This window comes from Pseudomonas sp. AG1028 (assembly GCF_007993955.1).
GTDB lineage: Bacteria > Pseudomonadota > Gammaproteobacteria > Pseudomonadales > Pseudomonadaceae > Aquipseudomonas > Aquipseudomonas straminea.
In genome coordinates this window covers 1-56,519 of record NZ_VIVP01000005.1, presented here as the reverse complement: position 1 = coordinate 56,519, position 56,519 = coordinate 1, and the positions used below count along the sequence as shown (strand labels likewise).

General features: G+C 64.3%; 51 protein-coding genes (1 of these 51 running past the window's edge). 29 read left to right on the top strand and 22 right to left on the bottom strand.

Features of this window, described 5'->3' with window-relative positions; genetic code table 11:
• Together zigA and FB481_RS09255 are read left to right on the top strand one after the other, a co-directional pair.
• Positions 1-999, top strand: partial view of a zinc metallochaperone GTPase ZigA gene (gene zigA, locus FB481_RS09260; protein WP_147176158.1) — the 3' portion only. The gene continues 204 nt to the left of window position 1, outside the view; the window shows 999 of its 1,203 coding nt (coding positions 205-1,203); the start codon falls outside the window, past its left edge; it ends in the stop codon at positions 997-999.
• Entirely contained in the window at positions 999-1,643 is a 645-nt protein-coding gene (locus tag FB481_RS09255) for a DUF1826 domain-containing protein (RefSeq protein WP_147176157.1), read from the top strand. Before zigA ends, FB481_RS09255 begins: the two co-directional genes overlap by 1 nt.
• Before the next feature lie 110 nt (positions 1,644-1,753).
• On the opposite strand, the gene FB481_RS09250 is transcribed toward FB481_RS09255, so the two are convergent.
• The gene (locus FB481_RS09250; protein ID WP_093506539.1) at positions 1,754-2,107 is read right to left on the bottom strand and encodes an NADH:ubiquinone oxidoreductase; all 354 of its coding nucleotides are present in this window, start codon (positions 2,105-2,107) and stop codon (positions 1,754-1,756) included.
• A 98-nt stretch (positions 2,108-2,205) separates the two neighbouring features.
• Here FB481_RS09250 and FB481_RS09245 point away from each other — a divergent pair, with 98 nt between their 5' ends.
• Entirely contained in the window at positions 2,206-3,159 is a 954-nt protein-coding gene (locus FB481_RS09245; RefSeq protein WP_147176156.1) for a GTP-binding protein, read from the top strand.
• A gap of 10 nt (positions 3,160-3,169) precedes the next feature.
• Here FB481_RS09245 and FB481_RS09240 read toward each other — a convergent pair whose 3' ends face one another.
• From FB481_RS09240 to FB481_RS09210, 7 genes are all read right to left on the bottom strand, one after another.
• Positions 3,170-4,387, bottom strand: a complete 1,218-nt coding sequence (locus FB481_RS09240; protein WP_147176155.1) for a hypothetical protein — start codon at positions 4,385-4,387, stop codon at positions 3,170-3,172.
• 104 nt (positions 4,388-4,491) lie between these two features.
• Complete coding sequence (locus tag FB481_RS09235; protein ID WP_147176154.1) at positions 4,492-5,796, bottom strand: MFS transporter; 1,305 nt, start codon at positions 5,794-5,796, stop codon at positions 4,492-4,494.
• Between the two features lie 197 nt (positions 5,797-5,993).
• Complete coding sequence (locus FB481_RS09230) at positions 5,994-7,331, bottom strand: sigma-54 dependent transcriptional regulator (protein ID WP_147176153.1); 1,338 nt, start codon at positions 7,329-7,331, stop codon at positions 5,994-5,996.
• The gene (locus tag FB481_RS09225; protein WP_147176152.1) at positions 7,328-9,091 is read right to left on the bottom strand and encodes an ATP-binding protein; all 1,764 of its coding nucleotides are present in this window, start codon (positions 9,089-9,091) and stop codon (positions 7,328-7,330) included. Before FB481_RS09225 ends, FB481_RS09230 begins: the two co-directional genes overlap by 4 nt.
• Positions 9,092-9,147: 56 nt before the next feature.
• Positions 9,148-9,582, bottom strand: coding sequence for a DUF3301 domain-containing protein (locus FB481_RS09220; RefSeq protein WP_147176151.1), 435 nt, complete (start codon positions 9,580-9,582; stop codon positions 9,148-9,150).
• An 89-nt stretch (positions 9,583-9,671) separates the two neighbouring features.
• Entirely contained in the window at positions 9,672-11,396 is a 1,725-nt protein-coding gene (ybaL, locus tag FB481_RS09215; RefSeq protein WP_147176150.1) for a YbaL family putative K(+) efflux transporter, read from the bottom strand.
• A gap of 185 nt (positions 11,397-11,581) precedes the next feature.
• Positions 11,582-12,064 carry an acyl-CoA thioesterase gene (locus FB481_RS09210; protein WP_075929089.1) on the bottom strand — a complete coding sequence of 161 codons (483 nt, stop codon included), beginning with the start codon at positions 12,062-12,064 and terminating at the stop codon, positions 11,582-11,584.
• Positions 12,065-12,214: 150 nt separating this feature from the next.
• On the opposite strand from FB481_RS09210, the gene FB481_RS09205 reads away from it, so the two are divergent.
• Together FB481_RS09205 and FB481_RS09200 are read left to right on the top strand one after the other, a co-directional pair.
• Positions 12,215-12,964, top strand: a complete 750-nt coding sequence (locus tag FB481_RS09205) for a tetratricopeptide repeat protein (RefSeq protein WP_147176149.1) — start codon at positions 12,215-12,217, stop codon at positions 12,962-12,964.
• Between the two features lie 273 nt (positions 12,965-13,237).
• Positions 13,238-15,001: a cation:proton antiporter gene (locus FB481_RS09200; RefSeq protein WP_093506559.1), complete on the top strand. Its 1,764-nt coding sequence runs from the start codon at positions 13,238-13,240 to the stop codon at positions 14,999-15,001.
• 160 nt (positions 15,002-15,161) lie between these two features.
• Here FB481_RS09200 and FB481_RS09195 read toward each other — a convergent pair whose 3' ends face one another.
• The 4 genes from FB481_RS09195 to uvrD form a co-directional block, all read right to left on the bottom strand.
• Positions 15,162-15,569 carry an SMI1/KNR4 family protein gene (locus FB481_RS09195; RefSeq protein WP_013789246.1) on the bottom strand — a complete coding sequence of 136 codons (408 nt, stop codon included), beginning with the start codon at positions 15,567-15,569 and terminating at the stop codon, positions 15,162-15,164.
• A 278-nt stretch (positions 15,570-15,847) separates the two neighbouring features.
• Positions 15,848-16,705, bottom strand: coding sequence for a Tim44 domain-containing protein (locus FB481_RS09190; protein WP_147176148.1), 858 nt, complete (start codon positions 16,703-16,705; stop codon positions 15,848-15,850).
• 181 nt (positions 16,706-16,886) lie between these two features.
• A complete protein-coding gene (locus FB481_RS09185; protein WP_093506563.1) occupies positions 16,887-17,984 on the bottom strand; it encodes a TRAP transporter substrate-binding protein in 1,098 nt (365 codons plus the stop codon).
• 302 nt (positions 17,985-18,286) lie between these two features.
• The gene (gene uvrD / locus FB481_RS09180; RefSeq protein WP_093506565.1) at positions 18,287-20,488 is read right to left on the bottom strand and encodes a DNA helicase II; all 2,202 of its coding nucleotides are present in this window, start codon (positions 20,486-20,488) and stop codon (positions 18,287-18,289) included.
• Positions 20,489-20,903: 415 nt separating this feature from the next.
• Here uvrD and FB481_RS09175 point away from each other — a divergent pair, with 415 nt between their 5' ends.
• From FB481_RS09175 to FB481_RS09125, 11 genes are all read left to right on the top strand, one after another.
• Positions 20,904-21,419 (top strand): MaoC family dehydratase, encoded by a 516-nt coding sequence (locus tag FB481_RS09175; RefSeq protein ID WP_147176147.1) that lies wholly within the window; start codon positions 20,904-20,906, stop codon positions 21,417-21,419.
• A gap of 71 nt (positions 21,420-21,490) precedes the next feature.
• A complete protein-coding gene (dctP, locus tag FB481_RS09170) occupies positions 21,491-22,489 on the top strand; it encodes a TRAP transporter substrate-binding protein DctP (protein ID WP_147176146.1) in 999 nt (332 codons plus the stop codon).
• A complete protein-coding gene (locus tag FB481_RS09165; protein WP_147176145.1) occupies positions 22,486-23,076 on the top strand; it encodes a TRAP transporter small permease in 591 nt (196 codons plus the stop codon). The genes dctP and FB481_RS09165 overlap by 4 nt, the downstream gene beginning before the upstream one ends.
• Before the next feature lie 11 nt (positions 23,077-23,087).
• On the top strand, positions 23,088-24,359 hold the full coding sequence (locus FB481_RS09160; protein ID WP_093506573.1) for a TRAP transporter large permease: 1,272 nt from the start codon (positions 23,088-23,090) through the stop codon (positions 24,357-24,359).
• Positions 24,360-24,370: 11 nt separating this feature from the next.
• Positions 24,371-25,762: an MmgE/PrpD family protein gene (locus tag FB481_RS09155; protein ID WP_147176144.1), complete on the top strand. Its 1,392-nt coding sequence runs from the start codon at positions 24,371-24,373 to the stop codon at positions 25,760-25,762.
• 31 nt (positions 25,763-25,793) lie between these two features.
• Positions 25,794-26,945, top strand: coding sequence for an acyl-CoA dehydrogenase family protein (locus tag FB481_RS09150; protein WP_147176143.1), 1,152 nt, complete (start codon positions 25,794-25,796; stop codon positions 26,943-26,945).
• Positions 26,942-28,126 (top strand): CaiB/BaiF CoA-transferase family protein, encoded by a 1,185-nt coding sequence (locus tag FB481_RS09145; RefSeq protein WP_093506579.1) that lies wholly within the window; start codon positions 26,942-26,944, stop codon positions 28,124-28,126. Before FB481_RS09150 ends, FB481_RS09145 begins: the two co-directional genes overlap by 4 nt.
• 1 nt (position 28,127) lies before the next feature.
• Positions 28,128-28,898 carry a GntR family transcriptional regulator gene (locus tag FB481_RS09140; RefSeq protein ID WP_147176142.1) on the top strand — a complete coding sequence of 257 codons (771 nt, stop codon included), beginning with the start codon at positions 28,128-28,130 and terminating at the stop codon, positions 28,896-28,898.
• Positions 28,891-30,090 carry an MFS transporter gene (locus FB481_RS09135; protein ID WP_256662723.1) on the top strand — a complete coding sequence of 400 codons (1,200 nt, stop codon included), beginning with the start codon at positions 28,891-28,893 and terminating at the stop codon, positions 30,088-30,090. The genes FB481_RS09140 and FB481_RS09135 overlap by 8 nt, the downstream gene beginning before the upstream one ends.
• Before the next feature lie 54 nt (positions 30,091-30,144).
• Positions 30,145-30,945, top strand: a complete 801-nt coding sequence (locus FB481_RS09130) for a CoA ester lyase (protein ID WP_093506586.1) — start codon at positions 30,145-30,147, stop codon at positions 30,943-30,945.
• 17 nt (positions 30,946-30,962) lie between these two features.
• Positions 30,963-31,532 (top strand): TetR/AcrR family transcriptional regulator, encoded by a 570-nt coding sequence (locus FB481_RS09125; protein ID WP_147176141.1) that lies wholly within the window; start codon positions 30,963-30,965, stop codon positions 31,530-31,532.
• Between the two features lie 26 nt (positions 31,533-31,558).
• On the opposite strand, the gene FB481_RS09120 is transcribed toward FB481_RS09125, so the two are convergent.
• From FB481_RS09120 to FB481_RS09075, 10 genes are all read right to left on the bottom strand, one after another.
• Complete coding sequence (locus FB481_RS09120) at positions 31,559-32,035, bottom strand: MarR family winged helix-turn-helix transcriptional regulator (RefSeq protein WP_093506590.1); 477 nt, start codon at positions 32,033-32,035, stop codon at positions 31,559-31,561.
• Positions 32,036-32,253: 218 nt separating this feature from the next.
• The gene (gene feaR / locus FB481_RS09115; RefSeq protein ID WP_256662731.1) at positions 32,254-33,153 is read right to left on the bottom strand and encodes a transcriptional regulator FeaR; all 900 of its coding nucleotides are present in this window, start codon (positions 33,151-33,153) and stop codon (positions 32,254-32,256) included.
• 382 nt (positions 33,154-33,535) lie between these two features.
• Positions 33,536-34,429 carry a transporter gene (locus FB481_RS09110; protein ID WP_147176139.1) on the bottom strand — a complete coding sequence of 298 codons (894 nt, stop codon included), beginning with the start codon at positions 34,427-34,429 and terminating at the stop codon, positions 33,536-33,538.
• Between the two features lie 80 nt (positions 34,430-34,509).
• Complete coding sequence (locus FB481_RS09105) at positions 34,510-36,204, bottom strand: GMC family oxidoreductase (protein ID WP_147176138.1); 1,695 nt, start codon at positions 36,202-36,204, stop codon at positions 34,510-34,512.
• 136 nt (positions 36,205-36,340) lie between these two features.
• Positions 36,341-37,108: a class II aldolase/adducin family protein gene (locus FB481_RS09100; protein WP_147176137.1), complete on the bottom strand. Its 768-nt coding sequence runs from the start codon at positions 37,106-37,108 to the stop codon at positions 36,341-36,343.
• Positions 37,109-37,124: 16 nt separating this feature from the next.
• Positions 37,125-38,117 carry a ketopantoate reductase family protein gene (locus tag FB481_RS09095; protein WP_147176136.1) on the bottom strand — a complete coding sequence of 331 codons (993 nt, stop codon included), beginning with the start codon at positions 38,115-38,117 and terminating at the stop codon, positions 37,125-37,127.
• Between the two features lie 182 nt (positions 38,118-38,299).
• Positions 38,300-39,061: an ABC transporter ATP-binding protein gene (locus FB481_RS09090; RefSeq protein WP_147176135.1), complete on the bottom strand. Its 762-nt coding sequence runs from the start codon at positions 39,059-39,061 to the stop codon at positions 38,300-38,302.
• Between the two features lie 5 nt (positions 39,062-39,066).
• A complete protein-coding gene (locus FB481_RS09085; RefSeq protein ID WP_147176134.1) occupies positions 39,067-40,869 on the bottom strand; it encodes an ATP-binding cassette domain-containing protein in 1,803 nt (600 codons plus the stop codon).
• Positions 40,866-41,903, bottom strand: a complete 1,038-nt coding sequence (locus FB481_RS09080) for a branched-chain amino acid ABC transporter permease (protein WP_147176133.1) — start codon at positions 41,901-41,903, stop codon at positions 40,866-40,868. The genes FB481_RS09085 and FB481_RS09080 overlap by 4 nt, the downstream gene beginning before the upstream one ends.
• Positions 41,904-42,015: 112 nt before the next feature.
• Positions 42,016-43,164, bottom strand: a complete 1,149-nt coding sequence (locus FB481_RS09075; RefSeq protein WP_147176132.1) for an ABC transporter substrate-binding protein — start codon at positions 43,162-43,164, stop codon at positions 42,016-42,018.
• A gap of 668 nt (positions 43,165-43,832) precedes the next feature.
• On the opposite strand from FB481_RS09075, the gene FB481_RS09070 reads away from it, so the two are divergent.
• From FB481_RS09070 to FB481_RS09010, 13 genes are all read left to right on the top strand, one after another.
• On the top strand, positions 43,833-44,954 hold the full coding sequence (locus FB481_RS09070) for an amidase (protein ID WP_147176131.1): 1,122 nt from the start codon (positions 43,833-43,835) through the stop codon (positions 44,952-44,954).
• Positions 44,955-44,968: 14 nt separating this feature from the next.
• Positions 44,969-46,141 carry an indole-3-acetate monooxygenase gene (gene iacA, locus FB481_RS09065; RefSeq protein ID WP_147176130.1) on the top strand — a complete coding sequence of 391 codons (1,173 nt, stop codon included), beginning with the start codon at positions 44,969-44,971 and terminating at the stop codon, positions 46,139-46,141.
• A gap of 19 nt (positions 46,142-46,160) precedes the next feature.
• Positions 46,161-46,523, top strand: a complete 363-nt coding sequence (locus tag FB481_RS09060; RefSeq protein WP_093506612.1) for an IacB protein — start codon at positions 46,161-46,163, stop codon at positions 46,521-46,523.
• Positions 46,524-46,528: 5 nt separating this feature from the next.
• Positions 46,529-47,050 carry a nuclear transport factor 2 family protein gene (locus FB481_RS09055; RefSeq protein WP_178109857.1) on the top strand — a complete coding sequence of 174 codons (522 nt, stop codon included), beginning with the start codon at positions 46,529-46,531 and terminating at the stop codon, positions 47,048-47,050.
• A 57-nt stretch (positions 47,051-47,107) separates the two neighbouring features.
• Positions 47,108-48,373 carry a Rieske 2Fe-2S domain-containing protein gene (locus tag FB481_RS09050; RefSeq protein WP_372239563.1) on the top strand — a complete coding sequence of 422 codons (1,266 nt, stop codon included), beginning with the start codon at positions 47,108-47,110 and terminating at the stop codon, positions 48,371-48,373.
• Positions 48,374-48,390: 17 nt separating this feature from the next.
• On the top strand, positions 48,391-48,867 hold the full coding sequence (locus tag FB481_RS09045) for an aromatic-ring-hydroxylating dioxygenase subunit beta (RefSeq protein ID WP_093506618.1): 477 nt from the start codon (positions 48,391-48,393) through the stop codon (positions 48,865-48,867).
• A 10-nt stretch (positions 48,868-48,877) separates the two neighbouring features.
• A complete protein-coding gene (locus tag FB481_RS09040) occupies positions 48,878-49,618 on the top strand; it encodes an SDR family NAD(P)-dependent oxidoreductase (protein WP_093506620.1) in 741 nt (246 codons plus the stop codon).
• A gap of 74 nt (positions 49,619-49,692) precedes the next feature.
• Positions 49,693-50,652 carry a PDR/VanB family oxidoreductase gene (locus FB481_RS09035; RefSeq protein ID WP_147176127.1) on the top strand — a complete coding sequence of 320 codons (960 nt, stop codon included), beginning with the start codon at positions 49,693-49,695 and terminating at the stop codon, positions 50,650-50,652.
• 10 nt (positions 50,653-50,662) lie between these two features.
• Positions 50,663-51,163: a flavin reductase gene (locus tag FB481_RS09030; RefSeq protein ID WP_093506624.1), complete on the top strand. Its 501-nt coding sequence runs from the start codon at positions 50,663-50,665 to the stop codon at positions 51,161-51,163.
• Between the two features lie 166 nt (positions 51,164-51,329).
• Positions 51,330-52,586, top strand: a complete 1,257-nt coding sequence (locus tag FB481_RS09025; RefSeq protein ID WP_147176125.1) for an OprD family porin — start codon at positions 51,330-51,332, stop codon at positions 52,584-52,586.
• A 79-nt stretch (positions 52,587-52,665) separates the two neighbouring features.
• The gene (locus FB481_RS09020; protein WP_147176123.1) at positions 52,666-53,955 is read left to right on the top strand and encodes an MFS transporter; all 1,290 of its coding nucleotides are present in this window, start codon (positions 52,666-52,668) and stop codon (positions 53,953-53,955) included.
• A gap of 86 nt (positions 53,956-54,041) precedes the next feature.
• Positions 54,042-54,665 carry an NIPSNAP family protein gene (locus FB481_RS09015; protein ID WP_147176121.1) on the top strand — a complete coding sequence of 208 codons (624 nt, stop codon included), beginning with the start codon at positions 54,042-54,044 and terminating at the stop codon, positions 54,663-54,665.
• A 151-nt stretch (positions 54,666-54,816) separates the two neighbouring features.
• Positions 54,817-56,304, top strand: a complete 1,488-nt coding sequence (locus tag FB481_RS09010; protein ID WP_147176119.1) for an aldehyde dehydrogenase family protein — start codon at positions 54,817-54,819, stop codon at positions 56,302-56,304.
• The last annotated feature ends 215 nt before the right edge of the window (positions 56,305-56,519 follow it).

Genomic DNA, 56,519 nt, shown 5'->3' with positions numbered 1-56,519 from the left:
AACGGCTGCATCTGCTGCACCCTGCGCGAAGACCTGCTCGACGAGGTCAGCAAGCTGGCCCGTGATGGCCGCTTCGACTACCTGCTGATCGAGTCGACCGGCATTTCCGAGCCGCTGCCGGTGGCCGAGACCTTTACCTTTCGCGACGAGCAGGGCCAGAGCCTGGCCGACCTGGCACGGCTGGATACCTTGGTCACTGTGGTCGATGGGGTGAATTTCCTGCCCGACTTCCAGGCCGCGCAGAGCCTGGCCAGCCGCGGTGAAACCCTGGGCGAGGAAGACGAGCGCTCGATCACCGACCTGCTGATCGAGCAGATCGAGTTCGCCGACGTACTGCTGATCAGCAAGATCGACCTGATCAGCCAGGCCGAGCGCGAAGAGCTGACCGCCATCCTGCGCCGCCTCAACACCCGCGCCCGGATCGTGCCGATGAGCATGGGCGCGGTACCGCTGGAGGCCATTCTCAACACCGGCCTGTTCGACTTCGAGCGCGCTGCCGAGTCGCCCGGCTGGCTCAAGGAGTTGCGTGGCGAGCACGTACCGGAGACCGAGGAATACGGCATCGCATCCAGCGCCTACCGGGCGCGGCGGCCGTTCCACCCGCAGCGTTTCTTCGATTTCCTCAGCCGCGAATGGACCAATGGCCGGCTGCTGCGCTCCAAGGGCTTCTTCTGGCTGGCCAGCAAATATCAGGAGGCGGGCAGCTGGTCCCAGGCCGGCGGCCTGATGCGACATGGCCTAGCCGGGCGCTGGTGGCGCTTCGTGCCGAAGAGCCAGTGGCCCCAGGACGAGGAAGAACTCAAGGGCATCATCCGCCAGTGGGACAAGGCCAGCGGCGATTGCCGCCAGGAGCTGGTGTTCATCGGCCAGCACATCGACTTCGATCAGCTGCACGCCGAGCTGGACGCCTGCTTGCTGACCGACGCGGAAATGGCCGCCGGCACCGAGGCCTGGCGGCAGTTGCCCGACCCGTTCGGCCCCTGGCAGGAGGCCGCGTGATGCTGGCGCTGAAGATCAAACCGGCGCCACTGCAGGTCAGCAGCGAGCGCATCGACGTGTTGGGTGAGGCCCTGCGTGATGACGTCAACCTGGCGGTCTGGCAGCGCCAACTGCCCGAGCACCTCGCCGCATTCGCCTTCAGGCTGCTGGCTCAGGGTGAGCCGCTGGCTGAATCGCTGAGCATCGAGTTGGCCGACCCGGAAGCCGAGCCGGCGCTGCACGGGATGCTCAGCGGCTACAGCGATCTACCCGGCCAGGCGGCATTTCTGGCGGATGTGGCCTGGCTGGTACGTGCCTATGCCTGCCTGCTCGATGCGCGGCGTATCGGCCTGCGCCTGCGCGCGCTGGATGGCGCCATGTGCCCGCGCTTTCACGTCGACCATGTGCCGCTACGGCTGATCACCAGCTACGCCGGCCCCGGTAGCCAGTGGCTGGCCGAAGGCGAGCTGCCGCGTCAGCTGCTGGGCGGCACACAGGCGTTGCCGAGGGAGGGCGCGGTGGTCGAGCAGATCGGCTGTGGCCACGTGGCGCTGGTCAAGGGCGAGCGCTGGGTGGGCAACGAAGGGCGCGGGCTGATCCATCGCTCGCCGGCCTTGCCGGCCGGTGAGCGTCGCCTGCTGCTCACCCTGGACTGGCTGGCTTAATCGCGGGCAAAAAAATGCTGCGCCTGAGCGCAGCAACATCGCCACCGGGCCTGTCCGGCAGCCAAGAGAGACTGTATTAACGCCGATAGAGATGACGATTGAATGACGGCTCAGTAAGCCATCCACACACCCTTGCTCTGGCTTTCGCAGAAGGGCTTGAGGTAGGTGGCGTCTTCGGCGACGCCGTAGTAGTGGATGTCCTGCTGGTAAGGCGTGCCGCCCACCCGGGCGTTGCGGCACACACCGAAGGCGCCGACCGGGCATTGCTCGACGAAGCTGACATCGACCTTCTGGCCCTTGAGCTGCGGCTGACAGAAACCGGTGCGGAACAGGTTCGGCGGAATACTGCGATTCTGCTGGCAAACTTTCACGTCCAGCCGCTCGGCCTGGCTGTGCACCACGCAGGCTTCGCCCCAGGCCAGACCGGACAGACAACACAACAGCAGGGGCAGCAAACGGCGCATCGTGACGACTCCATTAGAGATGCGGCGACTTTAGGTGGGCCGCTCGATCAGCGCAAGCCGGGCTTTCCCCAGGGGCGCGGAGCCTTCACCATAGCGCCATGATGAAGCAGATCCCTACCCACCTGATCGCCGGCTCATTGGGCGCCGGCAAGACCAGCCTGATCCATCAGTTGCTGGCGCAGCGGCCTGCCCATGAGCGCTGGGCGGTGCTGATCAACGAGTTCGGGCAGATAGGTCTGGACGCCGCCCTGCTGGCTCGTGACGAAGATGGCCTGAGTTTCAGCGAGGTGGCCGGTGGCTGCCTGTGCTGCGTCAACGGTGTGCCGTTCCAGGTCGGCCTGGGCCGGCTGCTGCGCAAGGCCAAACCGGATCGGCTGTTCATCGAACCGTCTGGGCTCGGTCATCCGCTGAGCCTGCTCGAACAGCTTGGCCAGGTGCCCTGGGAAGGCGTGCTGGCCGTGCAACCCTTGGTGATGGTGCTCGACGCCGCTGCACTGGCTGCCGGTGAGCCGCTGGCGGGCAGCCAGCGTGAGGCATTGGCCCATGCCCGACTGCTGGTACTGAACAAGAGTGAGGGGCTGGATGACGCCAGCCGTGTGCGGCTGGAGGCCGAACTGCCGCTGGTACCGTACTGGACCAGCCAGGGCCGCCTACCGTTCGAGCGGCTGCCCCAGGCCGAAACGCGCGCGGCGGGTCCGGGCGGCGCGTTGCCCGATGGAGCACTCCCACCGTCTATGGTTTGGCGTAGCGCGGATGAGCCGATCTGCCTGATCCAGAATCAGCCCGAAGGCTGGAGCATCGGCTGGCGCTGGCACTCTAGCCAGCGCTTCGACCTGTTGGCCATCCAGCAATGGCTGGCGACGTTGCCCTGGCGGCGCGCCAAGCTGGTGCTGCACACCAATGCCGGCTGGCTGTCGGCCAATGCCTTGCAAGGCCAGGCGCTGCATTGGCAGAACAGCGAGTGGCGCAAGGATTCGCGGCTGGAGCTGATCTTCACCAATGCTCAGGACGAAGCGACATTGCGGGCCGGCATGGCGGCCTGCCGGCTCTAGATTCGCCAGCTCAGGGCGTCACCCGCGCCGGCGGTGCTCGCCAGGGTTCCGACAGCGGCGTGACATTATTCAGGTCGTAACGCTCCATGGCCGAGCCACAGGGTGCGGGCTGAGATAAGCCCTCTGGAATGCCGGTATTGGCGACGCCGAGGCGGTCATCGGCCAGTTCGATCTCCTGAAAGCGCTCGGCCAGCACCTGTCGGTCCTTGGTGATGTACAGCAGCACCCGCGGCAGACGCGCCTGTTTCTGCTGCTCGTCGGTCAGCGCCAGCGGCGGCAGGCTGACCGTGGCCTGGTGCCAGACGCCGGGTGCCTCGGCTTCCTGCCAGCGCACCTGCCAGGGCGCGTCGAGCGGCAGCAGGGCCGGCCCCAGGTTCGGGTAGCCGTGATAGCAGTCGCGGGTCGGTGGCAGCGCCCGGCCCCAGATATCCATGGCCAGCGCCTGGCCGTCGATCTCCACACGCACCAGGGTTTGCTCGCTGAGGTTGGCCGCCGATATCAGCACCGGCGCATGGCGCAGGCTGCGCGCGCGGCTGGTTTCCAGATTCGAGCTGCGGGCCAGGGCGGCGGCGACTTCGATGCGATCAGGGTAGTGGTAGAACTGGTAAACCAGCGGTAGCTCGTCGGCCGCGGGGTAGGGTGTGGTCATGCGCAGCGGCGCGGGTGCCAGGGTGTTTTCCTCGCTGCCGCCCAGTTGCCGGACGATGCTATCGACGTTGGCCTTCAGCCGGGTGCCTTCATAGGGAAAGCGGCCCTGGGCGATGGCTTGTTCGTCCGGCCAGCGGGTCCAGACCAGCAGGCGTTCGGGCTCACTGCCCGCCATCGGCAGGTTGGCGCTGCCGCCCGAGCTTGTGCTGGTGCCCGAGGCGTCTAGCCACAGGTCCTGGCCCGTCAGGTTGATGTGCACTTCGCTGATGGGCGGGTGCTGTGCGGAAAACGCCTGGCTGCCCAATTGCCCGGCCGTAAAGACCAGCGGCACGATCAGCACGGCGGCCAGGCTGGGCAGCAGTATCAGCGCGTGGGCCTGGCCGGGCATCGCGGCGCGGTCACGCCACAGATAGTAAGTCCAGGTGATTAGCAGCAGGCCGAGCAGCGGCAAGGCGAGATAGACGGCAGCCAGTACGGCGAGCATGGCGGCGCTGCTGTCGGTCAGCACCAGCAGGCCGAGGGTGGTGATCAGCAGCGCCGACAGGGCGCTCAACAGCAGGCCGAAGCCGTATCTCATCATGGTGAAGCGCCTGGGCAGTATCGACAGCGCGTCACGTTAAGCGATTTTCACCCTCACCCGGAATAGGTCGCGCCGCCGCCGTTGCGGCGGCGCGAGCAGGCGTATCAGTCGGTGGTGATCCGCGAGTGGGTGCGGGTGTCCTTCATGGTGATGTACACCAGCAGCGAGCAGGCGATGCAGCCGGTCACGTACCAGTAGAAGCCGCTCTCCATGCCCACGCTCTTGAACCACAGCGCCACGTACTCGGCGGTGCCGCCGAAGATCGACACGGTCAGCGCGTACGGCAGGCCGACGCCCAGGGCGCGGATCTCGGTGGGGAACAGCTCGGCTTTAACCACCGCGTTGATCGAGGTGTAGCCGCTGACGATGATCAGCGCTGCCATGATCAGGAAGAACGCGCCCCACCAGCTCTGCACCGTGTGCAGGGTAGTCAGGATCGGGTAGGTGAACAGCGTGCCCAGTACGCCGAAGGCGATCAGGATCGGGCGGCGGCCAATCTTGTCGGACAGCGCACCGACCAGCGGCTGCAGCAGCATGAACAGGAACAGCGTGGCCGCCGAGATCATGGTCGAGTCGTTCTTGCTCATGCCCACGGTGTTGACCAGGTACTTCTGCATGTAGGTGGTGTAGGTGTAGAAGGCCAGGGTACCGCCCATGGTCAGGCCGACCACGGTGAGCAGCTCCTTGGGATGGCGCAGCAGGGTGCGCATGATGTTTTCCTTCGGCGCCTCGGTCTTCTTGAACGAGTCGGTTTCTTCCATGCCGCGACGCAGATACATGGCCACTACCGCGCACAGCGCGCCGATCACGAAGGGTACGCGCCAGCCCCAGGTTTCCAGCTGTTCGACGGTCAGGGTCTGCTGCAGGACGATCAGCACCGCCAGGGCGATGAGCTGGCCGGAGATCAGCGTCACGTACTGGAAGCTGGAGAAGAAGCCGCGGCGCTCCTTGGTGGCCATCTCCGAGAGGTAGGTGGCCGAGGTGCCGTATTCGCCGCCGACCGACAGGCCCTGCAGCAAGCGGGCGACTACCAGCAATACTGGCGCGGCAACGCCGATGGTTTCATAGCTGGGCGTCAGGGCGATGATCAGCGAGCCGAAGCACATCATCAGTACCGAGGCCAGCAGCGCCGCCTTGCGGCCCTTGCGGTCGGCGTAGATGCCCATCAGCCAGCCGCCGATCGGGCGCATCAGGAAGCCCACGGCGAAGATCGCGGCGGTGTTGAGCAACTGGGCGGTCAGGTCGCCTTGCGGGAAGAAGGCCTTGGCAAAGTACAGGGAAAAGGCGGCGTAGACGTACCAGTCGTACCACTCGACCAGGTTGCCGACCGAACCGCTGAAAATCGATTTGACGCGTTGGGATGTGGTGCGCGTGGGCGCAGAGGCAGACAGCGTGCTGGTGCTTTCCATCGGGGAACCTCGATCTCGTCATTATTCTTGTACGCCGGAGACGGCGCTGGCAGGGCCTATTGCAGGGGCTGTGCCAGGGCGCGAAAGGCCCGTAGTACGGGGCTTTCGGCGAAATCGAAGGAGGACTTTCTAGCGAGAATCCGCCAGTACGGCTCGGCTGCTAGCGGAAAGTTGCCAGGTGCAGCTCAGCCGGCAGGTTACTGCTCGCTGTCGAGAAAGTCGGTGCGTAGCAGGCCGTGGCGCTGCATCTTCTCGTTCAAGGTACGGCGCGGCAGTTGCAGCAGTTCGGTGACCAGCTTCATGTCACCGTGGCAACTGGCCAGGGCCTCGCGCAGGCATTGCGCCTCGAAGGCCTCCATGCGCGCGCTGAGGGAGTTATCCACAGTGGCCGATTGGCTGGCCGAGGCGGGCAGCGCCAGCACGTGCCGCTCGGCAGCGTTGACCAGTTCGCGAACGTTGCCCGGCCAGTCATGGGCCAGCAGCTGGGCCAACAGCGCCGGAGTGACTGGCGGCAGCGGCCGCGCGAAGCGCTCGGCGATCTGTCGGGCGTGGTACTCGAACAGCAGCGGCACGTCCTCGCGATGCTCGCGCAATGCCGGCAGTTGCAGCTCGGCGACGTTGAGGCGGTAGAGCAGATCCTGGCGAAAGGTGCCCTCGCGCACGCGCTCATGCAGGTCCGGCTTGGTGGCGGTGACCACCCGCAAATCGAGGCTGATCACCTGGTTGGAGCCGAGCCGCTCCAGCTGGCGCTCCTGCAGTACGCGCAGCAACTTGACCTGCTGGCCCAGGGGCATGCTTTCGATTTCGTCGAGAAACAGGGTGCCGCCGTTGGCGTGTTCGATCTTGCCGATGCGTTTGCCCTGAGCGCCGGTAAAGGCGCCGCTTTCGTGGCCGAACAGCTCGCTCTCGAACAGGTTCTCCGGGATGGCCGCGCAGTTGAGCGCCACGAAGGGGCCTTTGGCGCGCGGTCCGAAGTCGTGCAGGCAGCGGGCGACCAGTTCCTTGCCGCTACCGGTTTCGCCGCGCATCAGCACGTTGGCGGGAGTTCGTGCCAGCTCCAGCACCTGGCGACGCAATTGCACCATGGTGGCGGACGAGCCGAGCAGGCGCCCGGCGAGCTCGTCCTTGTGCTCGACCTGCTGGCGCAACTGGTGGTTCTCGCGGGTCAGCTGGCGTTTCTCCAGGGCGCGGCGCAGGCTGCCGAGCAGGCGTTCCGGCGTGAACGGCTTCTCGATGAAGTCATAGGCGCCCAGGCGCATGGCTTCCACGGCCTGGGGCACGTCGCCGTGGGCCGAGACCAGCAGGAACGGCAGTTCGGGGTCGCGGGCCTGCACCTGCTCGAGCAGCGCAATGCCGTCCATGCCCGGCATGCGCAGGTCGCTGACCACCACGCCGGGGTAATCCTCGGGCAGCCGCTCCAGGCATTCGCGGCCGCTGGCGCACAGGTGTACCTCGAAGCCGGAGCGCTCCAGCCACTGGCGCACGGCGTCGCGGATCGGTGCTTCGTCGTCGACGAATATCACGCTGGGTTTCATGGCAGCTCCTGTGGGGCAGTGGCGGCGGGCAGGCGCAGGGTGAACCGCGCGCCGCCCTCTGGGCGGTTGGCGGCCTGCAGGTCGCCGTCCAGTTCGCGGACGATGGCGTAGGACACCGCCAGGCCAAGGCCCAGGCCGTCACCTACCGGTTTGGTGGTGAAGAAAGGATCGAACAGCTGGGGCAGGGCCTCGGCGGCGATACCGCTGCCGGTGTCGTCGACATGCAGCAACCAGTGATCACCGTCGAGCAAGAGTTCCAGGCTCAGGCGCGGCACCGGGCAGTCCTGCATGGCATCCAGCGCATTGCGAATCAGGTTGACCAGCACCTGTTCCAGGCGGATGGCATCACCGGCGACCCAGGCCGGCTGCTCGGGCGTGCGCTGGATCTGCACCGCAACGTCCCGCAGGCGCGGCTCCAGCAACTGCAGGGCCTTGTCGAGCACGGCGCCCAGTTCCAGGGTTTCGCGCAGGCCACCGGGGCTTTTGCGGGCATAGGTTTTCAGGTGGCCGGCCAGGGCGGCCATGCGCTGCAGCAGTTCCTCATGGCGCCCCAGCGACTGGCGCGCTTCTTCCAGTTCACCGTCGGCAAGGATCATGCGCAGCGTGCCGAGATGCACCTGCAGGGCGGTGAGCGGCTGGTTGATCTCATGGGCCAGCGCCGCCGACATCTGCCCCAGCGCCGCCAGCTTGGCCGCCTGAACGAGGCCGTCCTGGGCGGTACGCAGTGCTGCGGTACGCTGTTCGACCAGGGCCTGCAGCTCATCGGCGGTACGCTGGCGCAGGCGGGCGATGCGCCAGCGCTGGTGCAGCACCAGGCCCAGCAGGAACAGCGCCAGCCAGGTACCGCCTGCGGCCAGGGCCGCGGTGTAGCTGCTGCCGGCGAGGCTGCGGGTATCGCGTAGCAGGTGCAGGGTCCAGCCTTCGCTGGCCAGGTCCCGGGTTTCCCACAGGTAATCGCCGGCCAGTTCGCGGTTGACGACGTGCACCAGGCGACCGTCATCGCCCAGGGTCTGGCGCTGTTGATAACTCAGTGGTGCCAGCGGCTTCTTGTCGTACTGACGGGTGGCGGCGAGGGTCTCGTGCACCGGCGCGGCAATCGGCTGCAGCTCACGGTAGCGCCACGCCGGGCGGTTGGCGATGAAGGTGATGCCCTGTCGATCACTGACCAGCAACACGTGGGGGCTCTGGCTCCAGGCCTGCTCGATGCCGGGAAACTCCAGCTTGACCACCACGGTGCCGAGGAAGCGCCCGCGGCTGTCGCGCACCGCATGGGAGAGGAAGTAGCCGGGAATGCCGCTGGTCACGCCCACTGCGTAGAAGCGCCCGGTGTCGTGCTCACGAGCTTCGCTGAAGTAGGGGCGAAAGCTGTAGTCGTGGCCGACGTAGCTGGTCGGCAGGCGCCAGTTGCTGGCCGCGACGCCCAGGCCGTCGGCGTTCATCACCTGTAGCGTGGAGGAATGCGCGGCGGCATTGATGGCTTCGAGCTTGATGTTCAGGCGATGTTGCAGCACCGGGGTCAGTGGGCTTTGCAGCGCCTCCACCAGTTCCGGGTCGAGCGCGAGTACGGCAGGCAGGGCACGATAGCGGTCGATCAGCGTCTGCAGCGTGCCGGCGTAGGCAGCCAGTTGTTCCTGGGCCTGTAGCCCGGTCTCCTGCAGGCGCTGGCGCTCGGCCTGGCGTTCGGCCAGGTAGGCACTCAGGCACAGGCCGGCCAGCAACAGGGCGGTCAGCAGGACGATGCGCAGAGGGCGGGATGACATTGCAGCAGGTTCGCCAGGCAGGTGGACTGCCGACGATAGCACAGGGGCCAGGCCAGTCAGTCGCGCGAAGCGGGGTGATCGCGGCGCCATTGTTGCAGTTCGATCACCTGGCCGGTCTTGCGCGGCGCTGGTGCTGGCGCCGTTTCGACTACCGGTGGCAAGGCCTCTGGCGGCTCACGAAATGGATAGGGATCGAGCTCGATGGTGCCCACGTGGGCGCCGAACATGACGATGCGCCCGGCATGGCGCTGTTCGCCCGTTACCGTGAATTCGAAGCCGTAGACCCGCGCGAAGCGGCGATTGCCGCTGCCATCACGGACGATGCCGAAGCGCTGGAAGGCCACGTTGCCATCGAGCAACTCGATATCCAGCTTGGCGCAATGCTGCTTGACCCGGATCAGCGCGCGCTCGCGAATGCCGTGGCCGTGCCACAGCCAGGCGCCGCCGGCAGCGAGCAGCATCAGGATGAACAGGTTGCCGAGGGTCAGCATGGCAGGCGAACTCGTGACGAAGAGCGCCCAGCTTACCCGATCCACGGTGACAGTTGCCGCCGTGAATCGGGTGTTGGTCTGCCTGGGCGTCAGCTCGCCAGGCCGGGCGGGATGATCGGCAGCGGGGCAACCGGCGCGGGCGCCTGCAGGCCGAGACGCTCGAACATCACCCGGGCGATTTCCCGCTCGCCCATCACCACCAGATCGGCTTCGTGGGTCTGCAGATAGTCGACCTCATCATCGAAGTGAGCACGGGCGATGATGTCCAGATCGGCATTGGCCTGACGGCCGTGAATGGCGATCTGCCCGGCTTCCAGGCTGTTGGGGATGGCGATCATCAGCCAGCGTGCCGACGTGACGTTGGCCAACTCCAGCACGTGAGTGCTGGCGGCGTTGCCGAGCACCACGCTGAAGCCTTCCTCGCGCAACTCCTGGGCGCGGGTGCGGTTGTCGTCGATGATCACCAGCGGCACGCCTTCTTCGCGCAGGCGCCGGCTGATGCGGCTGCCCACACGGCCATGGCCGATGAGGATGGCGTGGCCGGTCTCGGTAATCGGGTGCAGGTCGTGGTCTTCGTCCGGCTCCACGGTGACCTGGTCCGCCGGCGTGGTGTTCTCGCGGCGGTCCAGCCACGGCTGCAGGCGGTCGATGACCAGGAACAGCAGCGGGTTGCAGAGGATCGACAGGATCGCGCCGGCCAGCACCAGGTCACGCGCCGCTTCCGGCACCAGATTCAGGCCGATGCCCAGGCCGATGAGGATGAACGAGAATTCGCCGATCTGCGCCAGGCTCACCGAAATGGTCAGCGCGGTGCTCAGCGGTTTGCGGAAGGCCAGCACGATCAGCATCGCCGCCAGCGACTTGCCGAGCACGATGACCAGGAAGGTGCCGATTACCAGCAGCGGCTGCTCGAGCAGGATCGCCGGGTTGAACAGCATGCCCACCGAAACGAAGAACAGCACCGCGAAGGCGTCGCGCAGCGGCAGCGAATCTTCGGCAGCCTTGTGGCTGTACTCCGACTCGTTGAGGATCATCCCGGCGAAGAACGCGCCGAGGGCGAAGGACACGCCGAACAGCTGCGCCGAGCCGTAGGCGATGCCCATGGCGATGGCCAGCACGGCGAGGGTGAACAGCTCGCGCGAACCGGTGCCGGCGCTGCGCTCCAGCAGCCAGGGAATGACCCGGCGGCCGACCACGATCATCAGCACCACGAAGGCGCTGACCTTGCCGAGGGTGATCAGCAACTGCATGCCGATGCTGCTGGAACCGTCGCCCTGGGGAATGCCGCCGAGCACCCCGGAAAGCGCCGGCAGGAGCACCAGGGCCAGAACCATCACCAGGTCCTCGACGATCAGCCAGCCGACGGCGATCTTGCCGCGGCGGGTGTCGATCAGCTGGCGCTCTTCGAGGGCGCGCAGCAGCACCACGGTACTGGCCACCGACAGCGCCAGGCCGAACACCAGGCCAGCACCCCAGCCCCAGCCCATCGCCCAGGACAGACCCATGCCCATCAGCGTGGCGACGGCGATCTGCACCACGGCACCGGGGATAGCGATGTGTTTGACCGACATCAGGTCTTTGAGCGAGAAGTGCAGGCCCACGCCGAACATCAGCAGGATCACGCCGATCTCGGAGATTTCGTGGGACAGCTCCTTGTCGGCAACGAAGCCGGGAGTGAAGGGGCCGACGATCACGCCAGCCAGCAGGTAGCCTACCAGTGGCGACAGGCGCAGGCGGTTGGCCAGGCTGCCGAACAGGTAGGCCAGCACGAAGCCGGCAGCGATCGTCGCAATCAAGGGTGTGTGATGCGGCATGCGGTCTCCTTGGTGAAGAGGGCCTGGCATGCCTGCGCGGCAGCGGATACCGCGCAGAACAGCGTAACGGCCAGGGTCGGATTGCCCGACCATAAAGACCGATATTTTATATTAAAATATTACTTATAACTAAAAGGTCTTTATACAAGATGTGTCGGCTTGCCTCGTCGGTGCTGTAGGCCGCGTCACGCGTCGCCTTTGAGCGCTCGGTAACGGTTTTCCAGTTCCTGGCGGATCTCTCGGCGTTGACGGCCCTGTTCGAAACGTCGGCGCTCCTCCGCGCTCTCCGGTTGACGAGGCGGCACTTCGGTGGATTTGCCGTTTTCGTCGACTGCCACCATGGTGAAGAAGCAACTGTTGGTGTGGCGCACCGAACGTTCACGGATGTTTTCGGTGATCACCTTGATGCCCACCTCCATGGAGGTGCGGCCGGTGTAGTTGACCGAGGCTAGGAAGGTCACCAGCTCACCGACGTGCACCGGCTCGCGGAAGGTCACCTGGTCCACCGACAGGGTGACCACGTAGCGCCCGGCATAACGGCTGGCGCAGGCGTAGGCCACCTCGTCGAGGTACTTGAGCAGGGTGCCGCCGTGTACATTGCCGGAAAAGTTGGCCATGTCCGGGGTCATCAGGACGGTCATCGTCAGTTGCGCGTTGCCGGGTTCCATAAGGTCTCGCTCATCAGGTGGACGGGGCGTGATTGTCGGCCGTCTGCGCGGCGTTGGCTGGTCGATTGTGTCTATGCGCTCGATTGCTGCAACGTATGTACCGGCATTTCACTCCTAGAGCCATAGTCTCTCACTCATTAGGACGATCCCATGACGCGCTCCGTTATCTGCCTGGCCCTGCTGCCCTTGTTCGCCGGCGTTGCCCAGGCCGCTCCCCAGCCTTGCGACAGCGTCAGCCTGTGCAATGCAGCCGGCACCGCGGCCTATCAGGCAGGCCGTTACGACGATGCCGCCGAAGCCTTCGAGCGGCAGCTGCGGCGTGCCGAGCAGCAGGATTCGGACAGCCTCGCAGCCCGTGAGCTGGCATTGAACAACCTGGTGGTGACCAGCCTGCGTCTCGAGCAGCCCGGCCAGGCCCGCGCCTGGCTGAACGTCGCCCTGGCCGATGGCATGCAGGGCACCGCCACGCGCAACAACCTGCGCGCGGTAGCCGCGGCCGTGGATTACCCGCAACTGGCCGCCAGCCTCGATGGTCGTTACCTGCGCTACGCCGGCGCGGCGGTATGGAGCAGCCTGGACATCAGCCGCCAGGCCGACGGCAGCTATCGAGCGAACTTTGCGCCACTACGGGCCGGCGGCAAGGTCGAGGAATATGGTCCGGCGGCCATCGGTACGTTGCAGGGCGCCTTGCAGGGTGACAAGGCCTATTACCGGTTGGCTTCGCCGGAGTTGCCTAATGGCTGCGCCGTCGAGCTGCTGCACGAAGGGCTCGATATCCAGGTGCTGGAGGTGATCGACCAGCGTTGCCAGGCGTACGGCGGCTTTGGCATCAGCGTGGCGGGTAGCTACCTGAAGGTCAGTGCCGAACCGCAGCCGCCCCGAGCGTCCATTCAGCAATAGCGCGCAAAGCCTTGTCGGTTGCCGCCAGCCGGTGACCTTGACGAGATGTCCGGCGTCTTTTCCCAGTGGTGCTGTAACGCGTACCAACTCGCGGTTTGCGGCAAATATTTCCGAATATTTCCACGCCGCGACGCGTCTGGCGCGGATGTTAACCTGCGATCAGCATGGCCCTGCACAGGGTCGATCTTCCCCCCTTCCAGCAGGCGCCAATGCGCCATCGAGCAACCGCCCGAGCGCGTTGCCGCCTGCCCAAAAACAAGGAGCCGTTTCCTCATGCATGCCATCAGCTTCATCCAGGATCTAGCGGTGATCATGCTGGTAGCCGGCGTGGTTACCGTGCTGTTCCACCGCTTCAAGCAACCGGTGGTGCTCGGCTATATCCTCGCCGGGTTCCTGATCGGCCCGCACACGCCGCCGTTCGGCCTGATCCACGATGAAGAAACCATCCGCACCCTGGCCGAGCTGGGGGTGATCTTCCTGATGTTCTGCCTGGGGCTGGAGTTCAGCCTGCGCAAGCTGTTCAACGTCGGTGCCACGGCGTTCATCGCCGCATTCCTGGAAATCATCCTGATGATCTGGATCGGTTTCGAGATCGGCCGCTATTTCGGCTGGAGCACCATGGACTCGCTGTTCCTCGGTGCGATCCTGGCGATTTCCTCGACCACCATCATCATCAAGGCGCTAGGCGACCTGAAGATGAAGAACGAGCGCTTCGCCCAACTGATCTTTGGCGTACTGATCGTCGAGGATATCCTCGGCATCGGCATCATCGCGCTGCTGTCCGGTATCGCCCTGAGCGGCACGGTCGAGACCGGCGAAGTGTTCGCCACTGTCGGCAAGCTGTCGCTGTTCATGATCGTAGCGCTGGTCATCGGCATCATCCTGGTGCCACGTATCCTGGCTTACGTGGCCAAGTTCGAAAGCAACGAGATGCTCCTGGTGGCGGTGCTGGGCATGTGCTTCGGTTTCTGCCTGCTGGTGGTCAAGCTGGAATACAGCATGGTGCTGGGTGCCTTCCTGATCGGTGCGATCATGGCCGAGTCGCGGCAGCTGCTGCAGATCGAGCGCCTGATCGAGCCGGTACGCGACATGTTCAGCGCGATCTTCTTCGTCGCCATCGGCCTGCTGCTCGACCCCAACGTGCTGGTCGAATACGCCTGGCCGATCGCGGTAATCACCGTGGCGGTGATCGTCGGCAAGGTGCTGTCGTGCAGCGTCGGCTCCTTTATCGCCGGCAACGACGGGCGCACCTCACTGCGCGTCGGCATGGGCCTGTCGCAGATTGGCGAGTTCTCCTTCATCATCGCCACCCTGGGCATGACCCTGCAGGTGACCAGCGACTTCCTCTACCCGGTCGCGGTCGCCGTCTCGGTGATCACCACCCTGACCACCCCCTACCTGATCCGCGCCGCCGATCCGCTGGCGGTGAGCCTCGGCAACGTGATGCCGCAGCGCGTATCGCGGGTGTTTTCGCTGTACGGTGAGTGGCTGCGCAGCATCCAGCCGCAAGGGCAGGGCGCGGTGCTGGCCGGCATGATCCGCAAGATCGTTCTGCAGGTGCTGGTCAACCTGGCCTTCGTGGTGGCGATCTTCCTCGGTATCGCCTTCTTCGCCGCGCAGATCGGTGCCTGGCTGGCCGAGTGGATCGACCAGGAGAACCTGCGCAAGGCGGTGATCTGGGGCGCGGCGCTGATCCTCTCGCTGCCGTGCCTGATCGCTGCTTATCGCAAGATCAAGGCACTCTCCATGCTGCTCGCCGAAATGGGCGTGCGCCAGGAGAAGGCCGGCCGCCACACGGCGCGGGTGCGCAAGGTGATTTCCGAGGTGATCCCGCTGCTGTCTCTGGTCGGCATCATGGTGCTGCTCACCGCGCTGTCGTCGAGCATCCTGCCGTCTAACGATATGCTGCTGTTGGTCGGCGTGGTCGCGGCCGGAGTGGTGGCCGTGCTGTGGCGCTGGTTCATTCGCGTGCACACGCGTCTGCAGATCGCCCTGTTCGAGACCCTCGACAAGCCGGAAACACCGGGGCATCACTGAAACGACAAGGGCGCCAGAAGGCGCCCTTTTTGTATTCCGTTACTCAATTTGTTCCCAGGTATCGCTGCGCTCAACCCGGGCTACAGAAAGAGTTCGCCTTGCGTAGTCTGGTGTTGAGCGCAGCGATACCCAGGGACGGTGATTGCCTAATGCCGACGAATCACTCCTCCAGCCAGACTTCCCGCACCCAATGCCAGACCGAGTCCCAGCTGTCGTCGGTGAGGTCTTCTTCCTCGCCGTCCCAGAGCAGCACGGTGCCGTCCTGTTCGACGCAGTAGTAATTGCCGCGGTCTTCGCAGATCGGCACCAGCTCGCGCGGCACACCCAGGGACCAGGCGACCGAGGCCACTTCGGGTAGGTAGGTGTGCGATTGCGGATCGGTGACGGTGACCGGCTCCAGGCGGCCGTACACCACGTCGCTGACCTTGAGCAGGAATTCGCGCAGCTCGAACGGCAGGTTGATGAGGATCTGCTCCTCAATCTCCACCAGCAGCTCCTCGTCAGGCAGTTCCAGCGGCACCGGCACCGGCTCGTTCAATTCACGCAGTTGTTCGATGACTTCTTCCACGGCGGCTCCACCTGAGTTCGGCGACTCTCATCAGATTCTGAAACGCACGAAGCCGACGCAGGCCCGACTGGCCTCGTCTGCTCTGCGGCTTCCTAGATAACGCAGCTTTTTACGCTGAATGGAAAATAGTCACAAGCCGTGCAAAGGCAAAACGCCATGTTGCGGCTTGCGACGGGTTTCGTATCCCGTTGGGTGCGATGAGCGCCTGGAGGTTCCGAAAACTGCAGTGCGAAAAAACAAAACCCGGGCAAGCCCGGGTTTTGTCTGTAAGTAGCGGCTCAGCCGTTCTGGCGGATACCGGCGACCAGCCAGGGCTGGTTTTCACCAACCACACGCTCCAGGCGCCAGCTTTCGCTGAAGGCTTCGCCCTGGTCGAAGCGCGAGGTCTTCGAGACACCGCTGAAGGTCAGGGTGGCAATGGTCTTGTCGGCGTGGTCGTCGACACCGTCCAGCTGCACCTCGAGGTTGTCGATGTAGGTGGACTGGAAGCCGTCACCCAGATCGGCGCGCTCGCGCTTGAGGAACTCCAGCAGTTGCGGGGTCACGAACTCGGCGATCTTGTCCATGTCGTTCGCGTCCCAGTGCTGCTGCAGGTTCAGGAAGTGCTCGCGACCAGCGTTGACGAAGCTTTCCTCGTTGAACCAGGCCGGTGCGTTGATCACCGGCTTGATGGCAGCCGCATTGCTGCCACCGAAGATCGACGGCTGAGCCGGCTGCGGCTGGCCGTGGGCCTCACGCTGGAACGGGGCACCACCGGCAGCGGCGACGTTCGGCTGCTGCTTCTGGCGACGGGCTGCCAGGAAGCGGAACAACAGAAAGGCGATCAGGCCGAAGATCAGCATGTCCATGATCTGCAGGCCTTCGAAGCCGTCACCCATGAACATCGACGCCAGCAGGCCGCCAGCGGCCAGGCCGGCCAGCGGGCCGAGCCAGCGCGAAGCACCGCTTGCGGCAGCCGGCGTACGGCCTGGCGCGGCGGCAGTGGAATTAGGCTGGGAAGGTGGGGTGGCCTGACGAGTCTGGTGGCTCGGCGCGGCGCCGAAGGATTTGCCGCCGCCCATACGCTTGGCGTCGGCAGTCAAACTGAAGGACAGGCCCAGGCAAATTACCAGGGCGATGCTGAGGAAACGCTGCATTATCGGTTTCTCTTGGTTGTTGAAACACTGACGGGCATCTTGCCCGGGGCTGATCGGCATGACCAGCAACAGAATGTTTCGAGCTTTTGCCCAGCGAGACGGCCTTTAGCAGGCCTGCTCACGATGGTGGGAAATGAAACGGAACCCGCTGGTTCCGTTTCATTGCGCATCCGCTGACGCCTCAGCGCCAGTTGTACAGTTCCTTCTCGGTCACCTCGCCCATCGGCGTGGCTTCGTCCTGGAAGGTCTTCATGGATTTCCAGATACGGCCATTGAGGTCGTTCTGGCTGGCCAGGTCTTCGAGTACGGTTTGCGACTCACGCTTCATCGCCGCCAGTACCTCGTCAGGGAAGCGCTTGATCGTCACGCCCTGTTCCTTCAACTGGGCCAGGGACTTGGCGTTGTGGAAGACGTAGTCGTCCATCATGTCCAGAGTCGCGGCGCGGGCGGCCTCGACGACGATGGCTTGCAGATCCGCCGGCAGGCTATCGAAAGCCTTCTGGTTGACCATCGACTCGACCACCGCCTGCGGCTCCTGCCAGCCCGGGAAGTAGTAGTACTTGGCTGCTTTATGCAGACCAAAGGCCAGGTCGTTGTAAGGGCTGACCCAGTCGGTGGCATCGATCACGTGGGTCTGCAGGGCGGTGAAGATCTCGCCGCCAGGCAGGTTGACGGTGATGGCGCCAAGTTTGGTCCAGACTTCACCACCGAGGCCTGGCATGCGGATCTTCAGGCCCTTGATGTCGTCCAGCGAGTTGATTTCCTTGTTGTACCAGCCGCCCATCTGCATGGTGGTGTTACCCGCCGACAGCGGCTTCACGCCGTAGGGCGCGTAGGTTTCGTCCCACAGGGCCTGACCGCCGCCCTTGCTCAGCCAGGCGTTCATTTCCAAGGTCGACAAGCCGAACGGCACCGACGAGAAGAACTGCGCGGCGGGCACCTTGCCTTTCCAATAATACGGCGTACCGTGGCCCATTTCGGCGGTGCCGCGCGATACCGCATCGAACACTTCCAAAGCCGGCACCAGCTCACCGGCGGCATAGACCTTGACGGTCAGGCGCCCGGCGCTCATGGCGTTGATACGCTCGGCCAGGCGCTCGGCGGCTGTGCCCAGGCCCGGGTAATTCTTCGGCCAGGAGGTGACCATCTTCCAGTGGAAGGTTTCGGCTTTTGCAGCGGTGGCGCCTTGCCCGGCAGCGGGCGTTTCTTCCTTGCAGCCGGCCAGACCGATGGCAGCGAGCAGCGCCATCGCGGCGCCGAACAGATTGCGGCGGTTCATGGTGTTCTCCCTTGAGTGTCGAGCAGCTTGCCCTGATTGCTTTTGTTATTGGCAGCCGTCCGTAATGGCGGCTGCCATGGTTGTAATCGTCGAGCTGACTTAGAGCGTGTTCACGATCTTCATGTCGGGGGCTTATCTATTTTGACTGCAAAGTGGGCGAAAGCGGCCTTTCGCTTAATCCGTAGGAGGGGCTTTAGCCCCGAGTTTTATGAGCGTGCAAAGAGCTCGGGGCTAAAGCCCCTCCTACATGTTCGCGCCACCGGCTGCCCGTACGTATGCCCGCAGGGTCGTGAGTGTGCTCTTTAGATGGCTTCAAGCTTGGCATACGCCAGCATCAGCCACTTGCTGCCTTCGCTCTCGAAGTTCACCTGCACCCGTGCCTGGGGCCCCGAGCCTTCGAAGTTGAGGATGGTGCCTTCGCCGAACAGCGAGTGTTGCACGCGCTGGCCGAGGTTGAACGGGGTGTCCGGCACGGCGCTGCCGGCGAACAGGCTGCTGCCGCTCATGCTGCGGCTGCCACTGCCGTACGGCCGGCTGACGCTGTTGGACAGGCGTACTTCCTGCACCAGGTGCGGCGGTACTTCACGCACGAAGCGCGAGACCTTGTTGTAAGTTTCGTTGCCGTACAGGCGGCGGGTTTCCGCGTAGCTGATCACCAGGTTGCGCATGGCCCGGGTGATGCCCACGTAGGCCAGGCGGCGCTCCTCTTCCAGGCGGCCGGGCTCTTCCAGGCTCATCTTGTGGGGGAACAGGCCTTCTTCCATGCCCACCAGGAACACCCGCGGGAATTCCAGGCCCTTGGCGCTGTGCAGGGTCATCATCTGCACGCTGTCTTCATGTTCGGCGGCCTGGGTGTCGCCAGCCTCCAGCGAGGCATGATCGAGGAAGGCGGCCAGTGGCGTTTGCGCGTCGTCGCCTTCCTCGCCTTCGTAGGAGTCGAAGGCACGGGCGGCGGACACCAACTCCTCGAGGTTTTCCACGCGAGCCTGGGCCTTCTCGCCCTTTTCGTCACGGTGATAGGCGAGCAGGCCGGATTGTTCGATCACCAACTGCGCTGTGCTGTGCAATTGCATGCCCTCGACCTTCAGGGCCAGGGTGTCGATCAGTTCGACGAAGCCGTTCAAGGCACTGGCGGCGCGGCCGGCGATCACCTTGGTGCCGACCGCTTCGTGCAGCGCGGCCCACATCGACAGGTCGTTGGCGCGGGCGAACTGGCGCAGGGTTTCCACCGTCTTCTCGCCGATACCGCGGGCCGGCACGTTGATCACCCGCTCCAGTGCTGCATCGTTGCCGCGCTGGTGGATCAGGCGCAGGTAGGCCATGGCGTTCTTGATTTCCGCGCGCTCGAAGAAGCGCTGGCCGCCGTAGATGCGGTAGGGAATCTTTTCACGCAGCAGGGCCTCTTCCAGCACCCGCGACTGGGCGTTGGAGCGGTAGAGGATGGCGATGTCGCTGCGCCGCAGGCCGTCCTTGCGCAGGGCGTCCTCGATGGTTTCGACCACGTAGCGCGCTTCGTCGTGTTCGTTGAAGGCGGCGTACAGGCTGATCAGCTCGCCATCGCCGACATCGGTACGCAGCTCCTTGCCCAGGCGCCCCTGGTTGTTGGCGATCAGCGCGTTGGCAGCGTTGAGGATGTTCGCCGTGGAGCGGTAATTCTGCTCCAGGCGGATGATCTCGGCGTCGGCGAAGTCGCTGTCGAACTGCTGGATGTTCTCGATCTTCGCGCCGCGCCAGCCGTAGATCGACTGGTCGTCGTCGCCCACCACCATCAGGCTTTCGCCGCCCATGGCGAGAAAGCGCAGCCAGGCGTACTGCACCGCGTTGGTATCCTGGAACTCGTCGACCAGGATGTGCCGGAAGCGCTTCTGGTAATGCGCCAGCAGACCGGCATTGTTGCGCCACAGATCGAGGGCGCGCAGCAGCAGCTCGGCGAAGTCGATCACCCCGGCACGGGCACAGGCCGCCTCGTAGGCTTCGTAGATGCTGCGCATAGTGGCCAGGAACAGATCGCCACTGGCCTGGATGCCGGCCGGGCGAATGCCTTCGTCCTTCTGGCCGTTGATGAACCACTGCGCCTGCTTGGCCGGCCAGCGCTGCTCATCCAGGCCCAGCTCGCGGATCACCCGCTTGATAAGCCGTTGCTGGTCGTCGGAATCCAGAATCTGGAAGTTCTCGACCAGCCCGGCCTCCTGCCAGTGTGCGCGCAGCAAGCGGTGCGCCAGGCCGTGGAAGGTGCCGACCCACATGCCCGCCGGGCTCTGCCCGAGCACGTCCTCGATGCGATGACGCATCTCGGCCGCTGCCTTGTTGGTGAAGGTCACCGACAGGATGCTGTGCGGCGAGACGTCCAGGCGCTGGATCAGAAAGGCGATGCGGTGCACCAGCACGCGGGTCTTGCCGGAGCCGGCACCGGCCAGCACCAGTTGATGACCGGGCGGCGTGGTAACCGCATGGTGCTGGGCTGGGTTTAGAGAAGTGAGTCGCTGATCGAGGTCATTTTGCATCGCGGCATTCTAGGGTGCGGGCGCAGGTTGGGCAAACGGCTACGTGCAGTGGTACGGCGCATCAGCATTTCAAGTGTAATCGAGCCGTGCCGTACGCCTGGATCGATCTGCGAGGGCGCGCCTGTCCGGGCGGCGGCAGCCCGGCGGGACGCAGGGCGAGGCGATAATCGGCGGGAACCATCGCTGCAATGAGCTAATTTCAGCCCGGCAGCGCTGCTGCCGACAAACGGTTGATTACTCTTGAAAGCGTTGAAATAGAGACACCTAATTTCCGTTAGACCCTCTAAAAAAGAGCGTTGAAGTCGTCATTTCATGCCTTGGTCTTGGCAAGAATATTTTTCGTCTCCTATCCTGTTGTCCGGACAACCTAATAACTAAGGCGATTCTATCGCCAGACAACAAGAAGGAGCTCCCCATGAGCGTCAAGCAGATTGGCGAACAGCGCTACCGCGGGCAGATCGGCCGCTATTTCGAAGACTTTGAAATAGGTGACGTGTACGAGCATCGCCCCGGCCGCACCATTACCGAAACCGACAACATCCAATTTTCCCTGCTGACCATGAACCTGCATCCCATGCATTGCGACGCCGCCTATGCGGCGAAGAGCGAGTTTGGCCGGCCACTGGTCAACAGCGGCCTGACCGTCGCCATCGTGCTCGGCATGACGGTGCCGGATGTCAGTGGCAAGGCCATCGCCAATCTGGGCTGGACGGACATCAAGCTCACCGCGCCGGTGTTTCCAGGCGACACCATCTACGCCGCCTCCGAGGTACTCGACAAGCGTGCCTCCAAGTCGCGACCCAACCAGGGAATCATCAGCGTCAAGACCATCGGCACCAAGGCCGACGGCACGGTGTTCATGACCTTCGAGCGCAACGTGCTGATTCAGATGAGAGAGGGCAACACGCTCGACGATGCCGCCAATTACTGACGCCGGTGCTGCTGCCCCCATCGCCAACGCTGTACGCAGTTCCTCAACAAGAACAAATACGAGGAAATACCATGTCCATGCTAAAGCGCGTTATCGCGGCCTCAGCCGCCATCTGCACCTTGGCTGCAGTATCGTCCGCCAGCCTCGCCGCCGAACTGGTACTGCCCAATGAGGTTGCCGCCAGCCATTGGAAAAACGGCTACATGAAGCAATTCGCCGAGCTGGTACGCAAGCGCACCGACGGTGAGATCGACGTCAAGGTGTTTCCCTCGGCCCAGCTGTACAACGATCAGGACGCTCTGGCGGCGCTCGGCACCGGCGCGGTGCAGATGGTCTGGCCGGTATCGGTGCGCATCGAGACCATCGATCCGCGCCTCGGCGCCATCAACCTGCCGTTCACCCTGACTGACGAATTGATGAACGATCAGTGTTATGCCAAGGGCCTGACCGAGCTGATGTCGTCCTATGTCGAGCCGCGCAGCCTGAAGATTCTCGGGCTGCTGCGTGCCGCCGATCTGTTCTTCATCTTCGCCCGTCATGACGTGCGGAAGCTCGAGGACGTGAAGGGCACCAAAGTGCGGGTGATCGGTGGCCGGGTGTTCCTCGATACCATCCGCAGCCTGGGCGCCAGCCCAGTGTCCATGCCTGCCTCGGAGATGAGCAGTGCCTTGGGCCAGGGTGCTATCGACGGCGTATTCACCTCGGCAGGCGGTTGGGCAGAGATGATCGGTAAGACCGGGAAGTATGGCTGGTACGTGCCCAACTTCTCGCTCAGCACCTATGCCGTGGTGGTGGACAAGATGTGGTTCGACGAACTGCCGCAGGCCCAGCAGCAGGCCATCACCACCAGCATGGACGAGGTCGTCGCCAAGCAGTGGAAAGAGGTGGTGGTCGAGGACCAGAAACTGATCGACAAGATGACCGCTCAGGGCGCCCAGTTCCGTACCGCGGATGCCGAGGAGATCAAGCGCTGGGAGCAGATCTCCGAGGCCAACAAGCAGACCTTTGCCAAAGAGCATCCTGATGTACTGCCTGCCATGCAGGCCATCGAGAAAAGGTGCGCATCATGAGTGGCCAGCCTTCGAGCGTGAAACCGGCGCGGGAGGTGCTCGGCGACGCCTCTCTGTTGATCAAGCCCAAGCGGTTGAACCTGTGGTTGCTGTTCGAGCGCAAGGTGCTGCTCAACGTTGCCACCTGCATGTTCATGCTGGCAATCGCTGTGATGCTCTACGAGGGCGTGCTGCGCGCCACGGTCGGTACCAGCGCCTTCTGGGCCGAGGAAAGCGTGCGTTACCTGATGATCTGGGCGTTCTTCCTGACCCTTGGCGCAGCCGGCAATGCGGGTAACCACATCCGCACCGAAATGCTCGTCGAACGCTTGCCCCCGGCCCTCAAGAAAACCTGCCTGGTGCTCTCCAGCCTGGTCGGCGTGGGCTTCTGCAGCCTGCTTTTCTATGCCGCACTGCCCCAGGTCAAGCGCTACTACACGATGGGAATGGTGACCGAGTCCAACCTCGACCTGCCGCTGTGGCTGCTGTTCTCGGTGATGCCGCTGGGCGCGCTGCTGTTCCTCACCTATTACCTGCGCTGCCTGATCATCGCCCTGCGCGGACGTGACCCGTTCGGCAATGGCGAAATCAGCGGCTCGCAACTCTAGGAGGCATCGCCATGCTGCTCATTCTCGCTTTGTTGACGATGCTGATGTTCCTGGCCATCGGCACCCATGTGGCCGTTGCCCTGGGCCTGGTTACCACCGGCCTGATCCTGTTCGTGGCCGGGGTACCCACCACGGTGATCGCCCAGACGGCCTTCAAGTCAATCAACAGTTACCCGCTGATGGCCATTCCGATGTTCGTGCTGGCTGGCAACCTGATGATGCGCGGCAATATTGCCGAGTTGCTGATCCAGCTGGTCGGCAGCGTGGTACGCGCGGTCCAGGGCGGCCTGGCGTTGACCGCGATGATCGCCAGCGTGTTCTTCGCGGCGGTATCCGGTTCCAGCGTCGGCTCGGCGGCGGCGATTGGTTCGTCCACCGTGGGTGGGCTGACCAAGGAGAACTACCCGAAGCGCTTTTCCGCGGCCATCGTCGCGGTGGGCGGCACCCTGGGGCTGATGATTCCACCGTCGCTGGGTTTCATCCTGATCGGCTCGATCGTCGGCCTGCCGGTGGACCAGCTGTTCATCGCCGGGGTTCTGCCAGGGTTGATGGAGGCCTGCCTGCTGATGATCGCAGTGATGTTCTTCTCGCGGCGCAATGGTTACGGCGCCAAGGCCCAGCGGGCCGACTGGGGCGCCTTCAGCCGCAAGCTGCCCGGCGCCGGTGCAGCCCTGCTGATGCCGGTGCTGATTCTGGGCAGCATCTACACCGGTTACCTGACACCCACCGAGGTCTCGGCGTTCGCCGCCGCCTACGCCGCCTTCCTGTGCCTGGTGGTTTACCGCAGCGTGACCCTGGGCGGCATCTGGGACGTGGCCCGTGAATCCTTGCTGCAGACCACCATGATCTTCGCGGTGGTGATGGGCGGCAGCCTGATCGGTTTCGCCCTGGCCCGCATGGGGGTATCGGCCAGCCTGGTGGAGCTGGTCAGCGCCATGGACCTGAGCCCCTGGCAGTTCCTGATCATGGCCAACATCATCCTGCTGATTCTGGGCATGTTTCTCGATGGCATCGCGCTGATCGTCCTCACCGCGCCCCTGCTGTTCCCGATCGCCACGCACCTGGGCATCAACCCGATCCACTTCGCCGTGATCATGGTGGCCAACGTCGAGATCGCCACCCTCACACCGCCTATCGGTCTGAATCTGTTCGTCATGGCCGGCATTTCCAAGCAGCCGGTGCATGAGGTGGCGCGCGGCGTCATGCCGTTCTATGGCGTGCGACTGCTGGGCTTGATGCTGATCACCTTCATCCCGGCGATCTCGCTGTCGCTGGTCAACTGAGGACAACCGCAATGACTGCCTCTGCCGAAAACAACATCGCCGCCACCCTTGCACGGTTCGCCGCAGGGCTGAACTACGAGGCGATTCCCGAGGCCGCCCGCGAGCGAGCCAAGCACCTGATCCTCGATGCGGTAGGCATCGCCCTGGCCTCGACCGGCTACGAGTTTGCCCAGCGTACCTTGTCCGCCGCCCGTGAGCTGGGCGAGGGCGACAGCGACGTGATCGGCCTGGGTGCCAAGCTGTCGTTGCGTGACGCCATGCTGCTCAATGCCACGCTCGTCCACGGTCTGGACTTCGACGATACCCACGGTCGCGGCGTCATTCACGCCACGGCCAGTTGCTTTCCGGCCGCCCTGGGTATCGCGGCGCAGTACCAGAGCAGCGGCCGGGATCTATTGACGGCCTACGTTCTCGGCATGGAAGTGGCGACTCGTGTGGCGGCAGTAGCCAAGGGCGGATTTCACCAGGTCGGTTTTCATCCCACCGGGCTGATCGGTGCCTTCGGCTGTGCGCTGATCGCCGGCAAGCTGCAGCAGCAGACAGCCGTCCAGTTGGCGATGGCCCAGGGCATCGTGCTCAGCACTGCCTCCGGCAGCCTGGAGTTTCTCGAGGACGGCGCCTGGACCAAGCGCATGCACCCTGGCTGGGCCGGGGTGGCCGGACTGACCGCCGCAACTCTTGCACGTCACGGTTTCACCGGCCCGCAGGCGGTGTACGAGGGGCGCTTCGGCTTGTTCAAGAGCCACCTGGGTGAGCGCGAGTCCGAATGCGATTACACCCTGGCCACTGCCGACCTCGGCGAGGTCTGGGAGGTCGGCGAGGTGGCGGTCAAGCCGGTGCCGGCATGCCACTTCACCCATGCGGTGGCCGACTCGGCGGTGATCCTGCATGGCCAGGGTGTGCCCGCTGAAGACATCGTGCGCATCACCGCTCTGGTGCCAAAGGAAACCATCGGCATCGTCTGCGAGCCGCAGGCGGCCAAGCGCAAGCCGGCGAACAGCTACGAGGCGCAATTCAGTGTGCATTACGCCATCGCCAGCGGCCTGCTACGCGGGCGCTTCGGTTTACCGGACCTAGAGCCCGAGGCATTCACCGACCCGGCAGCGTTGGCGCTGATGGACCGGATCGACTACCAGATCGACCCACAGTCGGGCTTTCCGCGCCATTACTCCGGTGAGGTACTGGTGACCCTAAGGGACGGGCGCGAGCTGCGGCACCGCGAGGCGATCAACCGCGGTGCTGCGGATCGTCCGCTGAGCAGCGCGGACATCGTCGCCAAGTTCCTCGACAACGCACATACCGCCGTGGCGCCGCAGCGCGCCCAGACCATCCTCGACGCCGTGCTCGACCTCGACGGAGGCAGCGCTCGCGCCCTGTCGCGCGTCCTGGCGGCCGCGGCCTGACCCCCAACAAGAACAATCGGGAGATACATCGATGAGCGAATATGACGAGCAGGAAAGCATGATCCTCGACGCCCTGGATCGCTTCCTGGAAACCGAAGCCAGGCCGTTCGTGCATGAGCTGGAGAAAAGCGACATCTACCCCGAGGAGATGGTCGAGAAGATGAAGGCCATGGGCCTGTTCGGCTGCATCATCGACCCGGAGTACGGCGGCCTCGGGTTATCCACAGCCACCTACGCGAAGATCGTCGAGCGCATTTCCTGCACCTGGATGTCGCTGTCCGGGATCATCAATTCGCACCTGATCATGGCTTCGGCGATCCAGCGCCACGGCACTCCCGCGCAGAAGGATCGTTTCCTGCCGCGCATGGCCAGTGGTGAGTTGCGTGGCGCGGTGGGCTTCACCGAACCGGATGCCGGCACCGACCTGCAGGCGATTCGCACCACCGCACGGCGCGAAGGCGACCACTACGTGGTCAATGGCGCCAAGACCTGGATCACCAACAGCCTGCACGGCGGCGTGGTGGCCCTGCTGGTGAAGACCGACCCGACCGCCGAGCCGCGCCACAAGGGCATGAGCTGGCTGATCGCCGAGAAAGGGCCGGGGTTCAAGGTGGCGCGCAAGCTGGAGAAGCTCGGCTACAAGGGCATCGACACCTGCGAGCTGGTGTTCGAGAACTTCAAGGTGCCGGTCGACTGCCTGATCGGCGGCGTCGAGGGCGTTGGCCTCAAGCAGGTGCTGTCCGGCCTGGAGCTGGGGCGTATCAATGTCGCGGCCCGTGGCGTCGGCGTGGCCCGCGCGGCGCTGAACGAGGCAGTGAGTTATTCACAGGTGCGCAAGACCTTTGGCAAACCGATCTGCGAGCACCAGGCGATCCAGCTCAAGCTCGGTGAAATGGCTACGCGCGTTGAAGCGGCGCGGCTGCTCACCGAGTCAGCCGCCAAGGCCTACGACAGGGGTGAGCGTTGCGACATGGAGGCCGGCATGGCCAAGTACCTGGCCACCGAGGCCGCGGTAGAAAACGCTCTGGAGTCCATGCGTATCCATGGTGGCTACGGCTACTCGAAGGAATACAACGTCGAGCGGCTGTACCGCGACGCGCCGCTGCTGACCATTGGTGAGGGTACCAACGAGATGCAGCGCATCATCATTGCCAAGCAACTGATCGAGAGGAACCCGGTATGAGCCTGCCCCTGGAAGGCGTGCGCATCGTCGCCGTCGAGCAGTACGGTGCCGGCCCGTTCGGTACCCAGCACCTGGCCGATCTCGGCGCCGAGGTGATCAAGATCGAGAATCCCGCCGATGGCGGTGAAATCGGCCGGCATGTCGGCCCCTATTACTTCGAGGAAGGCGACAGCCACTTCTATCAATCCTTCAACCGCAACAAGAAGAGCGTCACCCTCAACCTCAAGAACCCCGAGGAAAAGGTTCAGCTGATCGAGTTGCTCAAAAGCGCCGACGCGCTCTACGACAACCTGCGCGGCGACCTGCCGGAAAAGCTCGGTCTGACCTACGCACAGCTCGCCCAGCACAATCCGAAACTGGTTTGCTGTCACCTGTCCGCCTATGGCCGCGAAGGTGCACGCAAGGCCTGGCCGGGTTATGACTACCTTATGCAGGCCGAGGCGGGTTATTGCTCGCTGACGGGTGAGCCGGGCGGGCCTCCGGCGCGCTTCGGCCTGTCGATTATCGACATGATGACCGGCACCACCGCCGCCCTGGCTTTGGTATCGGCACTGGTCGGTGCGCGTGCCACTGGCATTGGCCGCGATGTCGACGTGAGCCTTTACGACGTGGCCATGCACAACCTCAACTACCTGGGCACCTGGTACCTCAACGAAGACGTGAAGACCGAGCGCACCCCGCGTTCGGCGCACCCGTCGCTTACCCCCAGCCAGCTGTACAAAACCCAGGATGGCTGGATGTTCATCATGTGCAACAAGGAGAAGTTCTGGGCGGTGCTGGCCAATCTGATCGGCAAGCCCGAGTGGGCCAGCAGCGATCAGTACGGTAGCTTCAAGGCACGCCTGGCCAACCGCGACCAGCTGACCGCCGATCTCGATGCGGTGCTGATGCAGCAGCCGACCGCCTACTGGCTCGCGCACTTTGGCGGCCAGGTACCGGCAGCACCGGTCAATGACGTCGGTCAGGCCCTGGATAACCCCTTCGCCCATGAGCAGGGTTTGATTTTCAGCGTGGAGCACCCGGTGCGCGGTACGATCAGGACGCTCGCCTGTCCGATTCGCTGCGCGGGCGAGACCTTGCCCAACCGACCGGCCCCGCGGCTAGGTGCGCACAACCAGGCGATCCTGGGCGCTTTGCGCGGCAAGGATGCCAACTACTCGAAGCCTGCAGGAGTGAGCTGAGATGAACCAGGAATTGCCCTCGCTGTTGTCCGGTGGACAACCCCGCTATCTGATCCTGGCGCAAGCGCTGATGGAGGCGATCAAGGCGGGCCGTTATCCCCTGAACAGCCTGTTGCCCACCGAACATGAGCTGTGCAAGCAGTTCAATGTCAGCCGGCATACGGTGCGCGAGGCAATTCGTCGGCTCAATGAGCTTGGCCTGATCAGCAAGCAGCAGGGCGTCGGCACCCGGGTCAAGGCGACCCAGCCGGCGTCACGCTACATACAGGCGAGCGAAGGGATTTCCGACCTGCATCAGTATGTGCGTGACGTGCGCATGGAGCTCAGCGGTACCGAGGAGGTCAGCGCCGACGAGGAGCTGGCCGAGTTGCTCGAGTGCAAACCTGGGCAGGTCTGGGTACGGGCGATTGGCGTGCGTCATCGTGAGGGTGATAGCGCGCCACTGGCGCGTACCCTGGTATACGTGCCGCGTGCCTACGGCGCAGCGCTGGAGGGATTCGGGGATGGCAAGACGCCGATCTACGAACTCCTGCAGCGGCGTTTTGGATTGCAGATGGCGGAGGTACGCCAGACCATCAGTGCGGTGAGCCTGGAACCCGAGTCAGCGCGTGCTCTGCACGTTGAGCCCGGCTCGCCGGGCCTGCATATCGTGCGCAAGTACTACGGCGGCAACGATGAATTACTCGAGGTGGCGGTCAACGTGCATCCGGGTGAACGCTTCAGCTACTCCATCACCCAGCGGCTGATCTGGCAGGGCAGCTCCGGTGAATAACAGTTACGCGGCGTTGGCGGTCACCCTGGCGATTCAGGCCCTGGTGTCCATGGCTTCGTTCACCGTGCCGGTGTTGGCGCCCGTGGCGCTGCCGGATCTGGGTGGTAGCCTCGTTCTGGTTGGTTTGTTCGTGGCGCTGATCTACCTGGGCGCGATGATCTCCAGCCTGCTCAGCGGTAGCTGGATTCTGCGCTTCGGTGCCATTCGCATCAGCCAGGTCTGCTTGCTGCTGTGCGGTGCTGGCCTGGCCATCGCCGCCGGTGGCCAACTGTGGTGCCTGGTGATCAGCGCACTGGCGCTTGGTGCCGGTTACGGCCCGGTGACGCCGGCCAGTTCGCACATCCTGGCGCGCACCACACCGCGCCACCTGATGGGCTTCATGTTTTCCCTGAAGCAAACCGGCGTGCCGATCGGCGGAGTGCTCGCTGGCATGCTGGTGCCCAGGCTGGTGGAGCTGGTTGGGTGGCACGGCGCACTGCTGGCGGCGGCACTGGCCTGCGCACTGATGGCGCTGGTCGCCCAGTGCGTGCGCGAGGCGCTCGACGACGACCGTAGCCAGAGCCCGGCGCCGCGGCGTGATCCGTTCAAGCCGCTGCGGTTGATCTTCGCCATGCCGCGCATGCGCAACCTGGCGCTGTGTTCGTTGCTGTTCGGGGCCATGCAGCTGTGCCTGACCACCTATCTGGTCAGCTACCTGACCGAAGATTATGGGCTGGCGCTGGTTACCGCCGGGGTGATTCTCGCCCTCACTCAGGGCGCCGGTGTGGTTGGCCGGCTGCTGTGGGGCTGGGTGGCCGACCATTGGCTGGAGCCGCGCCGGCTGCTGCCGTTGCTGGCCCTGCTGATGGCGATTTCCTCGTTGCTGACCGCTGCCTTCACCCAGAGTTGGCCGCTGTCTCTGGTGGCCGCGGTGAGCATGCTGTTCGGCGCCACCGCCATTGGCTGGAACGGCGTGTATCTGGCCGAAGTGGCGCGCCTGGCGCCTACCGGGACGGCCGGGCAATACACTGGCGGCACCTTGTTTTTCACCTATTTCGGTGTGGTCGCTGGCCCGCCACTGTTCGCCGGGGTGACTCACTTCAGCCATTCCCTGGCCAGCGGCTACCTGCTATTCGGCGGGCTGATGCTGGCGATCGCCCTGCTGCTCTGGCGCTTCGCCGGCGCCCCTGCGCCGCGCTGCGACACAGGCTGACGCTTCCCCTTCACCACTCATCCGCCCATCAATTCAATTACGTGGAGACCTGCCATGGCAGCCCGCTCGTACCTGTTCGTCCCCGGCGACCGTCCGGAACGCTTTGACAAAGCCTGCGCCGCTGGCGCCGACGTGGTGATTCTCGACCTTGAGGATGCCGTCACGCCCGACCGCAAGGCCGAGGCGCGCGAGGCCATTGGCAGCTGGCTACAGGCCGGCGGCCGCGCCTGGGTGCGCGTCAATGGCAGTGATACCGAGTGGCACCTTGATGACTGTGCGCTGCTGGAGATGCCTGGTTTGCTCGGTGTATCGCTGCCCAAGGCGGAAAGCGCTGACCAGCTCGCCGCGCTAGCCGAACGCCTGCCCGAGCCGTTGCGGATTCTGCCGATCGTCGAGAGCGCCCGTGGCGTGTGGAACGCCGAGCAAATCGCCGCCGCGCCCAAGGTGCAGTGCCTGGCCTTTGGCTCTGTGGATTTCCAGGTCGACACCGGCATTCTCGGCGACGGCGAAGAACTGCTGTTCGCCCGCTCGCGCCTGGTGATTGCCTCGGCTTTGGCACGCATCGGTGCGCCGGTAGATGGCGTGACACTGGATCTGGCGAATCTCGACTTGCTCGCCCGTGACGTGCAGCGCGCCCGCCTGCAAGGTTTTGCCGGCAAGCTCTGCGTGCATCCCAAACAGGTTGCGCCGATCAATGAAGGCTTCCGGCCTGCCGAGCATGAGGTGCAGTGGGCGCGCCAGGTGCTGGACACGGTGGCAAACCACAGTGGCGTCGGCGCCATCAGCCTGAACGGCAAGTTGATCGACCTGCCGGTGATCCTGCGCGCCGAGCGTATTCTGGAAAATCTCGCCTGAGCACTGGAGACTCGACCATGCCTGCTTCGCTTTCAGCCAATACCCAGGCCCGCCAGCACCTGCTCGATATGGCCCGCCAGCTGTTCGCCGCCAGGGGCTTTCATGCGGTCAGCCTGCGCGAACTCGCGCAGGCGGTGGGGCTGCAGGCGGGGTCGCTGTACAGCCATATCCACAGCAAGGAAGCGCTGCTGGAAGAACTGATCGAAGAGGGTTACGAGCAGCTGATCGACAGCGCGCAGCTTCGCTTGCGGCGCGTCGAGCCGGGTAAGGCGCTGGCGGCTTTCCTTCGCCATCATCTGATCTTCAAGTTCGAAAACTCGGATTGGTATGTGCTCGCATCCCTCGAGAGCCGCCACCTCAACGGCGAGGCCCAGCACGAGTTGCAGGCGCTTAAAGTCGACTACGCAGCGCTGCTCGAACGGCTGCTGAAGGCGCGTCTGGCGGGGCGCGGCGAGAGTCGCCGCGTGGCCGCGGTGGCCCGTCAGACGCTGTGCCTGCTGGATGGCCCGCCCGATAGCGACGGTATGAACCTGGATGACTGGATCGAGGATCTGGAGCGCCTGCTAGTCGATCGACTACGCCGCTAGTGGGCACTTGTGAGCGGCGACGCTGTTCAGTGCTCCGGCAGGTTGGCGAAGATGCTCGCCAGCACCTGATTGAGCTTGCGCAATTGCGCTTCGGTCAGGCCTTCAAAGCTCTTGTGGAACAGCTCGTCGGTGAGCTCGTGCATGGCGAAGAAGGCCTTGCGCCCGGCTTCCGTGAGGGCGACCTGGGTAACGCGGCCGTCCTGAGCGCTCTGGCTGGTTTCCACCAGACCGTCGTCCTTCATGCGGTAGACGATCTTGGTGATAGTCGACAGCTTGGCCACGGCGTGTTCGGAAATTTCCGAAATGCTCGAATTGTCGTTTTCGAACAGGATGTTGAGCACGCGCCAGCGCGGAATGTCGAGGTCGATGCGCTTGAGCAGTTTTTCCATGGCCAGGGAGTAGCGGCCGTACACGCGCGCCAGCCAGTAGAAGGGAAATTCTTCCTTGTGGAAATCTTCGCTGGCGGGGTTGTAACGGCTGCGGCGTTTCTTGGCGCTGGACATGAATAGGCTGCTTTATGAAAGTCGACGGGCAATCATAGACATTTCTACTAAATCCGGCACCCGCCGGGCTGCGCGTCAGGGTGACGCATTGTTGCAGCCTTGCAACCTTCCGCGCTTTTTGTGCCGGGTGGCTGCAGTGTGCGGCCGGACGAATGATTCAGGCTTGTCATTGCCTGCCAGAAACTGTGCTCTACCAGCCGCTGTAGCAACGCAGCGGCTCAGCTTTGCTGGGTCTGCACCCGGTAGTCGCGCGGCGAGACGCCGTACTGGCGCTTGAATGCCCGGGAGAAATGCGCCGAGTCGGTAAAGCCCCATTTGTAGGCGATGGTGGTGATGCGCAGGCTGTCGTCGAGCAGGTCGCGGGCGCTGTATTCCAGGCGCTGGCGCTGCACATAGCGGCAGATGCTGTCGCCATCGATTTCGAACTGCCGGTACAACTGACGTACCGAGATGTTCAGGCGCGCGGCCAGCTCGGTGGGCGAGGGTGCGTGGGGCAGCGACTCCTGAATCAACTGCTCGGCCATGCGCCGCAACGGGCGGCCGCGCGGGGTATCGGTCTGGTCCTGCAGGCAGGGCTGCAGCAGGCTGATCAGCGCATCCTGCACGGCGGCGCCATCCTGGGCATCGTGCGTGTATTCGTCCTGAGGCGCGGCAATCTGCGTCAGCATGCTGGCCAGCACGCGACCACTGAGGTTGCCGTGCTGCACCTTGCCAAAGCGTTTGGCGCGGGCCGGCAGTACGCGGTCCAGGGTGCGTCGGCACAGGTGTACAGACAGCTGATGCACCAGGCCCTGGGGGCACATTTCGAAGGTTTTTGCCGAGTCCAGCAGGGCGATATCGCCGGGCTGCAACACGAACTGCTGCTGGTCATGGTTGATCGCCATGACGCCCTCGCGCTGCATCACCAGAAAGTAGAACTGATCTTCGCCGCGATCCTGATTGGCGTGTTCGCGGCAGATCGACCGGGCGTTGACGTGGATGTCGGCAACGCTCAGGCCGCCCAGGTCGCGATGGCTGATATCGCCGATGAATTCGCTGTGCGCACGCTGGGTAACGAAACGGCCACACACGGCGCTGACGGCCTGGTTCCAGTGATCGAAATCGTGGGCTTTCTGCACGTTCAAGGTGCACCTCGAGGGCTTCTTCTAATCGTTATAGTGCGTATTGTGCAGAAACTGCACACATTACTAATCACGAGAATTTTCAAGCATTTCTCGGGCCAGAAATCGTGACTGATGCCACCGTCGTTGCGGCTGGAGTGCGCGGCAGAGTACGCGCGCATGGTGAGTGGAGGCGTTGAGCGAGGCGCCTTTCGTGCCGGGTGCAATCAGCTAGGCAAGGCGGAGATTGTCCCGGCCAATCTATTCAGCGGCTCTCCCGCTAGATGCGCTTCGAGGTTGCTGGATGAATGAGAAGTGTGCGTGCAATGCCTCAGTCCCCAGCAAACCTCCAACCTCGCTGGTACTTATTTATTTGCTACCGGCGCCTGCCGTCGAATCTTCAGAGCGCAATGGCGATGTTCAGCCAGAACTTGTCACCTTCGGGGCGGTTCTGCACATCGAACTCGTGCTGATAGTGGCCCTGGATATTCACGCCGTTCGCCGCGGTGTAGGTCAGCTGCGGGCCCAGGCCGATGGCGCGGCCCTTGAAGTCGCCGAAGACCGCGCCCTCGCCGCTGTCACCGCTGACCTGTTTGTAGGCATAGCCACCCAGGCCCACGCCCCAGTTGCCAAAATGCTTGGCAGCGACGAAATCGGCATGCAGCTCATTGCCGGAGCGGTAGTCGGTGTCACGGTTCTCGTAGTTGTGGTCGAACATGGTTTTCATCGAGAACTCGTAGCCGGCCGCGTTGCGGTAGGTGAAGGCGAACAGCGGTTCGAGGGTGACGTAGTTGCGGCCGATATTGGCCAGCTCGTTCTTGTCGTAACGACCGGTGGGCAGGTAGATGTCCATGCCGACGATCCAGTGCCAGTTGCCGCTGTGCCAGCCGATGGCGAGCGGGTCGAAGATGAAGTCGCCCATGCCGGCGCGGCTTTGCCGGCCGCCAGCACCCAGGCTGACGTCCACGTCGGCGGCGACCAGAAACGCATGCATCGCCCAGTTGCCACCGAGGATCTGTTTGTCGGTGACGTGGATCGCGCGAAGGATGGTGGCAGCGGTGCTGACCTTGAAGTCGTCGAATGCCGGGTTGTCATTGGCGAATTTATCGGCGCTGTAATAAGTGTTGTAGCTGACCAGATAGGTGCCGGGCGGCGGCAGTGCGCCGGTCATGAAGCCCTCGCTGCCATTGGCGTAGGCGCCACCGCCACCTTCGGTGGCCAGGGCGTTCTGGCCGAGGGCGAGCAGGCTGAAGAGGCCGGGAACGATCAGGTGCTGTTTGGAGAGAATGCGCATGAAAAGGAGTTCCTCGAGCTGATGTACAGGCGAGCGTCAGCCTTGGCGCACGGTTGGCGCCAAAGCTGACGCAGAGGCAGTCAGGAGCGGCTGGGCTCGGCGAGCGAAGTGCTGTGGGCGCCGAGCAGCTGAGTGAGATCGAGCGTCTGCGCAGCTGGCACATCGAGTGCCAGGGGCGCCTTGCCGAGAATGAAGTCGGCGCCGCGCTCACCCAGCATGATGGCCGGCGCATTGGTGTTGCCGCTGGCGATCTGCGGGCACACCGAGAGGTCGACCACCCGCAGGTTGGGCACGCCGTGCACGCGCATCTGCAGGTCGACCACCGAGTCGCTTGGCTCGATGCCCAAACGGCAGGTGCCGCCTGGGTGGTAGACGGTCTTGATGGACTTGCGCACGAAGGCTTCGATGCCGGCGGTGTCGCGCCAGTCGATGTTTTCGGGCGCGGTGATCTTCTTGATCAGGCTGCGCAGCGCCGGCTGCTGCATGAGCCTGAGACCTGCCTGCACGGCGCGAATCTGGCCTTGCAGATCCTCCGGATCGCCCAGGTAATTGGGGTCGATCAAGGGCAAATCGGCGGGGTCGGTGCTGCGTAGGCGCACCTCGCCACGGGCCTTCGGGCGCAGGTGGCCGACCTTGACGGTAAAGCCGTGCTCGGCGGCCGGGGCGACTTCGCCCGGGGTGTTGTCGAAGTTGTCCATCACCGGCAGGAACATGAACTGGATGTCCGGGCGGCCAATACCCTGAGTGTCGATGAAGCCGCCGCCTTCGAGAATGTTGCTGGTCAGCAGGCCACTGCGAAACGCCAGCCACTGCGCCATGTGCTTGATGCCGCGCAAACCCTTGTCTTCGCCGAGGATGCTGTTGGGCTCGTGGGTGGTGGCGTTGAGCGACAGATGCAGATGATCGTGGAAGTTCTTGCCAACCGGCAGGTCGACGAGCGTCTCGATACCGTGCTCGGCCAGATGCTCCTTGGGGCCGACCCCGGAGAGCATGAGAATCTTCGGGCTGCCGAAGGCGCCGGCGCTGAGGATCACTTCTTCACGTGCGTTGACGGTGGTGGGTGCGCCGCCTTTCTCGCTGAAGATCACACCGGTGGCGCGGCCGTGTTCGATCACCACCTTGTGCACCAGGGCGTCGGTCACCACGCGCAGCCTGCCGCTGTCGCGCACCGACTTCAGGTAGGTGCGCGCGGTGCTGGCGCGGGCGCCGTTGCGGGTGGTGGTCTGGTAGAAGCCGACGCCTTCCTGAGACGCGCCGTTGAAGTCGTTGACGTAAGGCAGGCCCATTTCCTGGCCGGCACGCACGAATGCCATCGTCATCGGGTGGCGATAGCGGTTCTCGCTGACCGGCAGCGGGCCGTCCTGGCCGTGGTATTCGCTACCCAGGCTCTCGTTGGCCTCGGCTCGTTTGAAGTAGGGCAGCACGTCGCGGTAGCCCCAGCCCGGGCAATTCCAGTCGCTCACCCAGTCGTCGTAATCCTGCTGCTGACCGCGGATGTAGATCATCCCATTCACCGAGCTGCCGCCGCCGAGCACCTTGCCCTGGGCGATGATCATCTCGCGGTTGTTGCAGTGCTTTTGCGGCACCGTCATGTACGGCCAGGATTTTTGCTGGAACACCTGCACCACGGTGGCCGGCATGGTGTGGAAGGGGCTGCTGTCCTTGCCGCCTGCCTCCAGCAGCAACACGCTGCCGGCGCTTTCCTGGATCAGCCGGGCGGCCACTACGCAGCCTGCCGAGCCTGCACCGATCACGATGTAGTCATATTCCTTCATGGGCGAATCTCTCTCTGCTGGCCCGCTCAGCGGGTTATGCAGATCATTCAAACTGCTACGACCAAGTAAAAATTGTTCCTCGCAGTCAGTTTTTTGCACCTGCTTGCCAACCGAAACCCGCCGCGGGTGCAAGGGTTCACCAGGGTAGCGCGCGCTCGGCGCGCAGCTTGCGCACCATGGCGGCGAAGAAGGTATCGGCGAAGCCGCTGTCGCGGATCAGCATGGCGGTGAGATCTGCGCATTTCTCGGCGACGCCTTCTTCCAGCGGGTGGTCCTCGCCACCCAGGGCGCCGGCGGCGCACTGGTTCTCGGCGGCGCGCTGCACGGTCCAGAGCAGGAAGAAGGTCTTCTCGATGCTGCTCTCGCCCACTGCGATGCCGTGGTTGCGCAGCACCAGAATGTGCTTGTCGCCGAGGCTGTCGATCATCCGCGTCTTCTCGTCATCGAACAGGGTGATGCCTTCAAAGGTGTGATAGCCGATGCGGCCGTAGAGCTGGGCGCCGTAGAAGTCATCATGGGTAAAGCCGCGCTTTTTCTGCACCACGGCGGAGATCGGCGTGGTGTGGGTGTGGATCACGCACTGGATGTCATCGCGGGCGCCGTGCACGGCGCTGTGCAGGGCGAAGCCGGCCGGGTTGCCATGGTAGTCCGAGGGCTCCAGCTTGTTACCGTGCAGGTCGACCTTGAGCAGGTTGGCCGGGGTGATTTCGCTGTAGTTGAGGCCGAATGGATTGACCAGGTAGTGGTGCGCCGGGCCGGGCAGGCGCGCGGAAATGTGGTTGAAGATGGTCTCGGTCCAGCCGAAGTAATCCACCAGGTGGTAGCAGTGGGCGAGCTTGACGCGCAGCGCCCATTCTTCTTCGTTGCAGTGGGCGGGCTTGCCGGTAGTGTGAGCGGTGTTCATGGAGCGGCCTCCTGAGTCAGTGAGCGGTTGGCTGTTCGCCGCGAAAGCGCGCCAGGGTGAGAATGTCCTGGGTGACCGGCATGCCGAGCCCCTGGTAGCCGGCGAGCTCGATTACCGCATCGCCAATGGCGGCCAGCTCCAGTGGGCGACCGTGCCCGTAGTCCTGGAGCATCGAGGTGCGCACCGCGCCCATGTCGGCGCCCAGCTTCATGAAGGTCTCTGGGTCGAAGGCGATGCGCGCGCCGTAAGCGGCGGCGATCAGCAGGGTTTCCTGGATGATCTTGGCGACCACGCCACGCAGGTCGGCGCGGCCATACAACTGTTCCAGGGTCGCGCCGGTGATTACCGACAGCGGGTTGGAACTGAGGTTGGCGATGATCTTGGTCCATAGCGGATCGCGGATATGCTCGCTGGCGCGGGCTTCGATACCGGCCTGCTCGACCAGCGCGCGAACCCAGTGCAGGCGGTCGCTGAGGCGCCCATCCGGCTCGCCGAGAATCATCAAGTGCGGATTGTCCGAACGAGCCACGCCGGGCGCCTCGCTCTCGGCGGTGATGAACACCACACAGCCAAGAATCCGCTGCAGATCGAGTGCCACGCTGAGCGCGCCGTCCGGATCGACGGCCTGCACCTGGCGCCCGGCGAAACGTCCGGGCAGGCCATGGAAGTACCACCAGGGCACGCCGTTGACCACCGGCACCACCACGGTTTCAGGGCCGATCAGCGGCCCGAGCGTGGGCAGCAGGCCGGCCAGCGCTGGCGCTTTGGTGCAGATGAAGATCAGGTCCTGCTCGCCCAGTTCGGCGGCGCTGTGGCTGGCGTTCACCGGGCTGTGGTGGCTGCCGTCGAGGTCAATCAGGCGCACGCCGTTGTCACGCAGCGCAGCCAGGGTTTGCCCGCGGGCCAGCACATTGACTGGCTGGCCGCTGGCACTGAGCCGCGCAGCTAGGGTGCAGCCGATGGCGCCGGCGCCGACGATACATACGCGGCGGTTGGTGGGTGATGACATGGCGATTCCCTTTGGCCAGTGTGTTGAAGTGAGTGGCGCCGAGGGTCTGTACGAAAAGTCTCCGAGCGAAGGTCAGGCGAGGCAAAAATCGGTGAGGACGCGGAGTTTACGAGCTGTAAATGAGCAGTCCGAACCGATTTTTAACGAAGCATCACCGAGCGCAGGTACTTTTCGTACAGAGCCTAGCCGGCGAGCATTTCCTGATGCTTGCTCGCCAGCCCCAGGTAGGCCTCGATCACCCTCGGGTCGTCGGCCAGTTCGGCGGCCGGGCCCTGCATGGCGATCTGTCCGGTTTCCAGCACGTAGGCGTAGTCGGCCACGCGCAGGGCGGCGCGGGCGTTCTGCTCCACCAGCAGGATCGACACGCCCTGCCGACGCAGGTCGGTGATGATCCGGAAGATCTCCCGGGTGATCAGCGGCGCCAGGCCCAGGCTCGGTTCGTCGAGCATCAGCAGCTTGGGTTTGGCCATCAGCGCGCGGCCCACGGCGAGCATCTGCCGTTCGCCACCGGACAGGGTGGCGGCCAGTTGTCCGCGGCGTTCGTGCAGGCGCGGGAACAGGCCATAAACCTCACCCAAGGTCTTGCGCCAGTCACGGTCGCCCTGGCGTACGCGCTGGAAGGCACCGAGCTGCAGGTTGTCTTCCACGCTCATGCTGTTGAACAGCTCGCGCTTCTCCGGCACCAGGCCCAGGCCACGGCCGACCAGCACCTCGACTTCCGGAACGGCCTCCAGCGTGCCATCGAAATTCACCTGCCCGCGGGAGCCGAGCACGCCCATGATCGCCGACAGCAGGGTGGTCTTGCCGGCGCCGTTGGGGCCGATCACGGTGACGATCTGCCCTTCGCCAACGCTCAGGCTAGCGTTGCTCAACGCCTCGACCTTGCCGTAGGCCACGCACAGGTCCTTCACCTCGAGCAGGGTGTTACCGGGTTGATTGCTCATCGTCTTCACTCCGCTCCGCCCAGGTAGGCTTCCAGTACTGCCGGGTTTTTCTGCACTTCGTCCGGCAGGCCTTCGGCGATCTTCTGGCCGAATTCCATCACCACCACGCGATCGACCAGGCCCATCACGAAGTCCATGTCGTGCTCCACCAGGAGGATCGCCATGCCTTCGCCGCGCAGCTTGCGCAGCAGGTCGGCGAGCGCCTGTTTCTCCTTGTGGCGCAAGCCGGCGGCGGGCTCGTCGAGCAGCAGCAGGCACGGGTCGGCGCACAGCGCGCGGGCGATTTCCAGGATGCGTTGCTGGCCCAGCGCCAGGCTGCCGGCCTCTTCGTAGAGGTAGTCGCCGAGGCCGACGCGCTCCAGCTGACGGCGCGCTTCACGCAGCAGTTCGGCTTCCTCGCCGCGCTCGCTGTGCAGCAGTGCCGGCACGATGCCCTTGTCGCCGCGCAGGTGGGCGCCGATGGCGACGTTCTCCAGCACGCTCATGGTCGGCAGCAGTTTCACGTGCTGGAAGGTGCGGCTCATGCCGAGGCGGGCGATGCGCCGCGAGGCGATGCCGTTGATGCGCTGGCCGAGGAACAGCACGTCGCCTTCGGTGGGGTAGTCCACTCCGGAGATCTGGTTGAACAGCGTGCTCTTGCCGGCGCCGTTGGGGCCGATCAGGGCGAGGATTTCGCCAGCGTGGATGCTCAGGTTCATGCGGTCGTTGGCCACCAGGCCGCCGAAACGCTTGGTTACCTCGCGGGCTTCGAGAATCAGCTCGCCGCTCGCTGGTAACTGCCGCCGCGGCAACTCTGGCGGCTGTTCATCGGCCTTGGGTGCACCGCCGCCCTGGCGCCAGCGGGCTGGAGTCAGGCGTACCAGCAACGGCCACAGGCCACCCGGCGCGCGCTGCATGAGCAGCACGATCAGCAGGCCGAAGACGATGGTTTCGTAGTTGCCCTGGCTGCCCAAAAGCATCGGCAACCAGTCCTGCAGCCACTGCTTGAGCAGGGTCAGGATGCCGGCGCCGAGCATGGCGCCCCACACGCTGCCCACGCCGCCGATCAGCGCCATGAACAGGTACTCGATGCCCATGTGCAGGCCGAACGGCGTGGGGTTCACGAAGCGCTGGTTGTGGGCGTACAGCCAGCCGGAAAGGGCGGCCAGCAGCGCCGAGATGACGAAGATCACCATCTTGGCGCGGAAGGTATTCACGCCCATCGACTCGGCCATCACCTGGCCGCCCTTGAGCGCGCGGATCGCCCGGCCTTCACGGGAGTTGAGCAGGTTCTGCACCAGCAGCATGGCCAGCAGCAGGATCACCCAGATCAGGTAGAACATCTTCCAGCCCTTATCCAGCACCAGGCCGAACAGTGAGATGGGCGGCAGGCCGCTCATGCCGGTGTGGCCGCCAAGGCCGTCCAGGGTGCCGAACAGGTAATAGAGGGAGATGCCCCAGGCGATGGTGCCCAGCGGCAGGTAATGACCGGAGAGCTTCAGGGTCAGGGCGCCGAGCAGCAGCGCCACCGTGGCGGTCAGGGTGATGCCGATCAGCAGCGCCAGCCACGGCGAGCCACCGGCCCAGGCCAGCCAGGCGGGTAGTTGCTCGGTGGCGGTCAGGTAGGCGCTGGTGTAGGCACCGAGGCCGACGAACGCCGCCTGGCCGAAGCTGGTCATGCCGCCGACGCCGGTGAGCAGCACCAGACCGAGCACCACCAGGGTGTACAGGCCGATGTAATTGAGCAGGGTGATCTGGAAAGTCGGCAGCGCCAGAGGCGCGATGCCGAGCAGCAGGACGAAGACGAACAGCAGGGCGCGCAGGTTCATTCTTCTTCCTCCACGTGACGGCTGGTGAGCGAGCGCCAGAGCAGGAACGGAATGATCAGGGTGAACACGATGATCTCTTTATAAGTACTGGCCCAGAACATCGAGAAGGCTTCGATCAGGCCGACCGCCAGGGCGCCGAGGGCGGCCACCGGGTAGCTGACCAGGCCGCCGATGATGGCGCCGACGAAACCCTTGAGGCTGATCACGAAACCGGAGTCGAAATACAGGGTGGTGATCGGTGCGATGAGAATCCCCGACAGCGCGCCGATGAAGGTCGCCATGGCGAAAGTCGCCTTGCCCGCCAACGTTGGCGAGATGCCCATCAGCCGTGCGCCCATGCGGTTCACCGCAGTGGCCCGCAGCGCCTTGCCGTAAATGCTGCGCTCGAAGAACAGGAACAGGCCGATGATCAGCGCCAGGGACACGGCGATGACCCACAGCGTCTGGCTGTTGAGGGTCACCGGGCCAAGCTCCAGGCCGGCTTCGGAGAACGGCTGAGTCCGCGCGCCCTCCGGGCCGAACAGCAGCAGGCCGACGCCGACCATGGCCACGTGCACGGCGATGGAGACGATCAGCAGTACCAGCGGATGGGCGCCGGCCACTGGCTGGAAGAACAAGCGGTAGATCTGTGGGCCCAGCGGCACCACCAGGGCCAGGGTCAGCAGCGCCTGCAGGGCCATCGGCAGCTCGGCCAGTGGCAGATTGCGCACCAGCAGCACCATGGCCACGGCGTACAGGAGCTTCACCGGCACCCAGCGCGGCAGGCGGAAGGCGTGGCTGCTGCGCAGCGCACCGATCAGGTCGAGGCTGCAGTCGATCAGGGTCAGACCGAGCAGCAGCCACACCAGCGCGGTCGGCTGACCGGCCTGCAGGGCGGCCATGGTCAGCGCGCCGTAGGTCACGTATTCACCCTGGGGGATCAGCAGAATCCGGGTCACGGTGAACACCAGAAGAATGGAGAGCGCCAGCAGCGCGTAGATCGCGCCATTGGTCACGCCATCCTGGCCGAGCAGCAGGGCTATCTGGAAATTCATGGGGGCAACATCCTTCGCATGCAGGGCTGGGCGCGCGCGCGATGAGCCCCGACCCGCAGGCCGGGGCGCATCTGACGGCGAGCGTGTTACCGGTGCCGGGCACCGGTCGGGGTTACTTGAGCAGTACCCACTTGCCGCCTTTCACGGTGATCAGCTCACGGCCGCGCACGTCGAAGCCGCTGTGATCCTCCGCGCTCATGTTGTACACGCCCTGGGTACCGGCCAGTTCGTGGGTGCTTTCCAGCGCATCGCGCAGGGCGGCGCGAAACTCCGGGGTGCCCGGCTGGCCTTTCTTCAACGCGCTGGGAATGGCGTTTTCCAGCAGCAGGCCAGCGTCATAGACGTTGGCGCCGAAGGTCGCCGGCGCGCTGCCGTTGAGCTTGGTGTAGTCGTCGATGTACTTGCGGGCCACGGCCTTGGACGGGTGATCGTCCGGCACTTCGTCGATCACCAGCATCAGGCTGGCAGCGAGGATGGTGCCCTCGACTTTGCGCCCGCCGAGCTGCAGGAAGGCCGGCAGCGCCGCGCCGTGAGTCTGGTAGACCTGGCCCTTGTAACCCTGATCGACCAAGGTGGTTTGCGGCATCACCGCCGAGCCGCCGGGTGCGGCGATCAGCACGGCGTCCGGGCGCTGGGAAAGCACTTTCAGGCTCTGCCCGGTCACCGAGGTGTCCTGGCGCTGGAAGCGCTCGTTGGCGACGATCTTGATGCCGTTCTTGGCGGCCAGGGCGCTCATCACCTTGCCCCAGTTCTCGCCGTAGGGGTCGGCGGTGCCGATCATCCCCAGCGTCTTCACGCCATTCTTGACCATGTGTTCGTTCAGCGCCTCGGCAATCAGCTCATCGTTCTGGGTGGTCTTGAACACCCACTTCTTCTGCTCATTCATCGGCAGCACCACGGCGGCGGTGCCCACCGGGGCGAGCAGCGGCGTGCCCGACTCGGCGGCGAACTGGATGACCCCCATGGCGTTGGGCGAGCCGCTCGGGCCGATGATGGCGTCGACCTTCTCCTCGTCGAGCAGCTTCTTGAAGGCCTTGACCGTGGCGGTCGGGTCGCTGCCGTCATCGAGCGCGACGTAGCGGATGGCTTCGCCGCCGGCTTCGCTCGGCATCAGCGCGATGCTGTTCTTCTGTGGAATCCCGACCAGGGCGATGGGCCCGGTCGAGGAGCTGATAACGCCGATCTTCACGTCGGCCTGAGCCGTCATCGACGCGCAGAGCGCGCCCAGTAGCAGGGTGGACACAGCTTTCTTGAACAGCATGTCGTACTCCGGGGTGCAGGGCTAATAACGGGCTCAACAGCCGTACCGCGGGGGTAGGGGTATCGCCTTCTCGTAATGGGCTCGGTGGTCTCACCGGCATAGCGCAACCAGTGAACAGCCGGCGGTGCAGCTGAGGGCGAAATTGCAGGTTGCATGCCAGAAATTTTCGGGTGGGGTTGGCGCGGGGGCGTTTGGCCTACAGCCAGGGCGGCCTGCAGAAGGAGGATTTGGCGTAGCCGGAAAACCTAACCGAACGCAGCAAAGCCGGGGGCTTGAGCATCCATTTTTCGGGTCTTTTTTACATTGAAAAAAATGAGATTTATTCTGTTTTTTTAGGGGCGTAAATTTTTCTATCAGTGCCGATTTTATGATTTTTATTTTTGATCAAAAAATAGGCAGGTAACACCGTTGGTGTTGCTGATCTTGCTCGTTTTATAAAATAAATTGCTGTTTTTAAAGGGTATTTTTCATATTTTTCAGAAAAATGTTGGTTTTCGAAGCGTTACCAAAATGCACGCACTTGGTGCTTTTTAGTGGAAAAGTGCACCAAATTACTCATCAATTAATTTTGAATATTCAATTGACAATTCACGTAATTCTGACGATTTTAGATTTACGCGAATCTGCAGCGCTGGCTGCCCGACGCAACGTTCAAGTAGGTGAGTGACATGCAGATGGTCATCGAGCACATGAAGCTGGGCGGCGCCGGACTGACGGTAATGGTCAAGGACACCATCGATATCGCCGGCTACCCGACCCGCGCCTCCAGCCGTGCCCTGCACGATGCCGCGCCGGCCGAGCAGCATGCGGCGGTGGTCGAGCGCCTGCTGGCTGGCGACTGCCAGATCCTCGGCAAGACCGTGTTGCATGAACTGGCCTACGGCACCACCGGCATCAATGCCTACGCCGGCACCGCGGGAAACCCGCGCTACCCCGGGCGCATTCCCGGGGGCTCATCCAGTGGTTCGGCCGCCGCCGTAGCTGCTGGCCTGTGTGATTTCTCCCTGGGCACCGACACCGGTGGTTCGGTACGCATTCCCGCCTGCTGCTGTGGCGTGTTCGGTTTCAAGCCGACCTTCGGCCGTATCGACCGCCGCGGCACCATGCCCGCCCAGACCAGCCTCGACTGCATCGGGCCGTTCGCCCGCAATCTGTCGACGCTGAGCCAAGCCATGGCTGTGATCGACCCGACATTCGGGCCGGCGCCCGAGCTGGGCGACATCACTATCGGCGTAATTTCCGTACAAGCTGCCAGCGACATTCAGGACACCCTCGATGCGCTGCTCGACGCCAGCGACCTGCCCCTGGGCCGCGTCGAGCTGCCCGGCCTGCAGGGCGCCTATGACGCCGGCATGGTGGTGATCAACCGGGAAACCTGGAACGCCTGCGGGCATTTGCTCGCCACCGGCCTGGTCGGCGCCGATATCGCCGGCCGTCTGGAAGCAGCCGGGCAGACCAGCGACGCCGCCCTGGCGACTGCCGAACAGGTGCGCGAGCGCTTCACCGCCGAAGTGGACGCTGCGCTGGAGCGCTTCACCGTGCTGGCGCTGCCGACCATGCCCGATTACCCGCTGCGCCTCGAAGAGGCCGCCGACACCCGCGCGGTGCTCGGCATGACCGCTTTCGTACGTCCCTTCAACCTGTCTGGCCACCCGGCCCTGAGCATTCCCTTCGAAGGGCAGGCCGGGCTGCCGGTGGGGCTGCAACTGATCGCCGCCAAGGGCGCCGACGAACTGCTGCTGGCAGTCGCTGGCGAGCTGCTGCGGCGTCTCGATTCCAACCTCCTGTGATCCCGGAGCCTGTCATGAATTCGCTCAATCTGGCCGGCAAGCCGCCCGCCGCTCCCATTACCGACAGCCAGGCCTTCAAGGACCTGCTGGCCGATATCAAGCAGCGTGGCCGTGCCGGCGAGTTCGACCGCCTGGGCCATATCGCACCGGACGTGATCGAGTCGTTCAAGGCCGTTGGCGTGTACCGCGCCCTGGTGCCGCGTCGCTTCGGTGGCGACGAACGTTCGCCTGGCGAGTTCTGCGCCATGATCGAGGAGATCGCCAAGGCCGACGGCTCCGCCGGCTGGGTCGCCAGCTTCGGCATGAGCCCGGTCTACCTGGCCTCGCTGCCGCTGGAAACCATCGAGCAGGTGTATGCCGATGGCCCGGACGTGGTGTTCGCCGGCGGTATCTTCCCGCCACAGCCGGCTGACCCGGTGGAAGGCGGCTTCAAGGTCAACGGCCGCTGGAAGTATTCCAGCGGCTGCATGGGCGCCTCGCTGGTCGGTGTCGGTATCGCCCCGAAGAACGGCGACAAGCTCGACCTGCCGCGCTTCGCGGTGATGCCGCAGAGCAAGGTGCGCATCGACCAGACCTGGGACACCGTCGGCCTGCTGGGTACCGGCAGCCACGACCTGGTGGTCGAGGACGTGGTGGTGCCCGAGGCCTGGACCTTCGTGCGTGGCGGCCCGGCCAACCTCGACGAGCCGTTCTTCCGCTACCCTTCGCTGTCGTTCGCCACCCAGGTTTTGTCCGTGGTCGGCCTGGGCGTGGCTCGCGCCGCGCTGGACGAGCTGCGTGACATGGCCGCCGGGCGCATCTCGGTGACCGGCGCACCGGCAGTAGCCGACCGTCCGCTGGCCCAGGTCGAGATCGCCAAGGCCGAGGCCGCCCTGCGCGCCGCCCGCTGCTTCTTCTACGAAGCCATCGACGATGTCTGGCAGCTGGTGCTCGCCGGCGAGCCGCTGCCGGCGGAAAAGATCAACCTGCTGCGCCTGTCCTCGACTCACGCCGTACGCGTTGCCGCTGAAGTGGCACGCACCGCGCAGATGCTCTCGGGCATGACCGGCGTCTACAACAGCAGCCCGCTGGCGCGTTTCGTCAACGACGCCCAGGTGGTGACCCAGCATGCCTTCATGGGCGACGTCACCTACCAGAACGCCGGCGCCATCTTCTTCGGCAAGCAACCCTTGCCGGGCTACCTCTGACCTTTCCCGGAGCCAAATCATGAGCGAGAAAAAACCACTGCGCGTGCTGTTCTGCATGGGCATCAACCAGAACTTCTTCGACGCCGCCCGTGACGAGCAGCTGGAAGTCTGGGCCGCATTCAGCGCCATGTGGAACGGCATCCACGACCTGCCGGGCGTGACCGTGTTCGGCAACATGGACGACGACCAGAGCATGGTCGGCCCGAGCAGCGGCTACCCCTGGACCACCTACCTGCTGGCCGACGTGCCGGACCTGGAAACCGTGCACGCCGCCTGCAACCTGTTGCGCACCACCGCCGTGGGCAGCGGCCCTTACAAGCTGTGGCGCTACGTGAAGATCGAGGCCCGTACCGGCCGCGAACTGATCATCCAGCGCGCGTGAATGCCATGTCGACCATCGCCGAACTTCACGCCCGCCTCGCTCGCTTCGAAACCGAGCATGCCGTGCGCGCCTGCATGAACCGCTACATGGTGCTGTGCGACGCCCTGGATGCCAGCACGCCGCTGGACGAACTGGCCGGCCTGTTCACGCGTGAGGCCGTGTGGGAAGGCAAGGGCGCCAAGTACGCCGCGAGCTTCGGCGGCTACCGCGGCCGTGAAGCGATTCGCGCGATGTTCGCCACCTACATGAAAACTCCGGCGCACTTCGCCCTCAACGTGCACTTCCTGACCAGCGAGCTGATCGAGGTGCAGGGCGAGGGCGCGACCGGCAGCTGGGTGATGTTGCAGACCTCGACCTTCGCCAGTGGCGCTTCGCACCTGAATGCGGCGCGCCTGACCGTCCGCTTCGCCGAGGAAGAGGGGCAGTGGCGCATGGCGCATTTCCAGACCGAGAACCTGTTCAGTCGCCCCGTCAGCGCCTGGAACAGCGAGGCGCAGCTGCCGGTGCCGAACAAAACGGCCGAATGACCCGAGACTTTTTTGCAGTCGGCCAGATAAGCCGACCAGGAGCCAACCGTGAATAACATGATCGATGTCGTGAATCTCGAATGCGACCCCGCCGAACTGGTCAAGGCCGACCGCGTGCACACCTCGCTGTACACCGACGCCAAGCTGTTCGACGCCGAGATGGAAAAGATCTTCTACAGCACCTGGGTGTGGGTCGCCCATGAGAGCGAGATCCCGGACGCCGGCAGCTACAAGAGCACCTTCATCGGCAAGCAGCCGGTCATCGCCGTGCGTGACCGCAAGAAGCAGGTTCATGTGCTGCTCAACCGCTGCCGTCACCGCGGCGCCACCGTGTGCGAACACAAGAAGGGCAAGACCAACAGCTTCGTCTGCCCGTATCACGGCTGGGGCTACGCCCTGGACGGTTCGCTGCGCGGCATTCCGCACCCGGACAGCTACGGCGAGTGCCTGGACAAGAGCGAGCTGCCGCTGGTCAGCCTGCGTACCGAAAGCTACGCCGGGATGATCTTCGCCACCTTCAAGGACGACATCGAGCCGCTGGTCGACTTCCTTGGCCCAGCCAAGAAGTGGATGGACCTGTTCATGAAGCAGGGCGCCGGCTACGGTATCAAGGTGCCGGGCGAACACCGCTTCCGCTTCCCGGGCAACTGGAAGATCCAGCTGGAAAACACCACCGACGCCTACCACTTCCCGCTGGTGCACAAGTCGTTCCTGCACTCGGTCGACCAGCAGACCATGGACATGCTCGACTTCGTCGATGGTTCCGGCTACGTCGAAGACCTGGGCAATGGCCACAGCGTGATGGTGATGATCCCCGATCTGATCGACCTGGAAGCCAACCTCGATGCGCCGATTCCGACCCGCTTCGAGAGCCTGGCGCAGGAGCTGCGTGACGAAGGCATCGAGGAGCAGCAGGTGCGCCGCATCGTGCGTGCGGTCGGCGGCTCGGGTTTCAACCTCAACCTGTTCCCCAACATCGCCTGCTCGATGGCGTTCTTCCGGGTGCTGCAGCCGATCTCGGTCAACGAAACGGAAATCCATCACTCGGTGATCACCATGGACGGCGGCCCGGCCGTGGCCAACCGCTACCGACTGCGCCTGCACGAACACTTCCAGGGCCCGATGGGCTTCGGCACTCCGGATGATTCCGAGGCTTGGGAGCGCGTGCAGAAGGGCGCCAGCGCCGGCGAAGACCTGTGGATCATGCTCAACCGCGGCCTGCCCGGCGAGAAACCCAGTGAAGACGGCCTGGTCAGCGACGTATCCGCTGAAACCGGCATGCGCGCTGCTTACCAGCAGTGGAAAAAGATGATGTCGGCCTGAGCGACGGAGAACCGAAAATGAATCTGCAATTGCTGCAAGAAGTCACCGCTTTCATCTGGGCCGAAGGCGACATGCTCGACCACAACGAGTACGACACCTGGCTGGCGCTGTGGGCCGACAAGGGCACCTACATCATCCCCATCGACCCCAAGGAAGAAGACTTCGAGAACACCCTCAACTACGCCTACGACGACGCCCATATGCGCCAGTTGCGGGTGCAGCGGTTGATCGGTGGCGAGTCGATTTCCACCAGCCCGCAGCCACGCACCGTGCGTTCGGCGTCGAACTTCCGGGTGCTTTCCGAGGAAGGCGACCAGGTGCGGGTGCGGTGCTCCCAGCACCTGCGCGATTTCCGCAAGGACTCGCTCAAGCACTACAGCGCCGACCTGACCTATGACCTGGTGCGCAGCGGCGACAGCTTCAAGATCCAGCGCAAGCTGATCCGCCTGATCAACTCCGACGATACCCTCGCGGGCATCGGCTACATCCTCTGAGGGCCTGACCATGACGCAGATCGCACTGGTCACCGGCGCCGCTCAGGGCTTGGGTCTGGCCATCGCCAGCCGGCTGTTCGCCGCCGGCTATGCGGTGGTGATCACCGACCTGTCGCCCGAGCGCGCCCAGGCGGCAGCCCAGGGCCTGGACGCCAGTGGCGAGCGGGTGCTGGCACTCAAGCTCGACGTTGGCAGCAAGGCTGATTTCGAGGCCGCGCTGGCCGCCACCCTGGCCCGCTTCGGCGCCCTGCACGTGGTTGTCAACAACGCCGCGATGACCATGGCCACGCCGGTCATGCAGATCAGCCCGGACGAGTTCGATCGCGTCATGAGCCTCAACACCCGCAGCGTATTCGTCGGCTGCCAGGTGTTCGGCGCGCACATGGCCAAGGCCGGCTACGGGCGCATCGTCAACATGGCCTCGCTGGCCGGGCAGAACGGTGGCACCGCCACCGGCGCGCATTACGCCGCGTCGAAGGGCGCCATCGTCACCCTGACCAAGATCTTCGCCAAGGAACTGGCCGCCGGCGGCGTGACCGTCAATGCCATCGCGCCGGGGCCGATCGACTCGCCCATGGTGCACTCGGTGGTATCGGCCGAACGCATGCCGGGCATGCTCGCCAACATCCCGGTAGGGCGTCTGGGCGATGCGGATTTTCTCGGCGACCTGATCGTGCAGCTGGCACGTCCGGAAGCCTATTTCACCACCGGGGCGACCTGGGATGTGAACGGCGGCTTGTTTATGCGCTAAGCGCTGGACCAACCCATACGACGGCCGAAACAACGACCGCCTTTACCTTGACGTGCAATGCGGGTGAACCCGAGATGACTGAACAACTCCTGACGGTGCAAGTGCACAAGCGCCAGCTGCAGGGCGACGGCGTCGTCGTCCTCGACCTGATTCCGGTGGGCGGCGGCACGCTGCCGGCGTTCGACGCCGGTGCCCATGTGGATATCCACATCGCCCCTGGCCTGGTGCGCCAGTATTCGCTGTGCAGCGACCCGGCCGACCACGCTGTCTACCGTCTCGGGGTACTCAAGGACCCCGCTTCGCGCGGTGGCTCGGTAGGCGTGCACGACACCTTGCTCGAAGGCTCCGAGGTGCAGATCAGCGCGCCGCGCAACCTGTTCCCACTGGCCAAGGCCGCCAGGCGTTCGATCCTGCTCGGCGGCGGCATCGGCATCACCCCGATGATCGCCATGGCCTACGCCCTGCACGCCAGGGGCGAGGATTTCGAGCTGCACTACTGCGGCCGTTCGCGCAGCCGCAGCGCCTTCCTCGAGCAGCTGCAGAGCGTCGCCTTCGCCGACCGCGTCTTCACTCATTTCGATGACGAAGCGCCCGAGCAGAAGCTCGACATGGACGCTGTGCTCGGCCAGGCCGAAAGCGGTGTGCACATCTACACCTGCGGGCCGACCGGGTTCATGGAGTGGGTGATCGGCGACGCGCTCAAGCGTGGTTACGCGGACGATCACATTCACCGCGAATACTTCCAGGTGGAGGTCGACAACAGTGGCGCCAGCTTCGAAGTGGTCGCCGCGCGCAGCGGCAAGAGCGTGCAGGTCGCTGAAGGGCAAAGCATTCTCGACGCCCTGGCGGAGGTCGGCATCAAGATCGAGATTTCCTGCGAGCAGGGCATCTGCGGCACCTGCCTGTGCGACGTGCTCGAAGGCGAGCCGGACCACCGCGACGTGTACCTCACCGACGACGAGAAAGCGGCCAACGATCAGATCCTGGTCTGCTGCTCGCGCGCCAAATCCCCAAAACTGGTTCTGGACATCTAGGAGAACGGACATGGTCGACGTAACCGGATTCCGCAATGCCATGGCCCGTCTCGGCGGCGCCGTTTCTGTCATCACCACCGACGGCCCGCACGGGCGCTTCGGCTTCACCGCCTCGGCGGTGTGCAGCGTCACCGATTCACCACCCACCCTGCTGGTGTGCATGAATCGCGCGTCCACTTCCAACGCGCACTTCAAGAACAACGGCGTGCTTTGCGTGAACGTGCTCAGCGCCGCGCTGCAGGATATTTCCGGGGTGTTCTCCAACCGCGAGATGAACTCCGAGCAGCGCTTCGCCGCCACCTCGTGGACGACCCTGGAAAGCGGCTCGCCGGTGCTGGAAGAGGCGCTGGTCAACTTCGATTGCCGTATCGCCCAGGTCCATGAAGTCGGTTCGCACAGCATCTTCTATTGCGAGGTGCTGCACATCAAACAGGGCGACGCCGAAGAAGGCCTGATGTACTTCAACCGCGCCTACCACCGCCTCTGCGAGTCTTCCAAAGCCGCGTTCTAAACCGTTTCAAGCCTACAAAAAGCCTGGCGCTGCGGCGCCGGGCACGGGCCTTCTCACGCCCGTTTTGCGGATAACCGCGCCGTTCAGAGCGCCCGCAAATTCACTGCCACTGTTGATCTGCTCATACCTACAAGACCCCGGCTCGCCGGAAACAAAGGAGCATCACATGCACCCCAGCACTTCCCCGCTTGCGCGCGCACTGAAAAAAGTCGGCCTGATGGGCGCCGTTCTCGCCCCGATAACCGCCCAGGCGGATCTGGTCGACGACAGCCACCTCAAGGTGGACATGCGAAATTTCTACCTCAACCGCGACTTCACCAACAGCGACGCGCCGGCCTCCAAGGTCGGCAGCTGGTCTCAGGGTTTCGACCTGCAGTTCGCCTCCGGCTACACCGACACGCCGATCCAGTTCGGTGTCGACGTCAATGCCCAGTACGCCATCCGCCTGGACTCACACGGCGATGACGGCACCCTGCCGATGGATTCGAGCAGCGGGCGCACCGCCAGGGACTACAGCCGCGCCGGCGCCACGCTGAAGATGAAGTATTCCAAGACCGAGCTGAAGGTCGGCGACATGCGCCCCGAGCTGCCGGTGGCCTGGCACGACCCGAGCCGCCAGCTGGACACCATCTACCAGGGCGCCGTGCTGGAATCCAAGGAAATCAGCGGGCTGACCCTGACCGGCGGGCGCTTCTGGTCGGCGGTTACCCGCGAGTCGTCCAACCACGAGAAATTCTACAAGTTCGGCTCCACCGACAACCTCGACAGCGACCGCGGCATGGATTTCGGTGGTGCCACCTGGGACATCACCAAGAACTTCCAGGCCAGCTACTTCCACGCTGTGGTGCACGACATCTACCGCCAGCACTACGTCGGCTTCGCCCACACCGCCGACCTGGGCGGCGGCTTCGGCCTGCGCACCGACGCACGCTACTTCGACAACAAGGAAAACGGCGACGCCCTGAACGGCGAGATCGACAACCGCGCCTTCTCCGGCGGCTTCACCCTGACCAAGGGCGGCCACAAGGCGAGCATCGTCTACCAGCGCATGTTCGGCGACAGCATGTTCCCGACCCTCAACGGCTACATCCCGCAGTTCTACCTGCTGAACTGGGCCAACCAGCCGTTCATGCGCCCGCAGGAGCGTTCCTGGGGCATCGGCTATGGCTACAACTTCGCCGAGCTGGGCCTGCCGGGCCTGACCTTCAGCAGCCGCTTCATCAAGGGCAGCGACATCGACCTGGGTCGTGGCGTGAAGGGCGCCGAGAACGAGCGCGACCTGGCCCTCAAGTACGTGGTGCAGAGCGGCGCGCTCAAGGGCGTGGGCATCGAGTGGAAGAACTACCTGGTGCAGCAGCACGACTTCGGTAACGACTTCAACGAGAACCGCCTGTACGTGACCTACACCTGGAACGTTTTCTGAGGCCCCACGGCGCGGCGCCCGCCTGGGCGCCGCGCAGGTAACGATTGAGCCCCGCTGTAGCGGGGCGACAGGAGTGTGTATGTCCAGTACGACGCAAAAGGGCGGCCTCAGGCGCATCGTCGCCGCATCGGTGATCGGCAACGCGCTGGAATGGTATGACTTCTTTCTGTACGGCACCGCCGCTGCGCTGGTGTTCGGCCCGCTGTTCTTTCCGGCTGGCACCGACCCGGTAGTCGGCACCCTCGGCGCCTTCGCCGGTTTTGCCGTGGGCTTCGTCGCCCGGCCTTTGGGCGGTATCGTCTTCGGCCATATCGGCGACCGCCACGGGCGCAAGCTGGCGCTGGTTATAACTCTTTCGTTGATGGGTTTCGCGACCTTTCTGATGGGTCTGCTGCCGACCTTCGAGCAGGCCGGCTATCTGGCGCCGATCAGCCTGGTGATCCTGCGCATCGTGCAAGGCATCGCCTCGGGCGGCGAGTGGGGCGGTGGCGTGCTGATGCTCAGCGAAAACGCGCCATCGAGCCGTACCGGTTTCTATGCCTCGTGGAGCCAGCTGGGCGTGACCGGCGGCTTTCTGCTGTCTGCCGGGGCGTTCTATCTGGCGCAGCTGCTGCCAGACGACGACTTCATGAGCTGGGGCTGGCGCATTCCGTTCGTGGCCAGCATCGTGATTTTCGGCGTCGGCCTGTACATCCGCCGCAGCCTGCCGGAAAGCCGCGACTTCCAGCAGGATGTCGAGGCCAAGGCAGCGGCCAAGCACCTGCCGGCCATGCAGGTGCTGCGCGAACATCCCAAGGCGGTGCTGCAGGCCATGGGCCTGCGCCTGGCGGAGAACGGCGGGGCGTACATCTTCCTGTCCTTCGCCATGGCCTATGCCAAGTTCACCGGCCTGGCGACCCAGACGGTGCTGATCGGGGTGATGATCGCCATGACCCTGGAGGCGTTCATGATCCTGTTCTGGGGTTGGCTGTCGGACATCATTGGCCGGCGCACGGTGTACGCCATCGGTTCGGTGGGGCTGGTGGTCTTCGCCTTCCCGTTCTTCTGGCTGTTCGACACCCACGACACGCTGCTGGTCTACCTGGCGCTGATTCTTGGCCTGCCGCTCAGCCATGCGGCGATGATCGGCACCCAGCCGGCGCTGATGGGCGAGCTGTTTCCCACCCACGTGCGCTACACCGGGCTGGCCATGGGGCACGAGATCGCCTCGATCTTCGCCGGTGGCTTCGCGCCGTTGATCGCCACCGCGCTGTTCGCCCACTTCCAGTCGGCCTGGCCGGTTTCGGTAATGCTGGCGCTGTTCGGCCTCGTCACCACCGTCACGTTGCTGACCATCCGCCAGGCGCCGTACCGCACCGGCACGCCGTGACCGCGTTTTTCTCGAAACCCTCTTGCCCGTGCTTGCGCGGGCTTTTTTATCGCCGACTTTTTATCAACGACTAACCGGGAGCCGACATGACCCTTTATGAGCTGATCACCTTCACCGTGCGCGTACGCACCCCGGCCGAGGCCATGGGCCGCCTGCAGGCGAGCCTGCAGATTCATGAGCCGGGCGTGGTGCTGGCTGGTTGCTGGGTGTCGGAGATCGGCCCGCAGAACCAGATCGCCGTGCTGCGCGGCTTCCCGGATGCCGAGAGCCGTGTGCGGGAGCGCGCCCGCTACCTGCAGGCGGCGGACGCCTTCGGCATCGCCGACCTGCTGCTGGAGATGCAGGTGGCCGATTACAGCCTGTTCCCGTTTCTCGAGCCGCTGGCGCCGGGTGCCCACGGGCCGTTCTACGAGCTGCGCGAATACAACCTGATTCCCTCTGGCCTGGCGCCGACCCTGGCGGGTTGGCAGAAGGCCGTCGGGCCACGCACCGGGCCCCAGTACTCGGCGGTTTACGCAGCGTTCTACGCCACCTCCGGGCAACTGCCGCGCTACCTGCATATCTGGCCCTACGCGAGCCTCGAGCAGCGCCTCGATGTGCGCACCCGCGCCGTGGCCGATGGCGTGTGGCCGCCGGAAAACTCCGGCCCGCAATTGCAGAAGATGAATTCCACCGTGTACCTGCCGGCCAGCTTTTCGCCGCTGCGCTGAGCCGCAAAGGGCAAGACGGCACGCTCGGACAGAGGGATGGCCGGCAGCGACAAGCTTTGCCGCGCGGCCTGGCTAGGATGGCTGCACAACGACATGCCGAGCGCTGCCACTGGGGCGCTCCTTTCCAATGCCTATATCCGAGGGTACTGCCATGACCAAGGTTTCGATCACGCCGGCTGTTCAGCAATTTCTGCAGCGCCGGCACGGCTCATTCATCGCCGGCCGTGCGGTGCACGACGAAAGTGGCGCGGCCATTGAGGTCATCAACCCGGCAACCGGTGAGGCGATTGCCGCCGTTACCGGCGCCAGCGCTGCGCAGGTCGAGGAGGCGGTGGCATCCGCCCGTGCAGCGTTCGAAGGCAGCTGGGCGCAGACCTCGCCGTACCAGCGTGGCGTGCTGCTCAACCGCCTGGCTGACCTGATCGAGCAGCACACGGAAGAGCTGGCGCAGCTCGAGAGCCTGTGCTCCGGCAAGGCGATCAACCTGGCGCGCGGTCTGGAAGTGGCGCAGAGCGCGGTGTTCCTGCGCTACTTCGCCGGCTGGGCGACCAAGATCAACGGCGAAACCATGACCCCGTCGCTGCCCTCCATGGCCGGCGAGCAGTACATGGCCTTCACCCGCCGCGAGCCGATTGGCGTTGTGGCCGGCATCGTGCCGTGGAATTTCCCGATCATGATCGGCATCTGGAAGATCGCCTCGGCGCTGACCACCGGCTGCACCGTGGTCGTCAAACCCAGCGAATTCACCCCGCTGACCCTGCTGCGCGTCGCCGAGCTGGCCATCGAAGCCGGCATTCCGGCAGGTGTTATCAACGTCGTCAACGGCCTGGGCTCGGTCGGCCAGCAGCTGATCGGCCACCCGCGCATCAGCAAGGTGTCGTTCACCGGCTCGGTGCCGACCGGCATCGCTGTCGGCAAGGCGGCCATGGAAGCCAAGCTGACCCGCGCCACCCTGGAGCTTGGCGGCAAGAACCCCGCGGCGATGCTTGCTGACGTGGATATCCAGAGCGCCGTGCAGGGCATCGTCATGGCCGCTTTCTCCCACCAGGGGCAGATCTGCGCCTCGCCCGAGCGCCTGTACGTGCACCGCTCGATCGCCGATGACTTCGCCAAGGCTCTCGGCCAGGCGCTGCAGACCCTGAAGATCGGCTCGCCTATGGACGAGACCGTGCACTTCGGCCCGCTCGCCAACAAGCCGCATTACGACAAGATGCTGGCGTTCTTCGCCCGCGCCCAAGCCTCCAACACCGTTATCTGCGGCGCCAGGGCCCATGGCGACAAAGGCTACTTCGTCGAGCCGACGGTGATCCTCGCCAACGGCGCGGACGACCCCTTCCTGCACGAAGAAACTTTCGGCCCGATCATCTGCATCCTGCCGTTCGACGATGAGCAGCACCTGGTCGAACTGATGAACGACAGCCCCTACGGCCTCGGCGCCAGCATCTGGACCAACAACCTGTCCAAGGCACTGAGCCTGATCCCCAAACTGGAATTCGGCACCGTGTGGGTCAACATGCACACCTTCCTCGACCCGGCCGTGCCCTTCGGCGGCACCAAAGCCTCGGGCCTGGGCCGCGAGTTCGGCTCGGCGTTCATCGAGGATTACACCGAGCTGAAGTCGGTGATGATTCAGTATTGATTTGGCAGATACTGGATATCTGGCGCCTCGGCTTTTGCCGGGGCGCCGGCGCCGATCAGAAAAGAAAAGGGGCAGATTTAGATCTGAGAATCATCTAGCCGGCCTCCTCACTCCCGAGTAGGCGCAAAATTCAAAGTGCGAACATTGTCTTTTGCTGTGAGGAGGCCGTGATGAAATTCTGTGGCATAGACCTGCACTCGAACAATAGCGTTGTG

What these genes read in the sequence shown, in the direction of transcription:
- FB481_RS09055 (WP_178109857.1), top strand. Translation starts at nt 46,529, where the DNA reads ATGTCGACCATCGCCGAACTTCACGCCCGCCTCGCTCGCTTCGAAACC.
- FB481_RS09025 (WP_147176125.1), top strand. Translation starts at nt 51,330, where the DNA reads ATGCACCCCAGCACTTCCCCGCTTGCGCGCGCACTGAAAAAAGTCGGC.
- FB481_RS09060 (WP_093506612.1), top strand. Translation starts at nt 46,161, where the DNA reads ATGAGCGAGAAAAAACCACTGCGCGTGCTGTTCTGCATGGGCATCAAC.
- FB481_RS09100 (WP_147176137.1), bottom strand. Translation starts at nt 37,108, where the DNA reads ATGAACACCGCTCACACTACCGGCAAGCCCGCCCACTGCAACGAAGAA.
- FB481_RS09165 (WP_147176145.1), top strand. Translation starts at nt 22,486, where the DNA reads ATGAGTGGCCAGCCTTCGAGCGTGAAACCGGCGCGGGAGGTGCTCGGC.
- FB481_RS09210 (WP_075929089.1), bottom strand. Translation starts at nt 12,064, where the DNA reads ATGGAACCCGGCAACGCGCAACTGACGATGACCGTCCTGATGACCCCG.
- FB481_RS09125 (WP_147176141.1), top strand. Translation starts at nt 30,963, where the DNA reads ATGCCTGCTTCGCTTTCAGCCAATACCCAGGCCCGCCAGCACCTGCTC.
- FB481_RS09175 (WP_147176147.1), top strand. Translation starts at nt 20,904, where the DNA reads ATGAGCGTCAAGCAGATTGGCGAACAGCGCTACCGCGGGCAGATCGGC.
- FB481_RS09185 (WP_093506563.1), bottom strand. Translation starts at nt 17,984, where the DNA reads ATGAACCGCCGCAATCTGTTCGGCGCCGCGATGGCGCTGCTCGCTGCC.
- FB481_RS09035 (WP_147176127.1), top strand. Translation starts at nt 49,693, where the DNA reads ATGACTGAACAACTCCTGACGGTGCAAGTGCACAAGCGCCAGCTGCAG.
- FB481_RS09200 (WP_093506559.1), top strand. Translation starts at nt 13,238, where the DNA reads ATGCATGCCATCAGCTTCATCCAGGATCTAGCGGTGATCATGCTGGTA.
- FB481_RS09080 (WP_147176133.1), bottom strand. Translation starts at nt 41,903, where the DNA reads ATGAATTTCCAGATAGCCCTGCTGCTCGGCCAGGATGGCGTGACCAAT.
- FB481_RS09160 (WP_093506573.1), top strand. Translation starts at nt 23,088, where the DNA reads ATGCTGCTCATTCTCGCTTTGTTGACGATGCTGATGTTCCTGGCCATC.
- FB481_RS09230 (WP_147176153.1), bottom strand. Translation starts at nt 7,331, where the DNA reads ATGAAACCCAGCGTGATATTCGTCGACGACGAAGCACCGATCCGCGAC.
- FB481_RS09255 (WP_147176157.1), top strand. Translation starts at nt 999, where the DNA reads ATGCTGGCGCTGAAGATCAAACCGGCGCCACTGCAGGTCAGCAGCGAG.
- FB481_RS09050 (WP_372239563.1), top strand. Translation starts at nt 47,108, where the DNA reads ATGATCGATGTCGTGAATCTCGAATGCGACCCCGCCGAACTGGTCAAG.
- FB481_RS09250 (WP_093506539.1), bottom strand. Translation starts at nt 2,107, where the DNA reads ATGCGCCGTTTGCTGCCCCTGCTGTTGTGTTGTCTGTCCGGTCTGGCC.
- FB481_RS09075 (WP_147176132.1), bottom strand. Translation starts at nt 43,164, where the DNA reads ATGCTGTTCAAGAAAGCTGTGTCCACCCTGCTACTGGGCGCGCTCTGC.
- FB481_RS09235 (WP_147176154.1), bottom strand. Translation starts at nt 5,796, where the DNA reads ATGGAAAGCACCAGCACGCTGTCTGCCTCTGCGCCCACGCGCACCACA.
- FB481_RS09020 (WP_147176123.1), top strand. Translation starts at nt 52,666, where the DNA reads ATGTCCAGTACGACGCAAAAGGGCGGCCTCAGGCGCATCGTCGCCGCA.
- FB481_RS09110 (WP_147176139.1), bottom strand. Translation starts at nt 34,429, where the DNA reads ATGCGCATTCTCTCCAAACAGCACCTGATCGTTCCCGGCCTCTTCAGC.
- FB481_RS09225 (WP_147176152.1), bottom strand. Translation starts at nt 9,091, where the DNA reads ATGTCATCCCGCCCTCTGCGCATCGTCCTGCTGACCGCCCTGTTGCTG.
- FB481_RS09205 (WP_147176149.1), top strand. Translation starts at nt 12,215, where the DNA reads ATGACGCGCTCCGTTATCTGCCTGGCCCTGCTGCCCTTGTTCGCCGGC.
- FB481_RS09130 (WP_093506586.1), top strand. Translation starts at nt 30,145, where the DNA reads ATGGCAGCCCGCTCGTACCTGTTCGTCCCCGGCGACCGTCCGGAACGC.
- FB481_RS09045 (WP_093506618.1), top strand. Translation starts at nt 48,391, where the DNA reads ATGAATCTGCAATTGCTGCAAGAAGTCACCGCTTTCATCTGGGCCGAA.
- FB481_RS09190 (WP_147176148.1), bottom strand. Translation starts at nt 16,705, where the DNA reads ATGCAGCGTTTCCTCAGCATCGCCCTGGTAATTTGCCTGGGCCTGTCC.
- uvrD (WP_093506565.1), bottom strand. Translation starts at nt 20,488, where the DNA reads ATGCAAAATGACCTCGATCAGCGACTCACTTCTCTAAACCCAGCCCAG.
- FB481_RS09040 (WP_093506620.1), top strand. Translation starts at nt 48,878, where the DNA reads ATGACGCAGATCGCACTGGTCACCGGCGCCGCTCAGGGCTTGGGTCTG.
- FB481_RS09140 (WP_147176142.1), top strand. Translation starts at nt 28,128, where the DNA reads ATGAACCAGGAATTGCCCTCGCTGTTGTCCGGTGGACAACCCCGCTAT.
- FB481_RS09095 (WP_147176136.1), bottom strand. Translation starts at nt 38,117, where the DNA reads ATGTCATCACCCACCAACCGCCGCGTATGTATCGTCGGCGCCGGCGCC.
- FB481_RS09120 (WP_093506590.1), bottom strand. Translation starts at nt 32,035, where the DNA reads ATGTCCAGCGCCAAGAAACGCCGCAGCCGTTACAACCCCGCCAGCGAA.
- FB481_RS09105 (WP_147176138.1), bottom strand. Translation starts at nt 36,204, where the DNA reads ATGAAGGAATATGACTACATCGTGATCGGTGCAGGCTCGGCAGGCTGC.
- FB481_RS09240 (WP_147176155.1), bottom strand. Translation starts at nt 4,387, where the DNA reads ATGATGAGATACGGCTTCGGCCTGCTGTTGAGCGCCCTGTCGGCGCTG.
- FB481_RS09030 (WP_093506624.1), top strand. Translation starts at nt 50,663, where the DNA reads ATGGTCGACGTAACCGGATTCCGCAATGCCATGGCCCGTCTCGGCGGC.
- FB481_RS09155 (WP_147176144.1), top strand. Translation starts at nt 24,371, where the DNA reads ATGACTGCCTCTGCCGAAAACAACATCGCCGCCACCCTTGCACGGTTC.
- FB481_RS09150 (WP_147176143.1), top strand. Translation starts at nt 25,794, where the DNA reads ATGAGCGAATATGACGAGCAGGAAAGCATGATCCTCGACGCCCTGGAT.
- dctP (WP_147176146.1), top strand. Translation starts at nt 21,491, where the DNA reads ATGTCCATGCTAAAGCGCGTTATCGCGGCCTCAGCCGCCATCTGCACC.
- ybaL (WP_147176150.1), bottom strand. Translation starts at nt 11,396, where the DNA reads ATGCCGCATCACACACCCTTGATTGCGACGATCGCTGCCGGCTTCGTG.
- FB481_RS09070 (WP_147176131.1), top strand. Translation starts at nt 43,833, where the DNA reads ATGCAGATGGTCATCGAGCACATGAAGCTGGGCGGCGCCGGACTGACG.
- FB481_RS09090 (WP_147176135.1), bottom strand. Translation starts at nt 39,061, where the DNA reads ATGAGCAATCAACCCGGTAACACCCTGCTCGAGGTGAAGGACCTGTGC.
- FB481_RS09010 (WP_147176119.1), top strand. Translation starts at nt 54,817, where the DNA reads ATGACCAAGGTTTCGATCACGCCGGCTGTTCAGCAATTTCTGCAGCGC.
- iacA (WP_147176130.1), top strand. Translation starts at nt 44,969, where the DNA reads ATGAATTCGCTCAATCTGGCCGGCAAGCCGCCCGCCGCTCCCATTACC.
- FB481_RS09220 (WP_147176151.1), bottom strand. Translation starts at nt 9,582, where the DNA reads ATGCTGACCCTCGGCAACCTGTTCATCCTGATGCTGCTCGCTGCCGGC.
- FB481_RS09015 (WP_147176121.1), top strand. Translation starts at nt 54,042, where the DNA reads ATGACCCTTTATGAGCTGATCACCTTCACCGTGCGCGTACGCACCCCG.
- FB481_RS09245 (WP_147176156.1), top strand. Translation starts at nt 2,206, where the DNA reads ATGATGAAGCAGATCCCTACCCACCTGATCGCCGGCTCATTGGGCGCC.
- FB481_RS09085 (WP_147176134.1), bottom strand. Translation starts at nt 40,869, where the DNA reads ATGAACCTGCGCGCCCTGCTGTTCGTCTTCGTCCTGCTGCTCGGCATC.
- FB481_RS09145 (WP_093506579.1), top strand. Translation starts at nt 26,942, where the DNA reads ATGAGCCTGCCCCTGGAAGGCGTGCGCATCGTCGCCGTCGAGCAGTAC.